The 57384-nt window shown below is 58.8% G+C and carries 50 protein-coding genes and 2 tRNA genes (1 of these 52 only partly in view); 28 read left to right on the forward strand and 24 right to left on the reverse strand.

Features of this window, described 5'->3' with window-relative positions; all coding sequences use genetic code 11:
* Positions 1 to 239 precede the first annotated feature (239 nt).
* Positions 240 to 2087, forward strand: coding sequence for a tetratricopeptide repeat protein (locus ACVWZ1_RS00930; protein WP_457502289.1), 1848 nt, complete (start codon positions 240 to 242; stop codon positions 2085 to 2087).
* On the opposite strand, the gene rpaB is transcribed toward ACVWZ1_RS00930, so the two are convergent.
* From rpaB to ACVWZ1_RS00950, 4 genes are all read right to left on the reverse strand, one after another.
* The gene (rpaB, locus tag ACVWZ1_RS00935) at positions 2060 to 2800 is read right to left on the reverse strand and encodes a response regulator transcription factor RpaB (RefSeq protein ID WP_414329445.1); all 741 of its coding nucleotides are present in this window, start codon (positions 2798 to 2800) and stop codon (positions 2060 to 2062) included. The two genes, ACVWZ1_RS00930 and rpaB, sit on opposite strands and share 28 nt — an antisense overlap.
* Positions 2801 to 3262: 462 nt before the next feature.
* A complete protein-coding gene (gene recO / locus ACVWZ1_RS00940) occupies positions 3263 to 4120 on the reverse strand; it encodes a DNA repair protein RecO (RefSeq protein WP_457502290.1) in 858 nt (285 codons plus the stop codon).
* Entirely contained in the window at positions 4117 to 4812 is a 696-nt protein-coding gene (gene deoC, locus ACVWZ1_RS00945) for a deoxyribose-phosphate aldolase (protein ID WP_414357543.1), read from the reverse strand. The genes recO and deoC overlap by 4 nt, the downstream gene beginning before the upstream one ends.
* Positions 4813 to 5020: 208 nt before the next feature.
* Positions 5021 to 5485 (reverse strand): redox protein, encoded by a 465-nt coding sequence (locus ACVWZ1_RS00950; RefSeq protein WP_414343843.1) that lies wholly within the window; start codon positions 5483 to 5485, stop codon positions 5021 to 5023.
* 174 nt (positions 5486 to 5659) lie between these two features.
* Between ACVWZ1_RS00950 and ACVWZ1_RS00955 the strand changes: the two genes are divergently transcribed.
* Together ACVWZ1_RS00955 and ACVWZ1_RS00960 are read left to right on the forward strand one after the other, a co-directional pair.
* Positions 5660 to 6553 carry a LysR family transcriptional regulator gene (locus tag ACVWZ1_RS00955; RefSeq protein WP_457465503.1) on the forward strand — a complete coding sequence of 298 codons (894 nt, stop codon included), beginning with the start codon at positions 5660 to 5662 and terminating at the stop codon, positions 6551 to 6553.
* Positions 6554 to 6825: 272 nt separating this feature from the next.
* A complete protein-coding gene (locus ACVWZ1_RS00960; protein ID WP_457465502.1) occupies positions 6826 to 7860 on the forward strand; it encodes an E3 ubiquitin ligase family protein in 1035 nt (344 codons plus the stop codon).
* Between the two features lie 378 nt (positions 7861 to 8238).
* Here the strand turns inward: ACVWZ1_RS00960 and ACVWZ1_RS00965 are convergent, their stop codons facing one another.
* From ACVWZ1_RS00965 to ACVWZ1_RS00980, 4 genes are all read right to left on the reverse strand, one after another.
* Complete coding sequence (locus ACVWZ1_RS00965; protein WP_414358456.1) at positions 8239 to 8793, reverse strand: DUF4079 domain-containing protein; 555 nt, start codon at positions 8791 to 8793, stop codon at positions 8239 to 8241.
* Between the two features lie 42 nt (positions 8794 to 8835).
* Positions 8836 to 9165, reverse strand: coding sequence for a zinc ribbon domain-containing protein (locus ACVWZ1_RS00970; protein WP_457502291.1), 330 nt, complete (start codon positions 9163 to 9165; stop codon positions 8836 to 8838).
* Positions 9050 to 10186, reverse strand: a complete 1137-nt coding sequence (locus tag ACVWZ1_RS00975) for an RNA-guided endonuclease InsQ/TnpB family protein (RefSeq protein WP_457502292.1) — start codon at positions 10184 to 10186, stop codon at positions 9050 to 9052. The genes ACVWZ1_RS00970 and ACVWZ1_RS00975 overlap by 116 nt, the downstream gene beginning before the upstream one ends.
* A gap of 155 nt (positions 10187 to 10341) precedes the next feature.
* Positions 10342 to 12033: an S-layer homology domain-containing protein gene (locus ACVWZ1_RS00980; RefSeq protein ID WP_457502293.1), complete on the reverse strand. Its 1692-nt coding sequence runs from the start codon at positions 12031 to 12033 to the stop codon at positions 10342 to 10344.
* A gap of 309 nt (positions 12034 to 12342) precedes the next feature.
* Between ACVWZ1_RS00980 and psbE the strand changes: the two genes are divergently transcribed.
* The 7 genes from psbE (at position 12343) to ACVWZ1_RS01015 (ending at position 14905) form a co-directional block, all read left to right on the forward strand.
* Positions 12343 to 12588: a cytochrome b559 subunit alpha gene (psbE, locus tag ACVWZ1_RS00985; RefSeq protein ID WP_011433109.1), complete on the forward strand. Its 246-nt coding sequence runs from the start codon at positions 12343 to 12345 to the stop codon at positions 12586 to 12588.
* A gap of 76 nt (positions 12589 to 12664) precedes the next feature.
* Positions 12665 to 12796, forward strand: a complete 132-nt coding sequence (gene psbF / locus ACVWZ1_RS00990; RefSeq protein WP_011433110.1) for a cytochrome b559 subunit beta — start codon at positions 12665 to 12667, stop codon at positions 12794 to 12796.
* A gap of 5 nt (positions 12797 to 12801) precedes the next feature.
* A complete protein-coding gene (locus ACVWZ1_RS00995; RefSeq protein WP_011433111.1) occupies positions 12802 to 12927 on the forward strand; it encodes a photosystem II reaction center protein L in 126 nt (41 codons plus the stop codon).
* A 141-nt stretch (positions 12928 to 13068) separates the two neighbouring features.
* Positions 13069 to 13188, forward strand: a complete 120-nt coding sequence (locus ACVWZ1_RS01000; RefSeq protein ID WP_011433112.1) for a photosystem II reaction center protein J — start codon at positions 13069 to 13071, stop codon at positions 13186 to 13188.
* A 526-nt stretch (positions 13189 to 13714) separates the two neighbouring features.
* A complete protein-coding gene (locus tag ACVWZ1_RS01005) occupies positions 13715 to 14185 on the forward strand; it encodes a photosystem I reaction center protein subunit XI (RefSeq protein WP_011433113.1) in 471 nt (156 codons plus the stop codon).
* A 38-nt stretch (positions 14186 to 14223) separates the two neighbouring features.
* The gene (locus tag ACVWZ1_RS01010; RefSeq protein WP_011433114.1) at positions 14224 to 14337 is read left to right on the forward strand and encodes a photosystem I reaction center subunit VIII; all 114 of its coding nucleotides are present in this window, start codon (positions 14224 to 14226) and stop codon (positions 14335 to 14337) included.
* A gap of 301 nt (positions 14338 to 14638) precedes the next feature.
* The gene (locus tag ACVWZ1_RS01015; protein WP_457502294.1) at positions 14639 to 14905 is read left to right on the forward strand and encodes an ARPP-1 family domain-containing protein; all 267 of its coding nucleotides are present in this window, start codon (positions 14639 to 14641) and stop codon (positions 14903 to 14905) included.
* Positions 14906 to 14960: 55 nt separating this feature from the next.
* On the opposite strand, the gene ACVWZ1_RS01020 is transcribed toward ACVWZ1_RS01015, so the two are convergent.
* From ACVWZ1_RS01020 to ACVWZ1_RS01040, 5 genes are all read right to left on the reverse strand, one after another.
* A complete protein-coding gene (locus tag ACVWZ1_RS01020) occupies positions 14961 to 16424 on the reverse strand; it encodes a 1-acyl-sn-glycerol-3-phosphate acyltransferase (RefSeq protein WP_457502295.1) in 1464 nt (487 codons plus the stop codon).
* A gap of 334 nt (positions 16425 to 16758) precedes the next feature.
* Entirely contained in the window at positions 16759 to 18351 is a 1593-nt protein-coding gene (locus ACVWZ1_RS01025) for an Hsp70 family protein (protein ID WP_414416189.1), read from the reverse strand.
* A complete protein-coding gene (locus tag ACVWZ1_RS01030) occupies positions 18351 to 18914 on the reverse strand; it encodes a helix-turn-helix domain-containing protein (protein WP_457502296.1) in 564 nt (187 codons plus the stop codon). Before ACVWZ1_RS01030 ends, ACVWZ1_RS01025 begins: the two co-directional genes overlap by 1 nt.
* Positions 18915 to 18962: 48 nt before the next feature.
* Positions 18963 to 19505 (reverse strand): hypothetical protein, encoded by a 543-nt coding sequence (locus ACVWZ1_RS01035; RefSeq protein WP_457502297.1) that lies wholly within the window; start codon positions 19503 to 19505, stop codon positions 18963 to 18965.
* A 259-nt stretch (positions 19506 to 19764) separates the two neighbouring features.
* Complete coding sequence (locus ACVWZ1_RS01040; RefSeq protein ID WP_457502298.1) at positions 19765 to 20124, reverse strand: hypothetical protein; 360 nt, start codon at positions 20122 to 20124, stop codon at positions 19765 to 19767.
* A gap of 208 nt (positions 20125 to 20332) precedes the next feature.
* Here ACVWZ1_RS01040 and trpB point away from each other — a divergent pair, with 208 nt between their 5' ends.
* From trpB to lysS, 7 genes are all read left to right on the forward strand, one after another.
* A complete protein-coding gene (trpB, locus tag ACVWZ1_RS01045; protein WP_457465489.1) occupies positions 20333 to 21586 on the forward strand; it encodes a tryptophan synthase subunit beta in 1254 nt (417 codons plus the stop codon).
* A gap of 37 nt (positions 21587 to 21623) precedes the next feature.
* A complete protein-coding gene (locus ACVWZ1_RS01050; protein WP_457502299.1) occupies positions 21624 to 22406 on the forward strand; it encodes an AMMECR1 domain-containing protein in 783 nt (260 codons plus the stop codon).
* Complete coding sequence (locus ACVWZ1_RS01055; RefSeq protein ID WP_457502300.1) at positions 22396 to 23160, forward strand: pantothenate kinase; 765 nt, start codon at positions 22396 to 22398, stop codon at positions 23158 to 23160. The genes ACVWZ1_RS01050 and ACVWZ1_RS01055 overlap by 11 nt, the downstream gene beginning before the upstream one ends.
* Before the next feature lie 53 nt (positions 23161 to 23213).
* Positions 23214 to 24350, forward strand: a complete 1137-nt coding sequence (gene aroC, locus ACVWZ1_RS01060) for a chorismate synthase (RefSeq protein ID WP_457502301.1) — start codon at positions 23214 to 23216, stop codon at positions 24348 to 24350.
* Positions 24351 to 24362: 12 nt separating this feature from the next.
* Entirely contained in the window at positions 24363 to 25751 is a 1389-nt protein-coding gene (gene radA, locus ACVWZ1_RS01065; protein WP_457502302.1) for a DNA repair protein RadA, read from the forward strand.
* 218 nt (positions 25752 to 25969) lie between these two features.
* On the forward strand, positions 25970 to 26773 hold the full coding sequence (locus tag ACVWZ1_RS01070) for a Uma2 family endonuclease (RefSeq protein WP_457502303.1): 804 nt from the start codon (positions 25970 to 25972) through the stop codon (positions 26771 to 26773).
* Between the two features lie 50 nt (positions 26774 to 26823).
* Positions 26824 to 28359: a lysine--tRNA ligase gene (lysS, locus tag ACVWZ1_RS01075; RefSeq protein ID WP_457502304.1), complete on the forward strand. Its 1536-nt coding sequence runs from the start codon at positions 26824 to 26826 to the stop codon at positions 28357 to 28359.
* Between the two features lie 67 nt (positions 28360 to 28426).
* Here lysS and ACVWZ1_RS01080 read toward each other — a convergent pair whose 3' ends face one another.
* The 5 genes from ACVWZ1_RS01080 to ACVWZ1_RS01100 all read right to left on the reverse strand — a co-directional run bounded on the left by ACVWZ1_RS01080 (position 28427) and on the right by ACVWZ1_RS01100 (position 35312).
* The gene (locus ACVWZ1_RS01080) at positions 28427 to 32179 is read right to left on the reverse strand and encodes a tetratricopeptide repeat protein (RefSeq protein WP_457502305.1); all 3753 of its coding nucleotides are present in this window, start codon (positions 32177 to 32179) and stop codon (positions 28427 to 28429) included.
* A 157-nt stretch (positions 32180 to 32336) separates the two neighbouring features.
* Positions 32337 to 33932: a copper resistance CopC/CopD family protein gene (locus tag ACVWZ1_RS01085; RefSeq protein ID WP_457502306.1), complete on the reverse strand. Its 1596-nt coding sequence runs from the start codon at positions 33930 to 33932 to the stop codon at positions 32337 to 32339.
* A 17-nt stretch (positions 33933 to 33949) separates the two neighbouring features.
* Positions 33950 to 34549, reverse strand: coding sequence for a YcnI family protein (locus ACVWZ1_RS01090; RefSeq protein ID WP_457502307.1), 600 nt, complete (start codon positions 34547 to 34549; stop codon positions 33950 to 33952).
* 62 nt (positions 34550 to 34611) lie between these two features.
* Positions 34612 to 34959, reverse strand: a complete 348-nt coding sequence (locus ACVWZ1_RS01095) for a hypothetical protein (RefSeq protein ID WP_457502308.1) — start codon at positions 34957 to 34959, stop codon at positions 34612 to 34614.
* A complete protein-coding gene (locus tag ACVWZ1_RS01100) occupies positions 34959 to 35312 on the reverse strand; it encodes a c-type cytochrome (RefSeq protein ID WP_457502309.1) in 354 nt (117 codons plus the stop codon). Before ACVWZ1_RS01100 ends, ACVWZ1_RS01095 begins: the two co-directional genes overlap by 1 nt.
* Positions 35313 to 35435: 123 nt before the next feature.
* Between ACVWZ1_RS01100 and dnaG the strand changes: the two genes are divergently transcribed.
* Positions 35436 to 37376, forward strand: coding sequence for a DNA primase (gene dnaG / locus ACVWZ1_RS01105; RefSeq protein WP_457502310.1), 1941 nt, complete (start codon positions 35436 to 35438; stop codon positions 37374 to 37376).
* 163 nt (positions 37377 to 37539) lie between these two features.
* On the opposite strand, the gene alaS is transcribed toward dnaG, so the two are convergent.
* Positions 37540 to 40194 (reverse strand): alanine--tRNA ligase, encoded by a 2655-nt coding sequence (gene alaS, locus ACVWZ1_RS01110; protein WP_457502311.1) that lies wholly within the window; start codon positions 40192 to 40194, stop codon positions 37540 to 37542.
* A 284-nt stretch (positions 40195 to 40478) separates the two neighbouring features.
* Between alaS and ACVWZ1_RS01115 the strand changes: the two genes are divergently transcribed.
* Entirely contained in the window at positions 40479 to 42122 is a 1644-nt protein-coding gene (locus tag ACVWZ1_RS01115; protein ID WP_457502312.1) for a protein kinase domain-containing protein, read from the forward strand.
* A gap of 223 nt (positions 42123 to 42345) precedes the next feature.
* Here ACVWZ1_RS01115 and ACVWZ1_RS01120 read toward each other — a convergent pair whose 3' ends face one another.
* On the reverse strand, positions 42346 to 42849 hold the full coding sequence (locus ACVWZ1_RS01120; RefSeq protein ID WP_414381821.1) for a hypothetical protein: 504 nt from the start codon (positions 42847 to 42849) through the stop codon (positions 42346 to 42348).
* Between the two features lie 49 nt (positions 42850 to 42898).
* Here ACVWZ1_RS01120 and ACVWZ1_RS01125 point away from each other — a divergent pair.
* The 4 genes from ACVWZ1_RS01125 to ACVWZ1_RS01140 all read left to right on the forward strand — a co-directional run bounded on the left by ACVWZ1_RS01125 (position 42899) and on the right by ACVWZ1_RS01140 (position 44968).
* Positions 42899 to 42972: transfer RNA gene (locus ACVWZ1_RS01125), tRNA-Asp, on the forward strand.
* A gap of 177 nt (positions 42973 to 43149) precedes the next feature.
* The gene (locus ACVWZ1_RS01130; RefSeq protein WP_457465475.1) at positions 43150 to 44331 is read left to right on the forward strand and encodes an aldo/keto reductase; all 1182 of its coding nucleotides are present in this window, start codon (positions 43150 to 43152) and stop codon (positions 44329 to 44331) included.
* 134 nt (positions 44332 to 44465) lie between these two features.
* A complete protein-coding gene (locus tag ACVWZ1_RS01135; RefSeq protein ID WP_457502313.1) occupies positions 44466 to 44717 on the forward strand; it encodes a DUF4258 domain-containing protein in 252 nt (83 codons plus the stop codon).
* Positions 44714 to 44968: a DUF2283 domain-containing protein gene (locus ACVWZ1_RS01140; RefSeq protein WP_011433140.1), complete on the forward strand. Its 255-nt coding sequence runs from the start codon at positions 44714 to 44716 to the stop codon at positions 44966 to 44968. Before ACVWZ1_RS01135 ends, ACVWZ1_RS01140 begins: the two co-directional genes overlap by 4 nt.
* A gap of 298 nt (positions 44969 to 45266) precedes the next feature.
* Here the strand turns inward: ACVWZ1_RS01140 and ACVWZ1_RS01145 are convergent, their stop codons facing one another.
* Positions 45267 to 45725 carry a gamma-glutamylcyclotransferase family protein gene (locus tag ACVWZ1_RS01145; protein ID WP_457502314.1) on the reverse strand — a complete coding sequence of 153 codons (459 nt, stop codon included), beginning with the start codon at positions 45723 to 45725 and terminating at the stop codon, positions 45267 to 45269.
* An 89-nt stretch (positions 45726 to 45814) separates the two neighbouring features.
* On the opposite strand from ACVWZ1_RS01145, the gene ACVWZ1_RS01150 reads away from it, so the two are divergent.
* Positions 45815 to 48166 (forward strand): exonuclease domain-containing protein, encoded by a 2352-nt coding sequence (locus ACVWZ1_RS01150; protein ID WP_457502315.1) that lies wholly within the window; start codon positions 45815 to 45817, stop codon positions 48164 to 48166.
* 227 nt (positions 48167 to 48393) lie between these two features.
* On the opposite strand, the gene ACVWZ1_RS01155 is transcribed toward ACVWZ1_RS01150, so the two are convergent.
* A tRNA-Pro gene (locus ACVWZ1_RS01155) sits at positions 48394 to 48467 on the reverse strand.
* Positions 48468 to 48757: 290 nt separating this feature from the next.
* Here ACVWZ1_RS01155 and rpsB point away from each other — a divergent pair.
* The 4 genes from rpsB (at position 48758) to queG (ending at position 53130) form a co-directional block, all read left to right on the forward strand.
* Entirely contained in the window at positions 48758 to 49552 is a 795-nt protein-coding gene (rpsB, locus tag ACVWZ1_RS01160; RefSeq protein WP_414351880.1) for a 30S ribosomal protein S2, read from the forward strand.
* Between the two features lie 144 nt (positions 49553 to 49696).
* The gene (tsf, locus tag ACVWZ1_RS01165) at positions 49697 to 50488 is read left to right on the forward strand and encodes a translation elongation factor Ts (protein ID WP_457502369.1); all 792 of its coding nucleotides are present in this window, start codon (positions 49697 to 49699) and stop codon (positions 50486 to 50488) included.
* Positions 50489 to 50710: 222 nt separating this feature from the next.
* Positions 50711 to 52126, forward strand: coding sequence for an amidohydrolase (locus ACVWZ1_RS01170; protein WP_457502316.1), 1416 nt, complete (start codon positions 50711 to 50713; stop codon positions 52124 to 52126).
* 2 nt (positions 52127 to 52128) lie between these two features.
* Positions 52129 to 53130, forward strand: coding sequence for a tRNA epoxyqueuosine(34) reductase QueG (gene queG, locus ACVWZ1_RS01175; RefSeq protein ID WP_457502317.1), 1002 nt, complete (start codon positions 52129 to 52131; stop codon positions 53128 to 53130).
* Between the two features lie 423 nt (positions 53131 to 53553).
* On the opposite strand, the gene dnaN is transcribed toward queG, so the two are convergent.
* Together dnaN and ACVWZ1_RS01185 are read right to left on the reverse strand one after the other, a co-directional pair.
* Positions 53554 to 54930, reverse strand: coding sequence for a DNA polymerase III subunit beta (gene dnaN / locus ACVWZ1_RS01180; protein WP_457502370.1), 1377 nt, complete (start codon positions 54928 to 54930; stop codon positions 53554 to 53556).
* 740 nt (positions 54931 to 55670) lie between these two features.
* Positions 55671 to 57384, reverse strand: partial view of a RelA/SpoT family protein gene (locus ACVWZ1_RS01185; RefSeq protein WP_457502318.1) — the 3' portion only. 569 nt of this gene lie beyond the right edge of the window; only the last 1714 of its 2283 coding nucleotides appear in the window; the start codon falls outside the window, past its right edge; it ends in the stop codon at positions 55671 to 55673.

Below are 57384 nucleotides of genomic sequence, written 5' to 3' on the forward strand. Positions count from 1 at the left end.
GTCAGCAAATCCCTGCAAGGTGCGGTCAATCTCTTGACGCAACTCTTGTGGGACTATCAGCTTGCAACGTACAGAGATGGTCTGGCTCATGGGCTCATTGTAGCTCATCCAGGTTCTATCCCAGTACTCTTATATGGAGGCGGCTTTCCTCCCGGCACCAAGCCTGCGGCTATGGTGCGGGCCTCCAGCCCGAAAATAGGTGAAAAGGATCTCAAAAGAGGCAAAAAAGAGGCAAAGACGTGCCACGGGGCTTTGGGCGAGGGAAAGACAATCGGCAAGCGGCTGAGTCACAGGATCCAGAGCGGGGATCCGAGATCCAATCCTCTTCGCAGGCGGCTCTGGCGTTGGTTCAACGCTACCGACAGGCGGGGGATCTGAAAGCTGCTCTGCACCTCTGCCGGCAGCTTACCCGCGCCCATCCCCATCTGTTCGCCGCTCAGGCGTTGCTGGGATCCCTTTATCTCCAGATGGGGGATCCCCGCCAAGCTTTGACCCCCTTGCAACTGGCTCTGCACCTGCGGGGGGATTGGGTGCCGGCCTGGCAGGATCTGGGCGATGCCTGGATGCAGCTTGGCAACCCAGAGGAAGCGGCGCGAGCCTACGAACAGGGCCTGGCCTTTGCCCCCGGTGATGGGCAATTGCTTTTCCGATTGGGCAGTTGTTGGCTCACCCTGGGGAAATTGGCCCAGGCAATTGAGGTGTTGCAACAGGCAGCAGCAGCCCAGCCTCCCCAGGTCTATGCCTTGGCAGCTTTGGGGAATGCCCTGATGCTCGATGGCCAAGCTGAGGAAGCGGAAGGCTGGTTTCGCCAAGCTCTCGCCCTTGCACCCCAGGAGGGGCGAATTCTCGTTAACCTCGGCCATTGCCTGCACCTGCAAGATCGCTTGGAGGAGGCCGCCGATTGTCTGCAACGGGCCATCTTGCTGTTGCCGAGGGATGCCCAGCCCCACAACAACTTGGGCACCATCCTGCAAGAACAAAACCGGCTGGAAGGGGCTATTGAGGCTTATCGGCGCGGCTTACAACTGGCCCCCCACTGGCCGGAGATCCACTACAACCTGGGCACGGCTTTGCTTACCCTGGGCCGCTACGAGGAGGGGTGGCGGGAATACGAATGGCGGCTGCAGCGACAAGAGGCGGCCTACCCGCGCTTTCTTTCGCCTCTGTGGACGGGATCCCCTCTGGGCCGCCAGACCCTGCTGATCTACGCCGAACAAGGGTTGGGGGACACGCTTCAGTTTGTGCGCTACCTGCCGCTGCTGGCCGAGGCCCATCCCCAAGCGCAAATCTGCCTCCGCTGTCAGGGATCCCTTGTCGAGCTGTTCAGAGGGTGCTTCCCCCTTCCCCAGGTGCAGGTGATCTCGGAAACGGATCCCTTGCCCTCTTTCGATTGCCATCTGCCCTTGCTCAGCTTGCCGCAGCGGTTGGGCACCACTCTGGAGACGATCCCGGCCCGCATCCCCTATCTTGTCTATCCCGTTCATGCCGGCGGGCCGCAGATCCCTTTGAGCCTCTCCTGGCGGGAAGACTGGCCGGAGCTTTCCCAGGAGCGGATGAAGGTGGGGCTGGTGTGGGCCAGCGGTCGGCGTGCCCATCCTGAGCTCAACCGCGTACAAAGGCTGAAAAGTTGCCCTCTGAATCTGTTGCTCCAGCACTTGCATGGGCCTTCCATCCAGTGGGTTAGCCTGCAGGTGGGGGAAGATCTGTCCGCGCCACTCGGACAGAGTCCTCACCCGGTGGGAGCCCTATTGGAGCAGTACCAGGTGGTGGAGCTGGGATCCCGTTTCCGCAGTTTTGTCGATACAGCCGCAGCCGTTGCCCAGTTGGATCTGGTGATCAGCGTTGATACAGCCGTTGCTCATTTGGCCGGGGCGATGGGCAAGCCGGTATGGGTGCTGCTGCCCTTTGCCGCCGATTGGCGCTGGCTCCTCCATCGAGAAGATAGCCCCTGGTACCCCGGGGTAATGCGACTGTTTCGACAAGACACACCGGGAGACTGGGTTGGCGTGTTGAGGCGGGTGCAGGCCGCTCTTGAAGAGAGGTTGCGAGGGATCCCCTCTCAAGACCGTGCCTGTTCCTCCCCCTGAATGATGCGCTGAAATAGATAGCCGGTGCCTCGGGCCGTCAGGATCAGCTCTGGGTTGCTGGGGTCATCTTCCAGCTTGGCCCGCAGCCGCGAGATGTGGACATCCACCACCCGCGTATCCACATGGCGCTCCGGGGTATAGCCCCACACCTCTTGCAAAATCTCGGAGCGGGAAAAAGGCTCCCCCGACCGACTGACCAGCAGCTCCAGCAGACTAAACTCCATCCCCGTCAGGCGAATGCGTTCGTCCCGTTTGTAGACCTGCCGCTTGTTGGTATCGATGCGGATGTCCCCCACTTGAATCACCCCGGAACTGGGGATCCCATCGTGGGCCGACCGCGCCACCCGTCGCAACACCGACCGAATGCGAGCTTCCAGCTCCTTGGGGGAAAAGGGCTTGACCACATAGTCGTCTGCCCCCAGCTCCAGCCCCGTGATACGGTCGGCCACATCGCCCAGCGCCGTCAGCATGATGATGGGGATGTCGGATTCTTTGCGCAGCTCCTGGCAAACCCCATAGCCATCCAGCTTCGGCATCATCACATCCAGCACCACCAGGTCGGGATCCTGCTTGTGGAAAACCTCCAGCGCCTCCTCGCCGTCCGAAGCTGTGACCACGTCGTATCCGATCATGGACAGACGGGTTTCCAAAATGCGTCGAATGCTGGCCTCATCATCGACCACCAGAATCCGTTCCTTACGCTGTGCTTCCACGGTGCTGCAACTCCTGAACTTCTAACGGTACTCGGTAAAAGAGAGATCTGAAAAAGAACTAAGGTGGGCGCTATCTTGAGTTGGGCGGATGCAGGAACCTCAGGGGCTGCTCCTCAGTTGGGCAGACTCACCGAGGAAATTGAACACTCACAAGCAATCATCTGCAATTAACCAAAGCCGCACCTCAGGGATGCAGCTCCGGGAAACAAGCACAAAACAGAAGGCCCTCTCGGCAGTGGATTCAATCTTGTTAAAAGCTCCAACTTCAATCCCACCTGATGATGCTGTCCAGTACCTGGTGCAAGGCACTCCTCCCCAAAAAACATTGCTCAAACCTGAGAGGCCTTCGTAAGAAGTTACTTTCCATAACCTAATTTATCATCCAAAATCGGCTGCCAACCCGCCTCGATGCTCTATTTTGCGGCTATTGGGCCGGACTTGATACATACCTTCACAACTTTTTCAGGCCGATGCCCATGTTTTGGGATGTCCCTCAGGAAAAGCCGGGGATCCTTGACCGTTTGCAGTGGAAACAGCATAGCAACTGGCCAATAGCTCGGCGGAACGGATCTCTCGATCCGTATGATGCTCCAAAACGCGCCGTAACAGACGTTCTGCTTCCAGCCAAGCAGCCAAAGGCAGGGAATCCTCCGGCAGAGGCAGTGTGGAGCTGGGCAGGGATCCCAAGGCACGTAAGGCAGAAGCGGAGACCCAGGCAATTGGGCTGGGCCGCTGGGCCACCCGGCAGGGATCACAGACCAAGCCACCCCATTGGGGGCTGAAAAAAACGCCGTCGACCAACTCCCCTTGACAGAAGTAACAAGCCTGCACCTGAGGGGCGAACCCCGCCAACGCCAGGAGGTGGTACAACCCGTGGGTGAGCAAGGGCAAAACGGCCCGTTCCGAAGCAGCCCGCTCGATGCGTTCCAAGTGTTCGACCAACACCACAAACAGCTCTTCCTGAGCTTGATCGGGCAAGGCCAACAGCAAGGCCACCTCCGCCAAATACTGCGCTGCCGTGAGATGGGCTAAGCTGCGGCTGAGGCGGGGAAAAGTCTGCAGGGTTTCCGCTTGGACGATGCGCTGTAGACGCTGGGAAGTCTCTGCTTGGGCAGACCAGCGCCCCCGCACCATCAGCAAGTCGTTGATGACAAAAGGCTCCATCCGCCCGCCCAGCTTGGAAGGCTGCTTACGGGATCCCTTGGCCACCGCCCGGATCAACCCTTGCTCGCGGGTCAAGATGGTTACAATCCGATCCGCCTCTCCCAGTGGGATCCCTTTGAGATTGATGCCCGTAACCCGATAGGTGCGCCCACTCATGGGGTTCCTCTGGCTCGCAGCTCTTGCATCAGCTCCAGCCCCCAAGAGGTGCCGATACGGCTGGCCCCCGCCTGGATCATGGCCTCTGCTTGAGCCACCGTGCGAATGCCGCCCGACGCTTTCACCCCCACTTTGCCGCGGCTGAGTTGCCACAACAGTTGCACATCTGCCAGCGTCGCCCCCCCCATCCAGCCGGTGGAAGTCATCAGAAAAGCCGCCCCCGCATCGATACAAATCTCCCCGGCCAGCTTTTTCTCCTCCTCGGTCAGCAGAGCCGTTTCCAAAATGGCCTTGATGCAGACCCCCGTTTCTTCCACCAGTTGGGCAATCTCGGCATGGAGGCGATCCAGCTCCCCCGCCTTGAGCCAAGCCAAGTTGATGCGGACATCCAGCTCCCGGCACCCCTGCTCCACCGCCAGTTGGGCCTCGTAGAGCTTAGCCTCTGCAGTGGTTGTGCCCAGGGGAAACCCCACCACCGTGCTCACCTTGACCGGGGATCCATGCAGCCGCTCCACCACCCGCGGCACGTAGCAAGGAGGAACACAAAAAGTGGGGAAGCCATAGCGCAAGGCAATCTCACACCCCTGGTCAATCTGTTCTGGAGTAACCATCGGCAACAGCAGCGTGTGGTCGATGTACTCCGCCAAGTTGATCGAGCTATCCGCTATGCCCTTGCGCTCCAGAGAGAGCATTGGTGGATCCCCCAGCACCCATCTTTACTCTAGCTTCAGTTTTCACCTGCAGGGATCCGCAAAGAGGGCTGAGCCTTGCCAACTCAGCAGGGCGACACCTCGACCCCTCCATTCCCCAGGCACAGCTCACCCATGCTGCTGCCCACTTGCGAGCCTCGATTGACTCGCGGCTAGGTTAAGGGAACGGGGGAGGATGATTGGGTTGCCCTCAGGCACAAATGCGGGGCAAAGGGGCGGGTGCCGAGGTCACCTGCAGCAATCGGGGAATACGGCTGCTGTCGTAGATGCGAAATTCCTTTTCCAAGATGGCTTTTTCGTCGCGCACCGCCTGGTTCAACACAATGGATCCCTCTGGATCGGAGACGGAACGGTGAAAAGTGCCGGGAGGAATGCGCAAAATACCTCGATTCGCTTCCAGGCGCACAATATGGAAGGGATCCCTCCAGCTAAAATTCACCAGGTAAAACGTCCGTCCGCCCCATAAAGCCAGCAAGTTGTCCTCCTGGTGTGGATGCATATAAAACTGCCAATAGCCCTGCGGATTGTTGGGGGGACTGATGGCGGGCCCATCATGGTAAACCAAATCGCGGGCGTTGGATCGCGCAACCGTGATGTCGAAAAAGCGCACGCCGGGAGTATCTCGAAATTGATGGAATGGCAGCAGGGCAAACATGGATCTCGACATAGGGACACTTGACCAACGACAGGAAGATAAAGAGGTTTTCACACTGTTTCGCGTTATTTCGCAGTGTGAAGGGGAAGCTATGTCGTAGTTTAGTCAGGCGCGGCGGAGGGTTCAAACCTGAGATAGCATCACATCTATGCGCAGATCGAATAGATGGGATCCATGAACATCTCGCAACTGCAAACCCTGGTGGCTGTGGTGGAGCGGGGAAATTTCAGCGATGCTGCCCTGCAATTGCACATTTCCCAGTCGGCGGTGAGCCGGGCCATTGCCAGCCTGGAGGAAGAACTGGGGGTGACCCTGTTGGTGCGCGGTCGCTTTGGGGCGCGCCTAACCCCGGTGGGGGAGCGACTGCTGCGCCATGTTCGCAAAATGCTGCAACTGCGGGAACAAATGGATTATGAGGCCAACCTGGAAAAAGGGTTGCGGGGGGGAAATGTGCGAGTTGCCGCTTTTCGCAGTGCTGCAACCCATTTGCTGCCGCCGGTGATCGCCCGCTTCCGCCAACAATTTCCCCAGATTACCCTCACCCTTACAGAGGAAGATCCGGCCACTGTTGAACATCTGTTGCGATCGGGCCAGGTGGATATTGGTCTATTGCCTCTGCCGCGGGCTGGTGAGGATCTACAGACGTGGGAGATTGCCCGCGATGAGTTCATTGTGTTGGTTCCGCTGAGTTTTGGGCCCCTGCCGGAAACCCTGACCTGGGAGGATCTTTCCCGTTTTTCCTACATTCTCTACAACTACGCCGAATGCACCACCGCGGTGCGGAACCACTGGGAAGCCGCTCACCAAACCCTCAAGGTGGCCTACTTGGTGAAGGAAGACTCCACCATTGTGAACATGGTGGCACAGGGTCTGGGGGCTGCCATCTTGCCCCGCTTGGCCGCCATTCCCATTCCCGAAGGGATCCAGATCCGCCGGCTGCCAATCCCACTGGAGCGGGTGATCGGGGCTGCCGTTCTGGCCTCTGCGCTGCATCCGCCTGCAGTATTTGCCTTCCTGGAAGCCTTGCGGGGAAACCCATCCCAGTTGCCAAGTCAAGTTCGGAACTGACCGCATTCGGGATTGTCTTAAACTCCTCTTAAATGCTGTTTTATGGATAACTGCTAGCATGAGGCCAACTTCACTCCCACCCCCCGGAAAGGAAGGCCTCTATGAACTGGCTGACGCTGCTTGGGCTACTTTGTCTTCCCGGCTCTCTGTTTTCATGTGTTGAGTATTTGCGCTCCCAAAGGTTGGTTCAACAGCTCTCCACCACTCGGTTGCTCAAGGTAGCCGAGCTTCGCAATCTCGGTCAGACAAGTCCACAGGCAAAAGGAGCAAACTTGGCCCAAGTTTATGGCAGGATTTTGTGCAATCGGCCTTTGGTATCGGAATTTTCGCGACAGCCTTGCGTCTACTACAAGTCCGAGATCTCTTGGGAGTATGACGAAGTCGAATGCTATCGAAAGTATTTGAACAGCGAAGGCGACGTAACCTACAGCGAACGGATCAGCGAAGGCGAATACCAGAACGCTCTGCGCTTGGGATCCCGGGCAAAATCCTATCCGGGGAGAATGACCGCAAAGGAGCCCGGATTGGGCTATTCTGCCCCCAGTTCTTTCCAGAAAAGGGTTGATCCCGGCTACTCCGATTCTTTCCCACAAAAGTCCAACCCTGGCTACTTCGGCGCGGCATCCTTTCCGCAAAAAACCGGCTCTGGCTACCCCGGTTCGGATGCTTTCCAGAAGAAGCCTGGTTACCCCGATTACCCACAAAAGCTCGGCTCTCCAGCCTATCCCGAAAAATGGCCGTTTTCTGAAGCAGGCTCTCCCCAAAAGTACTACAACAATGTGTACTCCGATCCGAGCACAGGCCGGGAATATCTCCTGGAGAGAGAGACGAGAACGAGAGATGAAACCCTTCACTCAGTGGTTCGCCAGATCCCTTTTTTCATCGAAGACGAAACCGGAAGGGTGAGGGTGGATCCCACGGGTGCGGAGGTAGAGGCTATGGCGGTTGTGGATGAGCGTGTCTTTCCCGGAAAAGGCCCCAGCCGCTTCAACTTCGATCTCAAGCGCTACCTTTCCCAAGTGAGAACAGAAAACCGCTCCACTCGCTCTTTCATCTATAAGGAATGGGTGATTCCGGTGGATGCGATGGCCTTTGCCATGGGGCAGGTGCGCTTCGAGGCAGGGGATCCCGTGATCCGAAAACCTCTTTCTGGGGGACGGTTCATGATCGCGCCCAAATCCCCTGAAGCCCTCTTGGAAGAGCAGCGCTCCAATGCCAGCAGCTACCTGGTGTTGTCCATCGTCCTGCTGGGCATCGGCGTTTTCACCGTGCTCTACCTGCTGCAATCCCTGCAACCTTATCGCTGATAGGCTCCCGGCCTTCCTGTCCAGGGAGAGGGAAACCTCGGGTTACCAAAAAACTGGGTCTAAAGCCCCGCCCTAAGGCCTACGGCCCGCTGACGCGACTAGGGCGGCTTTGTGCTATGCTGCCCGCAGCGGCAGGGTAGTCAACCGCTCTAAAAACCCAACAGTCTCACGACTGGATACAGCCTCAGCAGGCTTTGTAGTTGTTGTTTGCAACGGTACCTAAGGGCATTAGGGAACCGCTCTGGGTGCTAGGGCTTGCGTAGCGCTTGGGGAGACGAGCACCGCTGCCGTGGAGGGGCAACCCAACACGATAAGTGCTGTCGCAGAACCAGGAACCAGAATCCCCTGCCTTTAGGCAGGGGAGCATGTCAATGCCACTCACAGCGACAAGCCCAGCTTGAGCCCGAACAAGGCATGGGCAAACAGTATGCACAGGATGAGGCTGCCCACATAGGCATGGGTGGTGCGCAGAGCAGCGCGGTTGCCCCCAAAGCCGCTGAGAGACAAAGCTCCATTCACCGCCAACAACAGCAGCACCAGGGATCCCGTCCAAAAATGGGGACTGCTCAATAGGGGCTTCCCTTGCATCACCAGGGAGAGAATGCCGCCGGTGTAGCCCAGAGCGATGAAGGTGGCCATCCAGGGAGCCAATTTGCGGTGATCCAGCAGAGGCTTTTGGGCCGATTCCGGCAGGGATCCCTCTGAGGTTGGGGAGGCGGCTGCCAGACGCAAGGTTCGCCCTCGCCACCCGGTCAGGCCGACAAAGCTGCCCATCACCACCACCACGATTCCCATCATCAAAGGGTGACCCCATTGCACAATGGGTTGGGGCAAGTTGAGGCCGGCAAAAAACTGGGCTACGGGCTGCAAGGCGGCGGTTAACCGATCCGAAGCTGCCGACAGATCCGGCAAGGCCAAGCTCAACAGGTTCATGGCGATCCCTCTACCTCTGCGACGAATCTACAACTGCATGAACTACCCCACCGCATAGGCGGATGGGGTTTCTGATGCCCCATTCGCTTGACGGTGAAGTTTCTGTCTCCTCCTCTGCCCCAGTTGCTTCATAGCCCCGCAGGACTTTGAAGTAGTGCTGAGACATCCAAGACTCACGAGGCTGGTTCCCAACCCCGGTTGCCGATTAGTGGCAACGGTGTACATCACCATCACCGAGCCCCGATCCCTGGGGATTTCAAACCCACAACCAGAGCAGACATGATAGCGGTTGCTCAAGTCCGCCCACTCCTTGTGGACTGCCCCACATTGGGGACAGCGTTGGCTCGGTTTGAGGGTCTGAGTGGGAAGCATGAGGACTAAACCACCTTTCTGCTCGATCTTGTAGGTAATCATCTGGTTCAATGTACCGAACCCCACCGACAGAATGGACTTGTTTAGCCCTGCCTTGCGCTTCCCACCCTTGCGGGTCATCCCCTTGACATGCAGCTTCTCCGTTACGCCGTTCGCCTACGGCGGCGCGGAGCGCTTCGCCATAACGACAAGCTATCTCTGACGTCACTTTGTGTTGCCAGTCTTTGCGCTGACGGGCGACTTTGGCTTTGAGTCGGGATTCCCGCTGATGGATTTTCCGCCAACGACGGGACGCTTTCACCCCCTTCTTCGGAGCGCGCTTGCATCGCTTCAACTTGGCAAGCTTGCGTATCTTCGCCTCACTTCTCTGGGTAAAGCGGGGATTGGCGATCTTCTGAAACTCAGACCCATCAAACAGGGTCAGGGCGGTCTCTGTACCCAAGTCATAGGCAACTATAGATTCGTACTGCAAATCCGACTGTGAACCAAACTTAGGTTCAGGTATCGCCACCTCCACCGTCAACGACGCAAACCACTGCCGTCGGGACGGCTTGTAAACAAGGGTCAGCGTAGTGGGCACACCCCAGTTCCTAGCCTTGCCCCGCATCTTGAGGGTCATGCCCACATCATTCAGCGTTACGGTGCCCTGCTTCCCCATGCTGTTGACCTTCCACCCCGACCGGGCAGGATACGTCCAGCCCGAATACCGGCGAATGGACTTGAACCTCGGCTTCCTACTCAGTCCTCGAAAGAACCTTTGGTAAGCATAATCCACCCGCTTGACGGTAGCTTGCAAAGTTTGGGAGTTCAGTTGGGCAAACTCCCCCCACACCTGCTTGAATTCGGGGAGTAGGTTCTGCTGTTCCAGGTAGGTCACCGTTCGGCGGTGGAGGTGGTACTCGGTTTCCCGATGGGCAATGCAAGCATTGTAAAGATAACAGTGCAGGCGACGGGCCTCAAACAAAGCCTTTTCCTGTGCTTTGCTGGGATACAGTCGAAAGGTCTGCCTTCTTGTTGCCATGTGCACACTTTATCCCAGTTCTGAGGGCTTTATCCCCCGAACAACCGATCCGGTGGTGCTATCCATCCCCACCCTACAGAGGGTGGGGAACTCCGCACGTTTTGTTAACAAATCTACAATACCCTGATTTTAGTTGACCCTTTGCAGGGATCCCGCTAGGGGGCAATGGTAATGGGCGAGGGGCTGGTTTGGGTGGTCTTTTGGCCCCCTCTTTGCAAGATCACCTCGATGATGCCGTTGTTGACCGGCTGCATGTTGAAGGGCAGTTGCTGCTGGGTTTCGTATAGGCCCGGCGCCACCTCCCGCATTTCAACTTCGGGCGTTATCCCAATAATCCGAAAAGCAGCCCGCCCCCCTGGATCTCCTCGCATGGTGACTTTGAGAATTTCTCCCATGTGCAGGTTGGTGCTGTTGGTGGTGACACTAAAAATCCGGGGCGGCCCCACGGCAACAGGCGCGGAGACCGGCTGAATGGTGGAGCGGGTTCCTCTGGAGCCATCGATGGAAAAGGGAAAAATCTCCCGATGTTCCTGGCTGAGGCCGTCCTTGGTGAGCACAATCCGCAAGGTGGGATTGTTGGCCTGGTGGGTGGGGGCCACCACGTAGGTGCCTTCGTAGTGGTTGGGTCGTACCTCCCGCATCGGCTGGTTCAGGGCCAGATTCCCCAGATCAAACTGGGCGATCCCTCCGGACTCTCCCCAAATGGCAATGGTGAGAATATCCCCTTCCACCAAGTCGCGCTGGGGATCCAAGCGAATGGCCTCAATGCGCGGATAGCGATTGCCGGCTGCAGTCAGAGGGGCAGGGGACGGCTGCGGCAGAGGAGCCGGGGGCGGAAACACCGACTCCACCGGCGGGGGAGCGACATTGCCCAAGGCCAGTTGAGGTAGCCGCCGTTGAACGCGGGTACTGACGCCATTGAGGGTCAATTGAATGCTGATGTCGGGGCTGAGGGCGCTGTCCTGAGGGCTAAGGCTGTAAACTGCGCGGTAATAGCCGGGCTGCACCTCTTGCATCGGCAGACCCTGAACCACGCCGCCGATATCGACCGTAGCCCTGCCGTTGGGAGTGGCCTGCGCTTCAATGGTCAAGGTTCCCCCCGCAGGAACACTTCCTTCTTCGGGAGTAATCCGCGTTTGGAAGATTTCGGGTTGGACAGTCTCGGCCACCCGGGCTGGGGAGGGACGCAACTGGGCCACAGGGGGTGGCAAGGGCGGAAGCTGACCGCGATACACCAGGGCCTGATGCAACAACACTGCCCCTTCTGCTCGCCTCAGCACCCGATTGGGCTGAAGACGGGCCGGATCCGGCACATTCACCAGCAGCCCCGCTTCGCCTGCCATGGCCACAAAAGCCCGCCCTACCTCCGGCACATCAGCCGCATCGGTGTACAGAGCCATCCAGCGCTCAATGTCGGCCTGAGTGGGAGCAGGCAATTGCAGAGCCCGCACCAAAATGGCCAGGGCTTCCAGGTGGGTGATATCCCCTTGCGGGCGAAACTCGTTGCCCTCGTATAGGCGCATGGCCCCCGCCTGCAGCACGGCTTGGGCAGTCCAATAGTCGGGGGTGTTGGGCTCCAGGTCGCGAATCTCCTGCACCTGGTTGGGATTGGGAATGTAGCCGAAAAACTCCGTCAGCCACTGGGCCAATTCCAGACGGGTCAGGGTGGCTGACAGGGGTTCTTGGGTGATCACCACATCTGTCTGACGTTCCAGAGCCGCCACGTAGGGGTCGGTCCAGGCCAGCGAGGCTTGCTGCTCCACCCCTTGGGACCAAGCCGGCAAGCTGACACCCGACCAGCCCAGCGTCCAACACAAGCTCAGAGCTAGGGGCCACGAGCACCGCATAGCTGTCACTCCTGTTCCAACAACATCCCCTCAGGGCCAGCTTATCTCAAACTTCCGCCCCATCCTCAAGCCCTCGATGCCCCTTGGGATTGCGCCCTTTGGCAGTGAGATTCTGAAAACTCGGGTAAGAAGGTTCGCCGCAGGGATCCCTTAGGAGATTTTACCTATGCAAGACGGGATCCGGCTTGGCAGCAAAGGGGCTAAGCGAATGTCTTGCAACTTGTAGTTGTGCATCCAAATCCTTATCATTGTGTTATAGACTCAGAAAGTTCAGAAAGCACTTTTGCCCCTACCCTAGGGAGGAGTTTCATGGCTGGCAGCACCGGAGAGCGACCTTTTGTCGATATCATTACCAGTGTCCGCTACTGGGTTATTCACGCCCTGACCATTCCCGCTTTGTTTTTGGCAGGCTGGCTTTTTGTGAGCACCGGCCTGGCCTATGATATTTTTGGCACCCCGCGCCCCAATGAGTATTTCACGGCAGAGCGCCAGGAGTTGCCGATCGTCAGCGATCGCTTCAATGCTCTGGAGGAGCTGGAGAGGCTGACTCGCTAGGAGTGCCCGTGGGTAAGTGGACTATTCGTTGTTGCAATTTGTAAGTTGATTGAGCTTTTTGCGTAGGGTGATATCTATGGCCACTAAATCTGATGAACCCGTTTTTTACCCTGTTTTTACCGTCCGTTGGCTGGCGGTACATACCTTGGCGATCCCAACGGTTTTCTTCTTGGGAGCTATTGCTGCAATGCAGTTTATTCAACGGTGAACCCAATGGCTGATCAACCCGAAAGGAATCCCAACTCCCAACCTGTCGAGCTAAACCGCACTTCCCTTTACTTGGGTTTGCTGCTGGTGTTTGTGGTTGGGCTGTTGTTCTCCAGCTATTTTCTCAACTGAGGCCAGGATCCCACTCTGCTCTTGGAGTTGGGAAAGAGCGCAGGGGACAATGCTGGCTTTTGGCTAGCCCTTGCTCCCCTTTGCTAAGTTTACTGAGAATGTAATTGCTGCTAGTTCTGTCTTTTTTGGAGACCAGTTGCTATGACCAGTCAAGCAAGGATCCCTTTGTGGATAGTGGCTGTGGTTGCCGGTTTGGGTGTGATCACGGTAGTTGGGCTCTTTTTCTATGGCTCCTATGTGGGCCTAGGCTCTAGTCTGTAGGTTTGAGGTTTTCGGTCTGGTAGTAGCCCCCAATAGGTAGGGGTAAAGGGTCCCATGGTTTTTACGACCTGGCCGAATTCAGTTAGGCTTTGTTGACCCATGGCCAGTGTATCTACCACTTTTTTCGAGGCTACCTACCACAGCGCAATATCGATCCCTTGCCTAGCAGGGATCCTACTTCATTGCAGACCTTAATACTCAACTTAATACTCAATACACAGTCCGAAAAAGCTGCCGCTATTCCTCACCACTGGTTACAACCAGGCGGTGAATATGGACTTCTCTCTTCTCCCCCTGGAGAGGGTGAAGTTCACGTTAGCAGGTCAGGGATCATGGGCAAGAGCGCGAATTGCTGAGGACAGGTTCTGCGAGGGAATGTCTCAAACTTATGTCTCAAACTTATTTAGAAGAGCTATCTCTGTGTTAAGCGAGCATGAACTTTTTTAACGATCCGGGTGGTGGTTGCCGAGAGGGTAACTTAGGCCCCGTAGAATGAATCGCAAAATTCCAGGCAGGACTTTCGGACATGGATTACATTCGCACCTTTAACGACGATCCCTGCGAGGGGCATCTTTCGACGCCCATCAGCGATTCTCCTGTCACCCGTCTGTTTATCAACAATCTTCCCATCAACCGTCCTGGCTTATCGCCGCTGTTGCGGGGTCTAGAAATTGGGCTGGCCCATGGCTATTTCTTGGTGGGGCCGGAAATTGTGCTGGGGCCGCTGCGGGATTATCCTGAGGCAGCTAACTTGGGCGGGCTGGTTACGGCGATGGCGATTGTGCTGCTGGGAACCGCCTGTATGTCGGCCTATGGCAGCGTTACCTTCGGAAACAAGCCGGAAACACCGGGGGCCGCTCCTCTGGCTACAGCTCGGGGTTGGGGGGATCTGACGGCAGGATTTTTCTTGGGAGGTATGGGTGGAGTGTTTGCTGCCTACTTCCTGCTGGAGAACTTTGCCGGGATCGACGCCATCTTTCGAGGGCTGGTGAATTAGTTGTCAAGTTTGTCAAGTCACTTGAGAGGAGCAAAATCATGACCGGTTCTTACGCTGCTGCTTATCTTCCTTGGATTTTTATCCCCATTGTTGGTTGGCTGCTTCCTGCAGTGGGCATGGCAGTGCTTTTTTTGTACATTGAGCGGGACTAGTCCCGGAGTGCTTTGATACTCACTAGTGCTGATTAATTTCAATTATTTCAGGCTAGAGATCAACCCCAGATATTGAGGCAGGGATCCCAAAAAAGGGATCCCTGCCTTTTTGGCAGGATGAAAAGCCTTTGTCCGCGCTGCCAGAATCTCGCAGGGCAAGGGCCGTCCCTCATCTCTTTTTAGGAAGGAGGAGCTTCCAAAAGATTTTAGAGTGGAGCAGGATTCAGCAAGCTGATCCCATGCTAACGAGGAAAAGGGCAGCTTCTGCAACACCCTTTTAAGTTTTAAGAAGGAGGAGTCGATGGCCAGCCTTAACTTTCCAACCCTGCGTATTGGGGATCCCATTCAAGAGGGCAGTTTCCAGGTTTTCCCTCTCTTTTCTCAGGGGGAGCAGGAAGTTGCCTATCGCCTTCCAGATCTGCAAACTCAGGAAGCAACCATCACCGAGGTGAGCGAGGCCGGAGCAGTACCTCACCTGGTTGTGGAAAACCACAGTGAGTTCCTATTGCTGCTGGGAGTACCGAGCAGAGTCCCAGCGGGGCGACCATGGCTCAGCTCTGTTCCATGACGGGAAGGTGGTTTATCTCTCGGCAGTCTCTCGGCGGTAGTACCGAACTCCTCGCCTAAACCCGTTCCTCCTGCAGGGGATCCCTAGAAATTGGAAAGGAAAAAGAAAGAAATTGGAAAGAAAAAACATCCTGAGTTAGCTCGGTCACCGCCTGTTTGGCTTCCTGGCGGCCTCGGCAATACCGCTCTAACCGCTCGCTAACGGAGATGGGATCCCCGACGGTCACGTGAACCCCCCGCCAGCCTAGGCGAGGGCGGGCTGGGTAGGATTCCCCTCGAAGGCGGGCCAGCACATCAAATAGAATGAGGGCAGTTTCTGCCAGCCGCTCAAAAGAGGGTTTGCTCAGCAAATACTCTTCCTGGACGGCTACACAGCTTTCCACCAAGCGCATGTGCTGCAGGTAGAGCGTTGCCTGGTGGGCTTTCCAGTCGAGCAACCCCCGCTGCAGGGGAGACAGGGATCCAGGATGCCGCAATTCTTCTCGGTAAATCTGGATCCAGGCGACTTCTTCAATGCGGCGGCAGCGGCTGTTCCAATCCCCCTGGGGAGATAGGCCAAAGTAGGTCTCTGCGGTTTCCAGGGCTCTGTGGAGCAGCCGCTCCAGGCGAGCGTTAAAGTGGCCAGGGGCTAGCCTCTGCTCTATCCGTGGTTCTTCTTCATCTCTCCCAGAGATGAAGGGAGGTAGGTCGTAGAAAGCTTCCAGTTGTCCCAGGAGATGCTGGGCTAGGCGGCAGATCCGCTGGGTGTAGCGAAGGTTGGGGCTCCTGGAGGATCTTGGCTCTGGCTTCGGAGGCGTCAACCCACTCAGGTGCTCAAGGCGCGCCAGCAGGCGCTCCAGCTTCGTCCAGGAGGGATCCGTGTAGTAGTACCGAATGCCAATGGGCAGCAAAATGACGGTCTCTGAGCGACCAGCTTTGGCCAGGTCCTCGGCGCACCAAAAGCACAGCTGAGCCATTCCCGGTTCCAGGGGATTGATCCGTTCGCTGTGGCCGTTGGTGGCTCCTTCTGGGGCGATTGCAAAGGGAAATTGCCCATCCAGGAGCAGTTGCCGGGCCGCCTTTAGCGCCACCCGATCCACCCTCCGACCGCGGCGTATAGGGATCCCGCCCAGGCGAGACAACAGCCACCCCAGCCATTCCCCTCCCCAGAGGGGCATGCCCCGGTCGTAGAGAAAATGGGCGTGAAGGGGTTCTCGAAGGCGGATCCCTTGTCGACGGGCGGCTTCGGGCACCAGGCGAGATAGAACGTACAGGCCCACCAGCGGGTCATCCACCTCCACATGTCGGAAAGCCAGGACTAGGCGAATTTGACCCTCCTGGAACTGGTGGTAGAGCCGCGCCAAGATCTCCGCCCCTGTGGCCTCGATTTTGGCAATGCCGGAAGGAAGCCAGCGCCGCACCCTCACCCGCAAGAGCAGGGGCAGGATCCCGTGGACGAGCCGTAGCACCCAGGCGCTATAGGCGGGCGGAATAAAGTCGAGGGGAGGACGGGCAAAATGGGGCGGTGGTGACAAGAGCAAGATTTGTTCCCAAGGTAGCTCAAGAGAAGAAGTGTAGTTAAACGCAAATCAGATTCATATCCCATCGCTCAGATTATTCATCAAGTCGCTACAGAGATCACTGGATATGCAGCCATTCTCAATCAATAATCAATATCAACAATATCAATGATTGAGATCCTTCCCCTGAGACCCCACGCCGTCGGCGCAACCGCTCTCTACTCTCCTCAAGCCCCCGACCCCTCTCTCACAAGGGGAGATGAGAGTTGGGAATCGTGGCCATGTCGTGCCCTTTACATTGCTTTCTTTGTCTTCCGTTGCAGTGAAGACGCTCTCTTCTCTCTACTTTCGTCTCTTAACTCAAGGTGGCTACAGGCTGGGCCTCTGCCAAGAGCGCCTGAGTTTGCAGGTCGGTGATGGTGACCAACAAGCGCCGCGAGCTATCAATGGCAAATTCGACGCGAAGGCGATCCTCTCCCACGCGGCCAGGGGGCTGCAAACGGGCCAGACAAATTGGTGATGACTCCGTCGAAGTAGCGCGAACGGTTGGGGATCCGAGAGGGGCCAGGAACCGGAAATCGGTTTGCCGGGTGAGCTGCCGGCTGCTCATCCGCCCCAGCTCGTCGTAAACCACCTCCGATTGGGCCACCTGGGCCACTTCGCCCACCTCCAGGCGAATCTCCGTTTGTCCGTCGTTGGCCACTTGCAGGATCAAGGGCTCAGCCCGTCGGCAGGGATAGGGGCTGCCCTGTTCGAAGAGGGGGTAGTAGATGTAGCTCTTCTGCAAGGGATCCCAGAGGCGGAGGGCATAGCTGTGGTGCAGGCGATCCTCCAGCTTCACCTGGCGGCCCACCTGCAGGGCGCCCAGGGCCACAGCATCGAAGGGGCGTTCGCAGCGCACTTTCTTTTTGCCGAAGTAGGAGCGCAGCAGCTCTTGAACTGCTGGCAGTTGGGAGCTGCCTCCTACCAAGAGCACCTGCTCAATTTGGTTCTTGCCCAATCCCCTCGCCTGGGCGGTGAGGAGAACGTCGTCTAGGCACTGGCGGATTTGATCCAAAAGCTGACGAGCTTCCAGGATCTCTTCCAGCTCCTGCCGGCTTAACTTCAACTCATGGGCAGTGAGGGCTTCGTCGTCAAACCAACTGCCCACCGCTTCCATCTGAGTGGAAAGGGCGATCTTGAGCTGTTCCGCCTGCTCCAGGAGGTTGAGCCAGCCCAGAGCTCCAATTTGCTGTCGGCTTAGCCCCAGTTGCTGCAGTAGGTAGTCGGCAATCCAAATGTCGATGTCCACCCCGCCCACATAGGCATCGGCCTTGGCGATCACCTCCGCTTTGAGGACAGGGCTACCCGCTTGGGGAGCGAGGGTGCGCACCAAGCTGAGATCCAAGGTACCGCCGCCGAAATCCACCACCAGCACTAGGGATCCCGGCTGGCCAACCGCATAGCCCAGGGCTGCTGCCGTGGCTTCATCGACAATTTGAACGGGATCCCAGCCACAGGCACTGGCCACTCCCCGCAGCCAATTGAGGTAGCGCTCAAAAGAGCCGACAGGGGCGGTGAACACCAGCTGTTGCGGCTGCAGGTGTTCTTTCGGGACAGCTTCCATCACCGTCTGCAAAAAAGCTTGGGCCACCCTCTCGGCGTCGTAGCGCTCTCCATCTAGAACTCGCGGCGGAGGGACAAACTCCGCCACCAAGTCCCGCTTAAACCCCTGAAACAGCCGTTGCGGATCCACTGCCCCCCACCGACCGGCGCGCACGGTTTCCCCCACCAGGAGCTGGCCTTTTCCCTTCACGTAGACCAAGCTGGGAATAGCCGAGTGGTCTGGGCGAGAGAGGCCGGGAAGAGTGAGGAGACGGGGCACTGCTTGGGCGGGATCCCAAACTGCCACCACCGTGTTGCTGGTGCCAAAATCAATGGCTAGGGTCGCTTTGGGGGCAGGTGCCATCAGCTCAGTCCTCCAGGCAGGGAACGGCTGACTTTGGCTGGGCAGAGGATGTGGTCACCGCGGCGGTAGCCGACAAAGCGAATGTAAACGGGATCCCCCTTTTGAATATCCAGCTGATCCGGTTGATGCAGTTGCGGGTCAAAGGGGACGGACTCCAGGGGGTTGCCGATGGGCTCATACCCCCAGTGCTGCAGCAGAGCATCCAGGGATCGAAACAAGGCAATCACGTTTTGGGCCGGCCAATCGGGCTTGCGCTGGGCAATCTGGCGGACGGTGGGGTAGCTGGTCAGCAACGGCTGCAGCAGAGAGAAGAGGACTTCTGAGGAATCGGTGGATTCCATTTTGTCATTCCCGTTGAGGCGCAGTAGGGATCCCAAATCCCACTGCAGAGCGGCAGCCAGCTTTTGGAGCTGCTCCAGGCGCAGGGATCCCCACTTCCCTCGGCGCACCTGATCAAGGGCGCGGCGGCTGATCCCGGCCTGGGCCTGTAAAGCCCGCCAAGAAGACAGGCCAACAACCCGCATGCGTTCCTGCAGCCAACTATCCAGCGGTCTCTCGGCCATTGGGTTTTGCCAGGGATCCCTACGATCATGCCCCAACTTGGGTCTAGCTCAGGGATCGGCAAGGCGCAGGGAACGGGCTATAGCTTCCACATCTCGGTCATAGCGCTCGCGCCGGCTGGCCGGGTACACGAACTCAAAGCCAGCTTGCAGCGAAGGGCGGACAACTGTTTTGAGATAGAAAATCCGCTGGCCAAAGGGCTCCGCACCGCTGACACGAACGGGCTCGTAGCCGGAGACCACAAAGAAATCCCGGCCAACAGCTTGGTAAGTAACCCGGCGTTGGTTTTCCCGGCTGCGGCGAAGTTCTTCCTGCAGGGCGCTGGCGGGCGTTGCTTGAAAAATGTTGTACCCACCCCAAACGCGCAGCTCAGCCCCGTCTTGACCGAGAAACACTTGGCCATCGCCGTTGTCCGATTCCCCTTGCGGAATGAAGTCTGCCGGGTAGTCGATGCGGTAGCCAAAGCGGGCGTTGACGTAGGGCTGGAAACCGGCTTGGGCAACGGGAAGGGCGGGGGCGGGAGCAATGACGGGGATCCCCGCTCCTAGGATCAGTCCGGCAAGCAGACAAGCTAGGCGAGCAGCAGACTTCATGGTTTTGATTGCTCTAATCTGTAGCTATCCTAAGCTCTCTCACCTCCAGCCCCTCTCCTAGGGGGACAGAATTTGGTTTGTCCAAGCTCTTTCCCAAAAGACAAAAGGAATAGGAATCCAAGTTTCACTGCCGTTGAGAATGGGTCGGTTGCGCCGCTTGTATCTGGGTGCCACTTGAAATAGTAGGTATAGCATCTTTTTCGAGAGTTTGAAATAAAATACCGATTTTTGGGCCACTATTTTGTTTTGTCGACCAAGTTTAAGTTTGCCGATCAACATCAGGGTTTTGGCCGGAGCGCAGCCGTTCAATTTCTTCTTTTGCCCGCTGGATAGCGCCGCAGTTGTCTACTGCTGCCCAGGTGGAGGCCAGAAACAGTCCGGGTAGGGAAACCTCTCCCTCGTCGTCGCTAAACAACACGCCAAGGAAGAAACACCAGCCCAGAAAAACCATCAAAGCTTTCCACCGCCGCGTGTAAATGTAGGCTGCAAAAGCAAGCAGAATGGACAAAAAGATCGCCACCCCCTGAGACTTTTGAGAAAGGGCATAGGTACGACGAATTTCTGCATCCGCTCTTTTTTGATCTTCTTGCCGCAGCAACTCTTGTAGATGTTCGTCCATAGGCCACCCAAACCTGACGGCCTCATCTTAAAAATCCTTGGAAGCCCCCTGTTCAAAGACAATTGTTCGGGATCCCTGTTGGGGGAGAACGGCAGGAAAAGAGAGGAGAGGTTGGCCACCCCCCCTTCTCGAGTTCCCAACTTCTGTAGAATGGGAAAGCTCGTCTCAATCTCTTATTGCAGGCTGCAAGGCCCGGACGGATTTTGCCATGACCTCAGCTCCTCTTGCTTCTCCCCCTCGTGTTTTGGATCCCCTTGACCCGCAGGTGCGTCCGGATCCCCAGGGGCGGTTTGGGCCGTTTGGGGGCAGGTTTGTGCCGGAAACCTTGATGAGCGCCCTGACAGAGCTGGAGGAAGCCTTTGAGCAGCATTGGCGGGATCCCGATTTTCGCGCCGAGTTTCACAGCCTGCTGCGGGATTTTGTCGGGCGGCCCAGCCCTCTCTACTTTGCCCAGCGGCTCACAGAACACTACGGTGGCCCGCAGATCTACCTGAAGCGGGAAGATCTCAACCACACCGGCGCCCACAAAATTAACAACGCCCTTGGCCAGGCCCTGCTGGCAGTGCGTATGGGCAAGCGACGGGTGATCGCCGAGACCGGCGCCGGGCAACATGGGGTGGCCACGGCAACCGTGTGTGCTCGTTTTGGGCTGGAATGCGTTATCTACATGGGGGCACTGGATATGGAGCGGCAGGCCCCCAACGTGCAGCGGATGCGCCTGCTGGGTGCTGAGGTGCGGGGGGTGGAGGCGGGCACGCGTACCCTCAAAGATGCTCTGTCGGAGGCGATCCGCGACTGGGTGACGAATGTGGAGACCACCCACTATGTGATCGGTACGGTGGCAGGGCCCCACCCTTACCCGAAGCTGGTGCGGGCCTTTCACGATGTCATCGGCCAGGAGACGCGGCAGCAATGCCAGGAGAAGTGGGGAGGGCTGCCGGATGTGCTGCTGGCCTGTGTGGGAGGCGGATCCAATGCCCTGGGCCTGTTTAACGAGTTTGTCCGGGATCCAGGGGTGCGACTGATCGGCATCGAAGCCGCCGGAGAAGGGCTGCACACGCCCCGCCACGCTGCCACCCTCAACCGCGGTCGGATTGGAGTCCTGCATGGAGCCATGAGCTACCTACTGCAGGATGAAGAAGGGCAGGTGCAGGAGGCCCACTCCATCAGCGCCGGCTTGGATTACCCCGGTGTAGGGCCCGAGCACAGCTATCTGAAAGAAATTGGACGAGCCGAGTACTACGCTGCCACCGATGATGAGGCCGTAGAGGCGTTGCTGCTGCTGTCGCGGCTGGAAGGGATCATCCCCGCGCTGGAGACGGCCCATGCGCTGGCCTACCTGAAAACTTTGGCCCCACAGCTCGGATCCCAGCAACGGGTAGTGGTCAACTGTTCTGGGCGCGGCGACAAGGATTTGAACACCGTTTTCAAGTATTTGCAGCAGAGAGGGCGTAGCTTTTAGAGTACGGTTGTTGTGACCACCAACGGGATTCTCTTGGGTGTTCACCTGCCGAGTTCACTTCACGGTTCGATTGCTGGGTCTTCAAGGACTCCGTCCCGCTAACGCGATCGGCCTGCTCCTGGCTGCGGGGCTGGGCTTGTGGACGGGATCCCTGCCGCAGCCTTCTGAGACAACTGCCCCTGTTCCTCCGCCGGAGTCCATGGGTGCCTCGCACCGCTTACGGGATCGCACTGGCGGGACGGAGTCCGATTCAGAAGGGATCCCCTCTCCCAGCCGGCGACAACCTCTCCCTGACACCCTGCCGGCGCTGGCGCGTCAGGCCATTGCCCACTACTTCGCCACCGGCCAGGTGCTGCCACCTCCAGAGGAGATCCCGCCCCACTGGCGGCGCTCTGCGGGGGTTTTTGTAACGGTGAGTACAGAGGGTCGGCCCCGTGGCTGCTGGGGCAGCTTGGATCCCAGCGGTGAGGATCTGGCCAGGGCCACCATCCGGGCGGCGGTGGGGGCTGTGACCCGCGACTGGCGCTACGTGCCTCTGCGACCTGGGGAGCTGGAGTCAGCAGCCATTCAGGTGGCCATTGTGCGGCGGGTGGTGCCCATAGCGCTACTCGGACGGAGTCCTTTCGCCGCCGTGGAGCGGGTGGATCCAACCCGCACGGGCTTGTTTATCCGCTCCGGAACACGGGGGGCGGTGTTGCTGCCGGGAGAAGCTTTGACGACAGAATGGCAGCTCGCCACTGCCAAGAGGTTGGCCGGGATCCCTGTCGACCAGCCGGTGGAGCTGTTTCGCGTGGAGGCAGAGCTGCTGCATGAGTTTTGAGGAGGGGGCAGATCTCAGCGCTTCGCACCGCTGTCGTGAATGGCTGGCAGCCGTGCTGGGCAACACTCACGTGCGCTGGGGCTGGTTTGTGGGGGAGACCCTGGTGAAGGTGGAGCAGTTTCCTGCCCACCAGCCCTTGTCCTGGCCGGAGCAGACAGAGCTGTGGCTGGCTCCTGTGGGCTCTGCTCCCCTGCCGCCGGAATCCCCTTGGGTGCATCGATTGGAGCTGTCGCAGGTGCCGCTGCGGGATCCCTACCCAGGGCTGGGGCTGGATCGGGCCTTGGCCTTGTGGGCTGCCGGGATCCACTACGGCTGGCCCTGTTTGGTCATCGACGCGGGTACTGCCCTGACCTTGACGGGAGCAGATTGCGACGGATCCCTGGTGGGGGGGGCGATCTTGCCCGGCCTAGGGCTGCAGGCGCAAGCGTTGGCCGACTACACTGCTCGGCTGCCCAAAATCCACTGGGATCCCTGCTCTCCCTTACCCCCCCGCTGGGCCACTGACACCGTGGCTGCCATCCGCAGCGGCATTCTCCACACTCTGCTGGCGGGGTTGCGGGAGTTTATTGCCGACTGGCGTCGCCGCTTTCCCCAAGGCCCTTTGCTGCTGACCGGCGGGGATGGGAAGTGGCTCCACCCTCACTTGGGCCCGCTTGACCCAGAGCTGCGCTGGGATCCCCACCTGGTGTTGCGGGGAATTGCCGGCTGCCGCCAGCTGCACCGCACTGCCCGCCACTCCCCTAGTGCAGAATAGAAAACAGTCTCTCCCAGCCGCCTGCGAGTAACGGCTTCTTGCTTGGGGATCCCATGGCCAACGGCAACTCCTTCGGCGTCCTGTTTTCGGTTACTACCTACGGCGAGTCCCACGGTGGGGCAGTGGGGGTGGTGGTAGATGGCTGTCCGCCCCGCCTGCCGTTGACCGAGGCCGACATTCAAGCGGAGCTGGATCGGCGTCGCCCTGGCCAGAGCTCCATCACCACGCCGCGCCAGGAAGCCGATCGCTGCGAGATCACTTCGGGAGTCTTCCAGGGCCTCACCCTTGGCACCCCCATCCACATCCTGGTACGCAACCAGGATGCCCGCCCCCAGGATTACAGCGAAATGGCCACCACCTTCCGCCCCTCCCATGCCGATGCCACCTATCAAGCCAAGTACGGCATCCGCAACTGGCAGGGGGGAGGACGGGCCTCAGCGCGAGAGACCATTGGCCGGGTGGCTGCCGGGGCCATTGCCAAGAAGATCCTGCGCCTGGCGGCAGGGGTGGAGATCTTGGCCTACGTGCAGCGGGTAAAAGATGTGGAAGCCCAGGTGGATCCCGCTTCGGTGACGGCAGAGCAGGTGGAAGCCAACATCGTCCGTTGCCCCGATCCAGAAGCGGCAGCAGCGATGATCCAAAAAATCGAAGAGGCGGCGCGGGAGGGGGATTCCCTAGGGGGTGTGGTGGAATGTGTGGCCCGCAACGTGCCCCGCGGACTGGGATCCCCGGTGTTCGACAAGCTGGAGGCCGATTTGGCCAAGGCGGTGATGTCCCTGCCGGCCAGCAAAGGGTTTGAGATTGGCTCTGGGTTTGCCGGCACCTACTTGACGGGTAAGCAGCACAACGACGAGTTTTACATGACCCCCGGCGGCTGGCGTACCCGCAGCAACCGCTCCGGCGGCATCCAGGGGGGCATCAGCAACGGAGAAGATATCCTCCTAAGGGTGGCCTTTAAACCCACCGCCACCATTCGCCAGGCCCAAAACACCGTCACCCTCGATGGGCAAGAGACGGTTTTGGCGGCGCGGGGACGCCACGATCCCTGTGTGCTGCCGCGGGCGGTGCCGATGGTGGAGGCGATGGTGGCCCTGGTGCTCTGCGACCACCTGCTGCGCCACCACGCCCAGTGTGGATCCCTGGTCTTGCCGGAGGTGCCCCTCCCTGTCGCCGCTGCTCCCCAGGCCTAGGAGTCCCCGGCTATGGCCAAAGCCAAAACCGTCTGGGAATGCAGCCAGTGCGGCGAGCGTTATCCCAAGTTTCTGGGCCGCTGCGACAATTGCGGCGCCTGGAATACCTTGACGGAAGTGGTTATTGCCTCATCCCCCAAGTCTCCCCAGGCCCAGGCTCTTGCTCCCAGGTTGAACCGCACCCTCCCGCAGTCGGCCCTCCCCCTCTCCCAGGTCTCCTCAGATCGCCACCCTCGCCTCTCCTCCGGCTATGGCGAGTTTGACCGGGTGTTGGGAGGTGGCATTGTGCCGGGATCCCTGGTGTTGATTGGCGGGGATCCGGGCATTGGCAAGAGCACCCTGCTGCTGCAGAGCGCTGCCCACCTGGCCAAGAGCGGGCCCATCTTATACGTGTCGGGGGAAGAATCAGCCCAGCAGATCAAGCTACGCGCCGAGCGGCTGGGGGTGGAAAGCGAGCAGCTCTACCTCTTGGCCGAGACCGACCTGGAGGCCATCGTGGCGGAGATCCAGGCTCTGCAACCGCAGGTGGCGGTGATCGACAGCATCCAAGCCATCTTCTGGGGGCAGCTCACCTCAGCACCGGGATCCATTTCCCAGGTACGGGAATGCACCGGCCTGTTGATGCGAGTGGCGAAAAAGTTGGGGGTGGCCCTGCTCATTGTGGGCCATGTCACCAAAGATGGATCCCTGGCCGGGCCGAAGGTACTGGAGCATCTGGTGGACACGGTCTTGTATTTCGAGGGAGATCGCTTCCAAAGCCACCGCCTATTGCGCGCCGTCAAAAATCGCTTTGGGGCCGCTCAGGAAATTGGGGTTTTCGAGATGGCCGCATCCGGCTTGGTGGAGGTGGACAATCCTTCTCAGCTTTTCTTGAGCAGCCGGGATCAGGCCACACCCGGAACGGCCACCATCGTCGCCTGTGAGGGCACCCGTCCTCTGGTGGTGGAAGTGCAGGCCCTAGTCAGCCCCACCAGCTACAGTTCCCCCCGCCGCACCTCCACCGGCATTGAAATCAACCGCTTTTTGCAGATCTTGGCCGTGCTGGAAAAACGGGTGGGGATCCCTCTTTCCAAATACGATGCCTACATCGCCTCTGCCGGCGGTATTCAGGTGGCCGAGCCGGCTGCCGACTTGGGGGTGGCAGTGGCTGTGGCCGCCAGCTTCCGGGATCGACAGGTGGATCCCTTGACGGTCTTGATCGGCGAAGTGGGACTGGGGGGGCAGGTGCGCCCGGTGGCCCAGTTGGAGCAGCGCTTGAAAGAAGCCAGCAAACTGGGGTTTCGCCACGCCATCATCCCCAACAGCCCTGTGTTGTCGGATCACGGCCTGCGCCTGAGTCGGGTGCAGCGGGTGTTGGAAGCCCTGCTGGTGGCTGTGCCCGGTTCCCAGAGCGCAGAGTGAACATCCCCTTGCCTTCCACCCGTCGCCGGCTGCTGGGCTCTGCTGCGCCTATCTCCAAAGGCCAAGCTCGGCATCCGCTGCTTCGGTGGCATGTCCATCATGTTCCCGAAAACTTTTGTTACCCTCGAAAAAGGCTACGCCTGCTGGGCAAACAGCTCAGCAGCCTTAGCTGAGCCCTAGTCCGTAGTTAGCAACACCAGCAAGGGATCCCGGTGAGCATGGTTTCCGCACCCTCCAGCCCAGTCCAGCCCTCGATGCCAGAGACGGCATTTCCTCCGCCACCGGATAAAGGCTACACCCGCTGCGCGAACAGCGACCTGGTCATCGAGGACGATGAGCCTGTGGACAGCATTCACTCGGAGAAGCTGCAGCGCCTGCTCACCGGTGCCCTCTACACCTCATTCCAGCCCAAGGCCGAAGACACGGGGGAGCTGATCCCCTTTTTGGCCACAGCCAATATTGGCCTGTTCTCTGCCCTCAAACTGCCCCCCCTGATGCCCGATGTGACGCTCAGCCTGGAGGTGGCTCCCCCCGCCAGCTTTGAGCGCAAGGAAGATCGCACCTACCTGGTCTGGGAGATGGGTAAGCCGCCGGATGTGGTCATTGAGATTGTCTCCAAGCGCAAAGGGGAAGAGCTGGGCCGCAAACGCAAAGACTATGCCCGCGCCGGCGTCAGCTACTACGCGGTCTACGATCGCACAGCGGGCGTAGCCTCTCCCTTGCGGCAACTAAGGGAACTGCAGGGATCCCCTCTGGCCCTTTTTCAGCGGCGGGGGGGTGAATTTGTCCCCTTCGCGTCCACCTGGCTGGAGGATATCGGGTTGGGCTTGACCCTCTGGCAGGGATCCTTCGAGGGCGTGAACACGGAATGGCTACGCTGGTGTGATCGGGAAGGGGAGGTGTTGCCCACCGGCGAAGAAAAGGCTGCTCTGGAACAACAGCGCGCTGAGGCAGAACGCCAACGGGCCGAAGCCCTTTTGGAGCTGCTGCGTTCCCACGGCATCGCACCGCCGGCAGCCTGAAAAATCCCGTCCCTAACGGGGCTTCCATTGTCCATTGCCTATCCACTGCCATGTCCACTCTCCCCAGCAGCAGCGAAGCCGCCCAACGGGCCGCCCGCCTGGAAAAAGCCCAACACCTGCGGGAACAAGGGATCCCGCCCTATGCCTATTCTTTTCCTGTTACCCATCTGGCTGCCGAGCTGCAGGAGCAATTTGCCGACCTAGAGCCCGGCGGCGAGCGGGAGGATGTGCAGGTGGCCGTGGCCGGGCGGATCCGGGCGCGGCGGGTCATGGGCAAGCTGGCCTTCTTTACCCTGCAGGATCGCTCTGGCACCATTCAGCTTTATCTAGACAAGAAACGGCTGACGGAGCATATGGGGGAGTTGGCCTTCAAGAACTTGGACAAGCTCCTCGACGTGGGCGATTGGCTGGGGGCCAAGGGCTGCCTGAAGCGTACCGAAAAAGGGGAATTGTCGGTGCGGGTGGACGAGTACCAGGTGCTAACCAAGGCGCTGTTGCCGCTGCCGGACAAGTGGCACGGCCTGCGGGATGTGGAGAAACGCTACCGCCAGCGCTACGTGGATTTGATCGTCAATCCGCAGGTCAAGCAAACCCTGATTGACCGGGCCAAGATCATCCGATCCCTAAGGCAGACCCTAGAAGACCGAGGCTTCTTGGAAATTGAGACGCCAGTGTTGCAGGTGATCCCCGGCGGGGCGGAGGCGCGGCCTTTTGTTACCCACCACAACGCCCTGGATCTGGATCTCTACCTGCGCATTGCCACCGAGCTGCACCTGAAGCGGCTGGTGGTGGGCGGGATCGAGCGAGTCTATGAAATTGGGCGGGTCTTTCGCAACGAAGGCATCTCCACTCGCCACAACCCGGAGTTCACCTCTCTAGAGGCCTATCAAGCCTTCGCCGACTACCACACCATGATGGAGCTGACGGAAACCCTGGTCTGCAACGCGGCGCTGGCAGTGCGGGGATCCCTGCAGTTGACTTATCAGGGGGAAACCATTGACCTCACGCCCCCCTGGCGACGGGTGACGATGCAGGAGCTGGTGGAGGAGGCCACTGGCATTTTCATCGATGTGGAAAAGGGATGCCCTGAAGAGCTCTTGCCGGCCTTGGCCGCCCAAGGGATCCCCGATCTCTCACCCCAGGACTCCCCTGGCAAGTTGCTGGTCAAAGCCTTTGAGCACTGCTGTGAGAGCCACCTGCGCCAGCCCACCTTTGTTCTGGACTATCCCCTGGAGGTGTGTCCTCTTACCAAGCCTCACCGCAGCAAACCGGGGTTGGCAGAGCGCTTTGAGCTGTTCATCGTGGGGCGGGAGACGGCCAACGCCTACTCCGAGCTCACCGATCCGGTGGATCAGCGGCAGCGGCTGGAGGCCCAGGCAGCCCTGAAGGCAGCCGGAGATGAGGAGGCCCACTTTCTGGATGAAGACTTCCTCACGGCCTTGGAATATGGCCTGCCCCCCACCGGCGGCCTGGGCGTGGGGATCGACCGCTTGGTGATGCTGCTGTGCGACGCTCCCAGCATTCGCGATGTCATTGCCTTTCCGCTGCTGCGGCCCGAGACGGGAGAAGTGGCGGAGGAGGCTTGAGAGGATAAAAGAGCAAAGAGAAGAGATTCCGTCCTCACTTCTCACTTCTCCCTCCTCCACTCCTTATCTAAAGCCGACCTTCGTACCCTTGCATCTGGAGGGCAGCCTGGAAATCCTGGCAGGCTCCCTGCCAATCCCCCAGGGCAGCCCGAGCCAGGGCGCGGTTGAAGTGGGCTTTGAGGTGGCAGGGATCCCTATCGCTCGCGTCAGCAGTGCAGAGTGTTATGGCTTGGGTGTAGTCGCGGATGGCCGCCGAAAAATCCCCCTGTTGGGCGTAGGCCCAGCCGCGGTTGTTCAAAACCCAGACCCGCTCCTGGGGATCCAGCTCCAGTTGCAGCAGTCGGGTGTAGTCTTCTATCGCTTTGTCCGTCTGTCCCTCGCCATCCCACAAGAGAGCTCGGCAGAGCAAAGCAGGGCGCTCCTGAGGGTTCAAGGCTAGGGCCCGCGTGTAGTCAGCAATGGCCAGCTCAGGGCAATTGGCCTGCCGGTGTAGATCCCCCCGTTGACGGTAGGCCAGGGCAGCATCGGCCACCCCCCAGTTCTGGTCGAGGCTCAGAGCTTGGTCGAGATCCGCCAGTGCCATCTCTTGATCCCCCGAAGCCAGATGCACCCTTGCCCGCAAAGCAAAAGCCTGAGAAGCCTGCGGTTGCTGCTGGATCAGCGCCGTGAAATCGGCCAACGCCCCAGCCAGATCCCCCCTCTCTTGGCGACACAAGCCCCGATACAACAGGGCTTCGGTGACCAGCGCTTCTGGATCCCCTGGGCTGGCCAGCTCCAAGACCCGATCCCAATCGGCCATTGCCCCCTCCAGGTTGTGGCGCAGGCGGCGGACTTGGGCCCGCTTCAGGTGGGCCTCCAGATAGAGCTGCCGGGACTGTTCCCGGTCTTGGGCTTGTTCTTGGATGACTTGGTCGAAGTCGGATTCGGCCTGCTCCAAGGCTACGCCCGCTGCAGGAACGGTGCCGCGCACTGCCAACGTCAACAACAGAGAGCCGCGGGCCAAGCGGGCCATCCTGTGTTGGGGATCCTGCTGCAGCAGACGGTTTAGATCTTGCAAGGCCGCTTCGGTCTGACCCAACTGTTGCAGGGCCTGTGCGCGGTGCCACAGCGCTTCCCTGTGGTCAGGATCCTGCTGCAAAACCCGGCTGAGATCCTGAAGGGCGGCAGCCCAGTTGCCCACCTGCCCATGGGCCATGCCCCGTCGCAGCCAAGCCGTCCAGTCCTGGGGATCCTGCCGCAACACCTCTTCGTAGTCGGCAATTGCTTCTTGCCACCGGCCTAGCCGTCGGCACAACTCAGCTCGCTCTTGGCGCAGATCCCGCCGTTCCGGCTGCAAGCGCACCGCCTCGTTCAACTGCTCTAAGGCCGCCTGCAGATCTCCCGTCTGGATTTGGGCCCGCGCCAGATCTCGGCGGATATCCGCCTGGGCCACTGCCGCCCCCAGGGCCAAAGCCTGGTGGTAGTCCTGGATGGCCCCCGGCCCATCTCCCAGAGCAGCCCGCACCTGGCCGCGATGGAAATAGGCTGAGCCCAACTGTTCGCGCCGACGGGCCGTAGGCTTCGGATCCCCTTGCAGGACTTGGTCGAAATCGGCCAACGCCCCCTGCCAATCCCCCAGCCGTTGCCGTGCCATGCCACGGCATAGATGGGCATTCAACAGCAGCTCCGGCCCGCGTGGGATCCCAGGCCTCGCCGCCCACTGCAACACCTGCGAGAAGTCCTCACAGGCTGCCGGCCAATCTTCCCGCTCAACATGGAGTTGGCCGCGGTTGAGGTAGAGCTGAGGGTTCTGCGGATCCCGCTCCAGGGCAGCCGTGTAATCCTGCAGAGCCGCCAGGGGATCCCCCAACAGCCAATGGATTCGCCCGCGGCTGCTGTAGGCACTGGCATCTTGGGGATCCAAAGCAATGGCCTGGTTCAAGTCGGACAAAGCCGCTTCAATGTTGCCCAAGTCCAGGTGGGCAATGCCCCGGTTGAGGTAGGCTTTGGCCATTTGGGGATCCAGCTCCAGGGCGCGGTTGAAGTCTGCCAGAGCGCCGCCGGGATCCCCCAGCCCCTGACGGGCCAAGCCCCGGCAGAGATAGGCCCGCGACAGCTTGGGATCCAGGCGGAGAGCCTGTTCACAATCGGCCAGCGCCGGCTCCAGGGTGTTGCTGCTCAGGTAGGCCATGGCCCGCTGCAAGTAGAGATCCGCTAAGAACTCCGTCCCGCTGACGCGAGCGGTGGCTTCAGTAGCCCGCAGCGATATGGCCTGAGAAAAGTCTTCAACAGCCCCCTGGGGATCCCCCAACGCTTGCCGGGCCAGGCCCCGGTGGTAATAGGCTTTGCCGTGGCGAGGATCCAACTGCAGCGCTTGGGTGTAGTCCTCGACGGCCCCTTGCAAATCTGACAACTGGACCCGCGCCACTCCCCGGTTGAAGTAGGCTTCCCCGTCCTGAGGGTCCCGCTTGATCACCTCGGAAAAATCGGCTGCTGCCCCCTGCGCATCTCCCAGATGGCCGCGCACCACGCCGCGGTTGAAATAGGCCCGCACATCTTCCGGGTTGAGCTCAATGGCCCGCGAATAGTCTTCGATGGCCTGCTGCTGCTGATTGAGTTGCCGGTAAGCATTGCCACGGTTGTAGTAGGCCACCGCCCATTGTGGGTTGAGGCCGAGAGCCTGGGTGTAGTCGGCAACAGCTCCCTCGTAGTCCTCCAGCCGGTAGCGGGCAATGCCGCGGTTGAAATAGGCGCGGGCGTCCCCTGCCAGTTGAATGACTTGGGTGTAATCTGCGATGGCCCCTGCCAAGTCCCCACTTTTGTAGCGGGCGCTGCCCCGCTGGCTGTAGGCGCGGCTATTTTGGGGATCCAATTGAATGGCCAACGTACAGTCGGCAATCGCCCCCTGGAAATCCCCTTGGCGGGCTTTCTCCTGTCCGCGGGCCAACAGGCGCGTCACCAAAACCTGATCCACCGAAACATCGCCGAGCGTCGCCTCTTGGGGAAAAGGCAACAGGGGCCGCAGCGCCTCCAACACTTCAGCAGCGGACTGGAAGCGCTCTTGCCAGTGGGGGCAGATCAGGCGATCCAAAATCTCGGCCAGCTCCTCGCTGACCTGAACCAAATCCCGCCAGAGCAGTTGGCCGGTGCGGGGATCGTCCCGGATCTTATGGGGAGGACGACCGGTGAGGGCTTGGATGGCCAGCACCCCTACGGAGTACAGGTCGCTGCAGGGCTGGGGCTTGCCGTTGAGCTGTTCGGGCGCCATGTAGCCAACCGAGCCAATCACCGTCGCCAACTGGGTTTGGCCGGGGGCATGGCTGACCAACCGCCCCACTTCCTTGACTGCCCCAAAGTCGATCAACACCAACTTGCCATCGGCATCGCGGCGCATCAAGTTGGCCGGCTTGATATCCCGATGGACGATCTGGTGGGCGTGTACATGGCGCAGGATCTCCAAAATATCCCACAACAGTTGCAAAACCTCGGCCTCGCTCAGCGGCTTGCCCGGGATCAGCTCCTGGCTGAGATCATGCCCGGCAACAAACTCTTGCACCAAGTAAAAATCCTGATCCTGCTCGAAGTGGGCCAAAAGGCGGGGCACTTGGTCGAAGTGGTTGAGCCGGTTGAGAACCTTGGCTTCCCGTTCAAAGAGCTTGCGAGCCGTGGCCAGTGTATAAGGATCCGTGGAGAGGGGGCGAAGGCGCTTGACGACGCAGGGGCTATCGAAGGTGTCTTGATCCACCGCCTTGTAGGTTATGCCAAATCCCCCTTCCCCGAGGGGATGGAGAATGCGATAGCGTCCCCTGAGCACACTTCCCGCTCTGATCTTGTCTTCCATAGCCAAGTCAGTCCCTGAGCGGAGCAGCCTTTTGCCACTATGAGCTGGCTCGATTCTGCCACAGGCCGACGCCCTTGGGCGGAGCAATCCACAGCTCCTATCCAGGGTCTTTTTCTGCTTTTTCTTTTCGCGATCTTCAATGTCTGTAACAATTCAGTCAGAGAGAAACCGCGATCTGACCTCGCCGCTCTTCAAAATCGCTGATCAGCAGTCTCACCTCGATCTGCCATTCCCCCGCCAGGGCCAGAGGCACATTTTCCACCACAAATTGGCCAGGCCTATCCGGCGCTACAGTGCGGCGTAGAGGGGGGATCCCGTGTTCCGGCAGGGAAAACCCAAGGGTCAATTCCTGAGCCGGGATCCCTTTCACTTCAACTTGGATCTGGTTTTCTCCGGGACGGCAGGGCAGAATCTTCAGGTGCAGGCTGCCTTCCGGCCAGTTCAAGCTCTCTTCACAACTGGTCTGCCAACCTGATTCCAGGGGGGATCCCATGCCGTGCCTTCCATTACTGGGAGGAGCCTGGGCCACCAGGAAGCTGGTCAAGGCCAGCACCAGCATCAGCCCCACCAACTCCAGGCGGACGATCCGGCGCAGCGACCGGCCCACCGTCTGCCCACCCTGTTGCAATGCCGGCACCAGCCGAAACTTGTTGTGGGCGCCCAACCCCACCATCATCAGCACCAGCAGCAGCTTGGCCCAGAGATACTGGCCGTAGGGATGATCCCAGTGCCAGCCGCGGTGGATCCCACCCATCCCCACCCCCGCCAGGATAAGCCCCGGTACCGCCCAGGTGGCCACGTCAGAAAACCGTTGGATGATGCCTACAGATGGGTAGGGAGCAGATTCCTTGCCCAGCAGGCGCTCCAGCCCCCACAACCCTCCCAACCAGAAAGCTGAACCGGCCAGATGCAGCCCCAGCAGCGCCATTGTCCCCATCGGATGCTCACTGGTGAGAGCATGGCCAATGGGCAAAAAGGAGCCGAGCACCAACACCGACCCCATACCGCTGGCCCAGACGGCACCTCCCTCACAGGCCCAGATCAGGATCCCTAGCCCCACCAGCCGCAGTCCTGTACCCCAACCATAGGGAGAGAGCACCACACCCAGCAGCTCTCGCCCATTGAAGTGGGGGTAAAGCTGGGCCAAATGCAAACCGAAGGCCACCGCGGTCAAACTGAGGGTGATCCAAGCTGTCGCAAAAGCCCAAGATCCGGCCTCGGCGTTTAACCGCCCCCGCAACAGTCGCCACCAGCCCAGCACCCCCACCACAAAAAGGCTGCCCAAGTAGATCCCCCAGCGTACCCCCACCAGCGGCCAGTACAAGGGATCCCTTCCTTGGGCGTGAGCTGTCCTCGCCGCCTGCAATTGCCCAGGATCGGCTGCCCCCACCTGGAAGGCAAACGATCCACTCACCGGATGGGAATCGGCAGAAATGGCCCGCCAACTGACGATGTAAACCCCCTCTGGGATCTCCTGGGGCAGATCCCCCTGCGGCGCGTTGCCGGTGCTCACCACGTTTTCCAAAGCTAGCGCCCGTCCGCTGCTACCCAAAACCTGGAGTTGCGTGATCCGCACCGGCTCATTGAAAACAAGCCGCACCTGGGCCGGAGCTTCCTGCAACACTGCCCCATCCTCCGGGAAGGTGGAGAGCAAGCTGGCATGGGCAAAAGCGGGCGGGATCCCGGCCAGCCACAGCAAGAGGCAGAGGATCCCAGCCCAAATCCCAGCAAAACCCCCCCTAGGATAAGACATGATCCCAACCAGGCCGCCTAGCGGGTACCGTGACCGTGTCCATGGCCGTGCCCATGGCCGTGACCGTGACCCTGTCCACTGTCTCCACCCGTCAGCTTCAGCAGCGGAGCCGGCTGCGGCAAACTCTTGGGATCCTCGCCAGGCTGAGCCACCTGAATCCAGCGGTACATGCCCTGCTCGCACTCCTGAATCACCGGGATGGGGATGACCTCACCGGGGCGATTCGGCAGCTTGAGGCTGATGCTGAACTCATCCATGAACTCATCGGGCAGCGAGCCGCCGCTCCAGATCACCTCGGCAACCGTTTCGGTAATCATCTTCCCATGCGACTCATAGGGGGTCTCCAGCGGCTTTTTGACCGTCTCGATTTTCCACAGGGGATGCACCATCGGCTTCACAGAGACGAATCCCTCCGGGATCTGCACCCGCAGGCGCACGGTCGGGGATCCATCGCAGCCATGGGGCACCCGAAAGGTGAGCTTGGCATAGCTGCCCGCCGTGGCCTCTTTGGGATGGACGGTGACATGGGCCCAGGCAGAGGAAAGGGGTAAAAAACTCATTCCCAGGGCCAGCAGAGATTTCTTGGCCAGGGTCAAGTAACTTTGCAGACTGAACATTCGCAGATGCTCCTTACAAACCTGTAGAGAAAGAGAAAAATGCAGTGTTTGTTGGTCAAAACCTAGGGGTGGTGATGGGATCCGTGGGATTCCGTTATGCTCATGCTGTGCTGTCCCCAACTGGAGAGGCCCATCGACACCAGGCCGGCACTGGCCAAGCCCATCGACACCAGCCCAAACGAGAGCGCTCCCATAGCCACCAGGCCGATAGAGAGGATGCCGTGAGTCACCACGCCGATGGCCACCACCCCATGGGCGGAAATGCCCACCGCCACCAAGCCATGGGCTCCCACGCCAACCGACAAGATTTTGCGGCGGGATCCCTGTCCTTCACATCCCTGCTCGTGAGGCAGCCGCTCCGCCGGGCTTTCCTGCAGCAAGGCTGGATCTTGAGTCTTCTCTTTGGCCACTAGCCTTTACTCCAGTTGTGCTCAGCGCGATCCAAGACATAGGCCGCCACCGCCTCGATCTCCTCCGGCTTGAGGATCTTGGCAAAAGCCGGCATGGCCCCTTTGCCGTTTCTCACTTGGGCCTGGATCAGCTCAGGGGTGTCTACGTGGTACTCATGAAGAGCCGCCAGAGAAAGGTTTTTCGCTGCCACCAAAGTGTTGCGCCCGTTCAAGTGACAACCCACACATTTGGCCTGAAAGACCTTAGCTCCCAAGGCCAAATCCGGCTCGGCAGAAGCCGCTTGCGGGCCTAAAAAGAGGGCAAATACTGCCACCAAAAGCCCGATAAAAAGGTTGATCATTCGCATTTTCATCTCAGGGACTGACCGAAAACTAGCCTTTAAGGCCCGCCCATTATCCCAAGCCCGTTAGGCCAGGTCAAAAGACAGCCTGTCGAGTTTCCCCCGGCTACTATAAGGTCAGGATCCCCCGAAGCCATGAGCGGTCTGCCCCCCGATTTCATTCAGTTGGTGCGCCAAAAGGCCGACCTCGTGGAAGTGGTGGCCGAAAAAGTGGTGCTGCGCAAGCAGGGAAAGAACTTCGTTGGGCTTTGCCCTTTCCACAACGACCACAAACCCAGTTTTCAGGTCAGCCCCAGCAAGCAGATCTACAAGTGCTTCTCCTGCGGGGCAGGGGGAGATGTGCTGCGCTTTGTCATGCAGACCGAGCATCTCTCCTTTGCTGAGGCCGTGCGCCACTTGGCGCGGCGATACCACATCCCTCTGCCCACCCGCAATCCCGAGGCGCAGCCCTTGGGATCCCTTGATGAGCGGGAGCTCTCCCACCGGGAAAAGCTGCTGGAGATTTTGGCCATGGCTGCCGATTTTTATCGGCATGCCCTCCGATCCCAGCTAGGATCCGCCGCCCGCCAGTACCTGCACAGCCGCCACCTGAGCGAAGAAACTTTGCAAAAATTTCAAATCGGCTTTGCTCCCCCCGGCTGGCAATCTCTCTACGAATACTTGGTCAACCACAAGCGCCAACCGGTCAAACTTTTAGAAGAGGCTGGATTGCTGGTTCCCCGCCAGCAGGGATCCGGCCACTACGACCGCTTTCGCAACCGGATCATGCTGCCCATTTTCGATGTGCAGGGGCGGGTGATCGGGTTTGCCGGCAGAGCCTTGGGGGAGTCAGGACAGCCCAAGTACCTCAACTCTCCAGAAACAGAGCTCTTCAACAAAAGCCAGGTGGTCTATGGCCTCAACTTTGCCCGCGATGCCATTGCCAAAGCCGATCAAGTCTTGGTGGTGGAAGGCTATTTCGATGTCATCGCCCTGCATCAGGCGGGAGTTGCCTATGCTGTAGCGGCCATGGGCACTGCTTTGACGCCCCACCAGGTGAAGATCCTGCTGCGCTACACCCAATCGAAGCGACTGATTCTCAATTTTGATGCGGATCGGGCCGGTTTGAACGCCGCCAACCGAGCCATTGAAGCCATTGAAGAACAAGCGCGGCGCGGAGAAATTGAGCTGCGCATTCTCACCCTTCCTGAGGGCAAAGATGCCGACGAGTTTTTGCGGGAGCACAGGGGCTCCGCCCCGCTGACACCAGCGGTTTCTGAACTGCAAACCCTGATCGAGCAAGCTCCCCTGTGGCTGGATTGGCGAATTGAACAGGTGTTGGCCGGTCGGGATCTGAGCCGGGCCACCGATTTTCAGCAGGCCCGTCAAGCCCTTGTGCAACTGCTGGCCGGTTTGGGTGGACAGTGGCGCTCTTTGTATTTGCACAAAGTGGCAGAATTGCTCAGCCGCGGCAACGGTCGCCTCAGTCGAGATTTGGAAGAAGACCTGCGCCGAGCCGTGCGGCAGTACCGCTGGGCCAAACCCCAGCAACCTTCCCTCAATAAGGGATCCAAACTCTTGCAATCTGAGTCCCATCTTTTGCAGATCTTTCTGCATTTTGGCGAGTATCGCCACGAAATTCGGCAAACTTTGCTGGAGCGAGAGCTGCAATTTAGTTTTCGCCCCCACCGGGAGCTGTGGCAGCGGATCTTGGAACTGATCTCGGCACAGCCGGAGCTGGAAGACCGGGGAGAGACTTTGCTGACGGCTTTGCGCACCCTCTGTGCCCAAGATGAGCAGCTCAACGAGCGCCTCAGCCATCTGCTCTGGTTGGACGAAAACACCCGCGTAGCCCTGATGCGTCCACGGATGGTGGTGCGGGCCGCCATTGCCAACATGGAGCTGGAAATTCGCCAGAAGCGCTACCGCTACTGGACCCAACTGTGGGATCAAGCCTTTTCCGAAGGCAACACTGCCCTGGCCGCCCAGTACCAGGCCAGCATCCAGCAGGAATACCAAGCGATTCAGGCGCTGCAGCGGCAGGTGCAACTGAGCCTGGAAGACATGTCGGAAACCCCACTGGCCGAAGATTTATAGTCATTTCGATTCAAACTAAGACACTAAACCCATAACCCCATACGCGTCCAGAAGGCTTCTCTCTATAGCCCGAGTGTCTCACCCTAAACTGAACAGCACTCTAAACTGAACGACTGTAGTGGCTGATGGACGGCCTGTTGCTGCTCAAAAGGGCTTCGCTCCCCTAGCGCGAGATCAGCTCCGCTTGCAACCGCTCCCGGGCCACCTGCAAAGCCTCTGCCAATTTCTCCGGCTGTTTGCCCCCAGCTTGGGCCAAGTTGGGCCGTCCGCCGCCGCCCCCTCCGGTGAGTTTGGCAATCTCGCCGATGAAGGATCCCGCCTTCAGGCCAAGTTGCTGCACCGCAGGGCTAAAGGCAGCCACCAGGCTGACCTTACCGGCTTCCGGCACCGATCCCAGCACCACTGCCCCTTCCCCCAGCTTGGAGAGCAGATGCTCGGCAGCGGTTTTGAGGGCCTCAGGGGTGGTGGATCCCAGCTCGGCCACCAGCACCTTGAGATCTGCGACGGCAACCGCCTGGGCCAGCAAACGTTCGGCCTGCACCAAGGCCAACTGGCTGCGCACCTCTTCCAGTTCCTTCTGGGCAGCTTTCAGCTCCGCCTGTAGGGCGGCAACCCGCTCCGGCAGTTCCTGGGGCTTGGCTTTAAATTGAGCGCTCAGCTCCCGCACCACCCTGTCCCGTTCGTTCAGGTATTCCAGCACAGCCGGCCCGGCTACGGCCTCGATGCGGCGGATCCCAGCAGCCACTCCCGTCTCGGCGATGATCTTGAACAGGCCGATCTCAGCGGTGTTGTTGACATGGGTGCCGCCACACAGCTCCATCGACACCCCCGGAAAGTCGATTACCCGCACCTCGGCGCCGTATTTTTCCCCGAACATGGCCACGGCACCTCTGGCTTTGGCTTCGGCCAGGGGCATGATCGCCACTTGAGCAGCATGGGCCTCGGCAATCCAGGTGTTCACCAAGTTCTCGATCTGTTCCAGCTCCTCAGGGGTGACTGGCCGGGATAGGGTGAAATCAAAGCGCAGCCGGTCAAAAGCCACCAGGGATCCCGCCTGACCAATCGAGGGATCGACAATTCTTTTCAGGGCCGCCTGCAGCAGGTGGGTGGCGGTGTGGTGGGCTTGGGCGCGCCGCCGACAGGCCAGGTCGATTTGGGCTTGGACGGGATCCCCCACCCGCAGGATCCCGCGTTCCACATGGCCAAAGTGAACGAACAGATCCCCTTGCTTTTGCACATCTTCAATCCGCACCAGCAGGCCATCCCCGGAGAGGTAGCCCCGGTCACCAATTTGTCCGCCGGACTCGGCGTAGAAGGGCGTGCGATCCAAAACGATCTGCACTGCTTGCCCTGCCTCCACTTGGGGCACCGATTTCCCCTCGACCAACAGGGCCTCGACCACGCCGCGGGCAGAAGATTGGCTGTACCCCAAAAACTCCGTTTGGCTGAGGAAATCCGCCAGCTCGTCCAGGGATCCCTGGGCTGTGAGGTCGATGGTTTGGTGGGCGGCGCGGGCCCGCTGCCGCTGTTTTTCCATTTCTTGTTCAAAGCCCTCCAGATCCACGCTGAAGCCGTGTTCCTGGGCAATTTCTTGGGTTAGCTCCAGCGGAAAACCGTAGGTATCGAAGAGCTTGAAGGCGTCGGCGCCGGAGATCTGCTTTGGCGAGCTGCTGTCACGGCGGGAAGATTCGACGGCAGTAAACAAATCCAGCAGTAGCCGTTCCCCCCGCTCCAGGGTTTTGAGAAATTGCTCTTCCTCCCGTTGCAGCTCGGTCTTGATCAGGGTTTCTCGCTCCCGCACCTGAGGATAGGCAGCCTCGGCCAACTGAATCGCGGTCTCGATTACCGGGATGGTGAAAGGCTCGCCGATCCCCAGCAATCGCCCGTGGCGCACCATTCGCCGGATCAGCCGCCGCAGCACATAGCCCCGATCCACATTGGAAGGAAGCACCCCATCGGCAATCAAATGCATCACTGCCCGCGCGTGATCCCCGATCACCTTCAGGGAGATTTGCTGCTCCGGGTCGGCCTTGGAGTAGTTCAGCCCGGCGATCCCAGCCGCCGTTTGAATGATGGGAAAGATCAAGTCCGTCTCGTAGTTGTTGGGCACCCCCTGCAACACTTGGGCCAACCGCTCCAACCCCAGGCCGGTGTCGATGTTTTGCTTGGCCAGCGGCATCAGGTGACCTTCGCTATCCCGGTTCAGCTCCATGAACACCAGGTTGTAGATCTCCAGAAAGCGGGAGTCATCCTCCAAATTGATCCGCTCATCCCCCAGCTCTGGCTTGAAGTCGTAGTAAATCTCAGAACAAGGGCCACAGGGGCCGGTGGGGCCGGCAGCCCAGAAATTATCCGCCTCTCCCATGCGCTGGATGCGGTGGGCCGGGATCCCTATCTCATCTCGCCAGAGGGCAAAAGCCTCCTCATCTTCGCGAAAGACGCTCACCACCAGCCGTTCCGGGGGCAGGCCGAACACCTCCGTCACCAGCTCCCAGGCCCAGGCAATGGCCTCTTTTTTGAAGTAGTCGCCAAAGCTGAAGTTGCCCAGCATCTCGAAGAAGGTGTGGTGGCGCGCCGTTCGGCCCACATTCTCGATGTCGTTGGTGCGCACACATTTCTGGGCCGTTGTAACCCGTGGGTACTCCGGATCCCGTTGCCCCAGGAAAATGGGCTTAAAGGGCAACATGCCGGCAATGGTCAGCAGCACCGTCGGATCTTCCGGCACCAAGGAGGCGCTGGGCAACACCTGGTGGCCCCGCTGAGCGTAGAAGTCCAGAAAAGTTTGCCGAATGGCGGCACCGGAAAGCGCTGGAAACATGACAGGCGAAGATGGCTGTATTCATCAATTCTAAGTTTTCCCTCTGCAGGGCAGTCCAGCCCTTGTTGTTCTCCTCTGTTCCACCAAACCCCATCCGCCGAAAACCTAAGCGATTTGTCCGATTAACCTCAGGGCGGGCAGACGCTAAGATCAGCCTATCTGAGGCAGTTGTGCAAGATTTGTTTCTTCTTGGTCTAGCCTGTATGTATCTCTCACAACTTGCCTGCCGACTTCTTGGCTCCGTCTCGGTTGTCCGGATCGCCAGCCGGTAACCCCAAACTGGTATGCCCACTTGCTACTGCCTTAACCCTGCCTGTTTGCACCCGGAAAACCCGGCGGATGCCTCTACCTGTGCCTCTTGTGGCCATCCCCTCCTGCTGCGCAATCGCTACCGGGCCTTCAAGCGCATCGGCCAGGGGGGATTTGGCTCTACCTTTTTGGCGCGGGATGAGGACATGCCCTCCAAACCTTGGCGGGTGATCAAGCAGTTGCGCCCGGTCGAGGGATCCCCGCAACTGGCCAAGCTGGCGGAGGAGCTCTTCAATCGCGAGGCCCAAGTGTTGGAGCGCCTGGGCGAACATTCGCAGATCCCCAAGCTCTACGCCCACTTTCAGGAAGGCGGCAAGTTCTACTTGGTGCAGGAATTTATCCAGGGCACCACCCTCTCCCAAGAAATGCGTCGCAATGGGCCCTTTTCCGAAGAACAAACCCGGCAGGTGATGCAGGAGGTGCTGCTGATCCTCAGCTATGTCCACAGCCACAACACGGTTCACCGAGACATTAAACCCGCCAACCTGATTCGTCGCAAAGAAGATGGCCGATTGGTGCTGATCGACTTTGGGGCCGTCAAGCAGCTCGGCCCGGGCCAGGATTCGGCAGAAGAGGCGACGGCCATTCGCTCGCTGGGCTTTTCTCCCCCGGAGCAAGTAGCCGGCCAGGCGGTCGGTCCCTCTAGCGATCTCTATGCTTTGGCGGCTACCTGCATCAACTTGATGACGTTGGAATCTCCGGCCAAGTTTTATAACCATGAAACGGGACAGTGGGATTGGTCGGATGAACTGCAGCTTAGCCCGGAATTCGACGCCATTTTGCACCGCATGTTGCAGCCGGCCATCAATCAGCGCTTTGCCACCGCCACCGAGGTCTTGCGGGCGCTGCAAGGGATCCCGGTGGAAGAAGCACCGATTGTGTTGCCCAACTCCCCCCTGTCTGCCAATCCCAGCACATCGGTGATCTCCGGCTACTGGGCCAAGCGCCGCTCGGGTGGTTTCGTGCCCACACCCCTCCCTCCGTCCACCGCAGGGGGAATGACAGCCAGCAGCCCGCTATCCATCCCCTCTGAGTGGGGGAGCACCACCGGTTTTACCCAACTGGGCCGAGCCAGTAGCATCACAGGCGGCGGACGGATCAAGCCGGCTACCCCACCGCGGATCCCTTCCATGGCGGGAGCGGATCTGCGGGGAAAGTCCTTTGCCAACCAAAACCTAGCCGGCTATGATTTGCGCCAGGCCGATCTGCGGGGGGCCGATTTCTCAGGGGCCAACTTGCAGGGGGCGGATCTGCGCGGCATCCTCTTCAACACCCCTCAACCCTACTGGCTGCGGGTTTTGATCCAACTGTCTGGATCGGCCAAGACGTTGGGAGGGATCCTGACAGGTTTGGGGGGGCTGCTGGGCTCAGGGATCCTGGCCTTTTTGCTTGTCCGCCTGACCACGGGCAATTTGGTTTATGCGTTAGGAGCGGCTGGGATCGCCTTGGTGGTGGCCAGCTCGGTGATCTGGTCGATGGGCGGTGGGGTTCGTTTGGCTCGATACCCAGAAGAAAAGAGCAAGCGCTTTACCAACTTTTGCAAAGCGGATCTACGGGGGGCGCGGATGGACGAGAAGCTGCGGAAGTTTGCCCGCCGACAGGGGGCCATCTTGAGTTGACGCAGGGCGGATTGCGGATCTGGAATTTTGCGTTGCGATCTTTAAACTTTATAGATCTTTAATAGTTTTATAGTTGTTTCAGGTTAGGATGAGACGTCTGGGCTACTGCTCGCGCCAGCGGGACGGAGTCCTTAGAAAAGCCTTCTGGCCCTCCGCATTCAACGCTTTGTCCTAGTTTGAATCGAAATGACCACAAAACCATAAAAGAGAAAAGTTCAAGAGCTCAAGCCATTGAAGGGGGTGGAGAGGCCCATCTGCGAAGCGATTGATTGACCTGTTCCATCAAAGCTCGGCAGGCTACGGTTTTGCCCTGTTGCCGATCCCCAGCTTGGTCGTAAAAGACGATGCCATCGGCCCGGGAAAGGCCCAACGCCAAGAACAACAGCTCCAAGACCCCAAAAGAAGCGGTCTCCAGCTCCGGCGATCGCTCCTTGAGCTCTGCCAGTGTGGTGTGGGCATCTTCCAGGTGGCCGAAGGCCGGGATCCACAGATGAGTCGTCGGCTGGGATCCCTCTGAGGATGAGTCGCCAGCAGCAGGATCCTCGACCACCCGCACCGTCAGCCAGCCGCCATCGGGGTAGCGCAAGGTGGTGTATTGCAGGTGATCCAGGTGTTGGGCCACCTGGGTGAGCACATCCGCCACCTGTTGCATCGCCGCCGTTGGGATCCCATTTTGCGGAGCGGTATCCACAAGGGTTGCGGCCTGTGCTGCCAGACTAACCACCATGATTGACAACAATCCTCGTCCACATCCAGAATAGATATTCGCAGCGATTGGGGCTGTAGTTCAATTGGTTAGAGCACCGCCCTGTCACGGCGGAAGTTGCGGGTTCGAGCCCCGTCAGCCCCGTACTCCTAAAACACTCTAGCTTAGTCGCTCCCCTGCAGCCCTCACATTTCCAGACTGATCTGATTTCTTGATTTCTGACGGTGACTGCTGCACAATGCGGCCGGCTCAGGGTTCAAGTTTCGGCGGTCGGGTATGGAAAGCCCGCCCTAAAATGGGGCTTAGTCCAGGGGAAAAACCATGCAGTATCGCAGATTTGGGCGTACCGAGCTGTCTATGCCCGTGCTGAGCTGTGGTGGCATGCGCTATCAACACAGTTGGCAAGATACTCCTTGGTCAGGGATCCCAGCGGCAAGCCAGCAGAACCTGGAGGCGACGATTCGCCGGGCCTTGGAGGTGGGCATCAACCACATCGAAACTGCCCGCGGCTATGGCACTTCTGAAATGCAGTTGGGCCGCATTTTGCCGCTCTTTCCCCGGCAAGATCTAATTGTGCAGACGAAAATTGGCCCCAGCGCCGACCCGCAGCAGTTCCTGGCCAAGTTCGAGCAATCGATGAGCTACTTGAACCTCGACTACGTGGATCTGCTGGCCATCCACGGGTTGAACACCTGGGAAGACTTGGAACACAGCCTGCGTCCAGGGGGGTGCCTGGAGGTGTGTCAGCGCCTAGTACGGCAGGGACGGGTGCGTTTCGTTGGCTTCTCCACCCATGGGCCGACGGAGTTGATTGTGGAAGCCATACAGTCAGGGGGCTTTGATTACGTCAACCTGCACTGGTACTTTGTCAACCAAACCAACTGGCCCGCCATTGAGGCTGCCGCCCAGCAGGATATGGGGGTATTCATCATCAGTCCCTCAGACAAGGGGGGCAGGCTTTACGATCCGCCCGCCAAGCTGGTGCAGTTGTGCCAACCCCTCAGCCCGATGGTCTTCAACGACCTGTTCTGTCTGTCCCATCCCCAGGTTCACACCCTCAGCATTGGGGCGGCCCGACCCAGCGATTTTGATGAGCACCTGCAGGCGGTGGAGTTATTGGATCGGGCTGATGAGCTGTTGCCGCCGATCCTGGCCCGCCTAGAGCAAGCTTTGATCGAGCAGGTGGGGGAACACTACGCCAAAACTTGGCACCAGGGCCTGCCTCGCTACGACCAAACCCCCGGACAAGTGAATATCCCGTTCATTCTGCTGCTGCGCAATTTGGTCTTGGCCTATGACTTGGTGGACTATGCCAAGAGCCGTTACAACCTGTTGGGCAATGCCGGCAGTTGGCTCCCCGGCCAGCGGGCAGACAAAGTGGATGCCGAAGCCCTGCGACCTTATCTTATCCACAGCCCCCACCGCGACCGGATCCCGGCTTTGTTGCAAGAAGCCCATCGCCTGCTCTCTGGAGCTGAGGTGAAGCGCCTATCTCAGAGCTAGCTTGCTCAGGGATCCCCCCGTTTGACGGTCGAGATCCGGTGGAGAAGATGATATGGCAAGGTTTACTCTTTAACCGCAGGAAAAAAAGAGTTGTCAGCTCCCGCCAGCGGCTCCTTATCTCATTTGGGTAGCTCGTGTTAGAGTCTGAGCATGCGTTGAGACGGCTGCAGCAGCGAAAAGAGATCGCAAGCCAGTGGATCGAGAGAGTTCTGAGCTGCCCTGACTACGTACAAGTGGATCCCAAAGATCCTCAGCTCAAGCAAGCCTATGGTCGAATTCCGGAGTACGGCAATCGCCTCCTGAAGATTGTTTACGATGAATCAACGGATCCTTGGACAGTGGTGACTATCTTTTTTGATCGAACAATGGGGAAAAAGCTGCCATGAGACCTTTCATCGAGTTTGATCCTGATGTGGATGCTGGATATATTCGTTTGACAACAGCTCAAGTCCAAAGCTCAGAGGAGATTGCCCCTGGGGTTGTTTTGGATTTCGACAAGGAAAATCAACTGGTTGGAGTTGAGGTTCTCTCTGTTCATCGACAAATGGATAGCGACATTAAAATGCTTCCGCAAGAGATTCAAGACTACATCGTTTTATTGAGAAACTCCGTGTTGCAAGAACAGTTACTGAGTTAGATGAGAGTCTGGCAACACTAGCCCCACCGCATCTGTAGACGCAAGAGGAGTACCATTGCGATGGCCAGCCTTTTACTGTGGCCTGTTTGGCATGGTTGTAGGTGATTGAGATAACAGTCGCCGACCTTTCGGATTGCCAACGGATGTGCCGTCACTTTTATCGGATAGGCCGCACTCTCTTGGATCTGGACGCTGCCAAAACCGTTCGGGATCAACCCGCCTGGTTTGAGGCTCCATCTTAAGGTCAGGGGCAGGAACCTGTTTGCCAGCAGCCTCAATCCCCTTGGACAGAGTGCTCTCAGCCACCCAACCCCATCGCTTCAATTTGATGAATGTAGTCGGGGGGAAGCCCATGCTCTCGTGCCCCCTTCAAGATTCCTTGAAGATATCCCTCGCTTGGGATCAATGAATCATCAATGAATGAATCTCCCGCCACGTAAGTCATTGCTTCGATCACTTCACCCTCATCGCTTCGAACCTGAACCTGCTGGCGACGGTAATGACCTCCCGAAATTCCTTCATACCGATCCATCCTCTCCAGCCTGTCCGAGCTGCACAGATAGGCAACTCCCCACACAACCCCAGAGGGATCCCGGACAATGTTGGCCTTGCCGGTTCCATCGTTGCCGCGCTTGTTGAACGTCAGGCGGTATCCCTGCAAACGAGCACGCCTAGCTTCCTTGAAATCAACAGCACGGTGTCCCATCTGCTGGGCATCTAGGTTACTTCCGTATGCAAAATACCACTGCTCACTCATCTCTAGTTCCCTTGGTGTCGGGTGAACCCGCCTACCCAGAATTACACTGAGATATTGAGCACATTAGCATCACGGGATCCCGCCCTTCCATGAGCTACTTGGTTATCGACACCGAGGGCAACCCCAACCTCAAAGAAATCGCCCTTATCGACAGCAGCGGCAAGCTTATTTACCATGCCTACACCCAAGAATACTCGCCCCACCACCCCCAGCCCAAACCTTTGGCCCAAATCGTTGCTGACCTGCGGCGCTTGGCACAAGGCAAGACTCTTGTTTTCCACCACGCAGATCACGACCTAAAAATCCTTAAACAAGCCTTTGACCAAGTTAACCAAGATTGGCTTCCTAACCCCATCTTCTGTACTTGGTCAGCCGCCAAGCAATGTTTTCCCAACCTTGCCGGTTACAGCCTAGAGTATCTCAGCAAACATCTCGGGATCCAACTGGAGAGCGGTTACTTCAACTCCAAACTGGCCCACGACGCCAGCTACGATGCCCTCTTTACCTACCACCTCTATCGCCACCTCACCCACGCTCAGCTCAAAGCCCAGAATGTTCCCAATCCTTTCGCCAACAGCAGAGTTGACAATCCCTTTCAGCATTATCCCGACGAGACCACCATCTATCAGCCTCAGTACCAGCAGCTCACTGCCACCCTACAGGAGATCCAACGGGATCCCAACCACCAGAGCCGAGGGGTTGTCTTACTGGGAGAACCTGGATCCGGCAAGACCCACCTGATCATGCGGGTGGCCCAAAACCTCCTGCGCTACAACCGTCTCCTGTTTATCCCTCAGCCCACCCATCCCGACAACATCTACCACCACATCTACAGCCACACCCTGGAATCCCTGCGCGAACGGGTAGATGCCCATCGCCACACCCAGCTCGACTACTTGATTGCCAAGAGCTTTGTGGAAATCTTGAAAACCTTCCCCCAAACCTCAAAAACTGAAGAGTTTCTCTCCCTTCTCACGGCGGATCCCCTCAACCTCTTTCATCGCCTGGGAGCAGAAGGCAGCGAGCGTCGTCGTCAACAATGGCAAGCCATTGAAAAACAGGTTCTGCGCTGGTGGGCAGAGCAAAACTTCCTTACCGGTTCCACCGAAAACATTCTCAAGGGCATCATCAAATACTGCAGCTACAGGGATCCCAACCGCCGTCACCAGATCATCCGCTGGCTCAGCGGTACCGACCTGGATCCTGAAGAAACCAACTTGATTGGGTTGCCCCCTTGGAGTGCAGATCTGGATCGCAACACCTTTGCCCTAGAAGGGATGAAAGTCATCGGCAGGCTTTCGCTGCTCGACCAGCCCCTGATCATTGTCTTCGACCAATTGGAGGCTCTGGGCCGAGAGGAAAATCGAGATATCCTTCTCAACTTTGGCGATGCTCTAAAAGAGCTTTTTACCCGTATTCCCAACAGTCTGTTTATCCTCAATCTGTTCCCCGACCGTTGGCAACATTTCCAAACCCAATTTGACCGGGCTACCGTCGATCGCCTCTCCCAAACCGTCCTCTCCCTAGATCTCCCCTCTCTTCCCCAGCTTCAAGCCCTTCTCCAGAGCCGCCTGCCCTCAGGGATCCACCTCCAAGCTCTCTTCACCGCCGATGACCTCAGCGATATCCTCAGCCAACCCTCCATCCGCGCCATTCTCAACCGAGCCTCAGCCTACTACCGCCACTACATCAACGGGATCCCTCTCCCTCCCCAGGTGCAAGTTGTACCCACTGCCAGCAATCTAGCCGTCCGTGTCCAGCGGCTCGAAACTGAGCTGCAAACCCTCAAACAACTGCTCATCCCCCTTCTGCCTGCCCACGGCCCCTCCATCGTTCTATCTCCACCCCTTCGGGATCCCAGCCCATCTGCCGATCTTGTTGAGACGCTGGATCCCTATCTCCGCACCACTGAGGCTCAGCTCCGCGCCGCCTATCCCCAAGAGGCGATCATCGACAGCACAGCTGATATCGGCAAATTGCGCACCATCGTCAATGCCCTGCAAGGGATCCATCCTCTCCCCATGAGTGCCCTGAAGCTGGGCAAACACAAGCTTCCAGATCACCTCTATTTCCCCAGCAAAAAGCGGGTGATTGCCTTTATCCAAGTGGGTCCCAGCAGCATGTATGGACAGCTCAATAACTTCAACCAATTGGTGATTGCTCACCCTGAGCTTCAGTTTCTCTTGCTGCGGGATGCCCGCCTCAAGCCTCCTTCCAAAAAGGCTACCGCCACCCAAGCGGCCTTGGCCGCCCTCAACAACAGCCCCAATGGCAAGTATGATCTGCTCACCCAAGACGACCGCATCCATCTGGAGCTTATGCACAGGATGATCACCGACATCCAAAACCGCGACCTGGAAATCGACCTGACCCAAGCCGTTCGGTATTATCTTGACCACAGGGATCCCTCCCTTATTGCCTGGATCCTGGGCCGTGATTAAGCGCTCCAGATCCGTCGAAACCCCATGTTGTTCAAGGTCGGCTCCGCATCGGGATCCAGCACCGTAAAACCGGGATCCCATATTGTCCGGCCAAGCTTGTGACCTGATTCTTAAGGCTGCCGATCAACGGAGCCAATGGCAAGGGATTGACAGCGGAGCCAAAGTACCTCAAAGTTTCCGGCATAGTGGGCTTTGTCCGGCTCAAGCCCTCCCCTGATTACTCAGTATCGGAGCGGCGGGATTTGAACCCACGACCCCCACTACCCCAAAGTGGTGCGCTACCAAGCTGCGCTACGCCCCGACGCACTTACGGGTAGAAGCCCATGAAGTGCCTAGCTAGTCTAGCATCGGATCGCGGCCAGAGTTAACCCCAAGCTGCGGGATCCCGTGGAAAACATGCTAGCTTAGTTAAGCCGTTAAGAAATCGCACGCCTGAACCACCGGGTGTCCTTACAGCCCTTTCGCGGTTTGCTGCAACAGCTCCTGAGTTCCTTGCCAATGGGGGTAGAGCGCTCTGTGCAGGTAACCGGCGGGAAGGCCGTAACTGGGATCCGTTCGGGCGGAGGCTAACCCGTAGGAGAGGAAAAACTCATGAGCGTAGTCAGTTTGCCTCAACTGTTGGAGGCAGGGGTTCACTTCGGCCACAAGGCCAGCCGCTGGAACCCGAAAATGCGGCCCTACATCTTTACCGAGCGGAACGGCATCCACATTATCGATTTGGTGCAGACGGCCCGCTATCTGAACGAAGCCTACGAGTATGTGCGGGATGCTGCTGACAGGGGTTGGCGCTTCCTGTTTGTGGGCACCAAACGGCAAGCTGCCGGGATCATCGCTCAAGAGGCTCGTCGCTGTGGCAGCTACTATGTCAACCAGCGCTGGTTGGGGGGTATGCTCACCAACTGGGCCACCATCAAAACCCGCATCGACCGCCTCAAAGAAATTGAGGAGATGGAGAGCAGCGGTCTTCTGGATCGCCTGCCCAAACAAGAGGCCAGCCGTCTGCGGCGAGAGTTGGCCAGGTTGGAAAAGTACTTGGGCGGCATTAAAACGATGCGCAAGCTCCCCGATGCGGTGATCATCGTCGATCAGCGGCGGGAGGCCAACGCCGTTCAGGAATGTATCAAGCTGAACATCCCGATCATCTCACTGCTGGACACCAACTGCGACCCCGATCTCAGCGATATCTTCATTCCCTCTAACGACGATGCCATCCGAGCGATTAAGCTGATTGTAGGCAAGCTGGCGGATGCCATCTACGAAGGGCGGCATGGGCAGCTCGACACCGTTGAGGAGGATGAGTACGACTACGAAGGGGCCATGGATCTGGACGACGACATGCTGGAGGATATGGAGGACGAAGAAGAAGGAGAAGCCGACGAAGGCTAGAGCAAGGGCAGGGATCCCGTGCAATCCGGACACTTCCCTGCCTGTTCCCTATCCAGAGGCGTGTATTCTTGAAATCTAGGTTTACAATTCTACCGAAGCCCGCTCATTCTCACTCATATCCCGCCACATTCTTCCCGTTCTTTCATTCGAGGAGCCCTCATGAGCATTGATGCCAAACTGGTCAAAGAGCTGCGCGAAAAGACGGGCGCAGGCATGATGGACTGCAAAAAAGCCCTGGAAGATTCCGGTGGCGATATGGAGAAAGCCGTCACCTGGCTGCGACAGAAAGGGTTGGCAGGGGCAGCCAAAAAGGCCAGTCGCGTCGCGGCAGAGGGGGCAGTTGACAGCTACATCCACTTCGGCAATCGAATTGGGGTGTTGGTGGAAGTGAACTGCGAGACGGACTTCGTGGCCCGCAACGAAGATTTCAAGAAATTGGTGCAAGACATCGCCAAGCAGATTGCCGCCTGCCAAAACGTAGAATACGTCAGCGTTGACCAGATCCCTGCTGAAGTGGTGGAGCGGGAAAAAGCCATTGAAATGGGCAAAGAAGATCTGGCCAATAAGCCGGAGAACATACGCGAGAAGATCGTGCAAGGTCGCATCGAAAAGCGCCTGAAAGAGTTATCCCTGTTGGATCAACCCTTTATTAAAGATTCCTCGATCACGGTGGAGGAATTGGTCAAGCAGCACATTGCCAAACTGGGGGAAAACATTCGGGTGCGGCGGTTTGTGCGCTTTGTCCTGGGAGAGGGGATCGAGAAAGAAGAAGTGGATTTTGCTGCTGAGGTTGCCGCTCAAGCCGGTCTCAAGCCGGCAGAGGCCCCCAAAGTGGAAGAGACTCCACCCGCTCCTCCTGAAGAACCTGCCCCAGAACCGGCCCCTGCTGCCGAGAGCAAGCCGGCCAAAAAAGGCTCCGCCAAGAAAAAGAAATAGCCGGTCAAGGCTGAGCTGTAGGGCCATGTCGGCGGTGCAGAGGCGTTGAAACTGCGTTATGGAGAGTGTGGGCACCTCTATGTCGGCAGTTCTATAACCACTACGCTTGGGTATCCCTTGGGGGAAAGGCTAGGTTATGCATGCAAATGTTCTGATCCTCCCGCCTTGGCAGGGTTAACTCCAGCACGCTAAGGTAGCAGACGGCCTTTTTGGATCCCGGGCATGAGTTTTATCTTGCGCAATGCGTTAATTCCCACCGCCACCGGCTACGAAACCGCAGATGTGCGAATCGAGGGGGAGCGGATTGCTGCCATAGGCAGAGGGTTACCCGCAACGGGCGCAGACAGCCTGGAACTGGATGCCAGTAACCAACTCTTGCTGCCGGGCTTTGTCAATGCCCACACCCATTCTCCCGAAATGTGGCAACGAGGGATCATACCGCCCTATCCGCTGGAGCTGTGGCTGGCACAACTGCACGAGTATGCGCCGCCGGATCCGGAAAAAATCTATCTCAGCGCGCTGGGGACGGCGGTGGAAACCCTGCTGACGGGGGGCACCTCGGTGGTGGATCATCTGGTGTTGATCCCAGGCCAAGAGTTGGCCACCATTGAGGCGGCGGTACGGGCCTACCGAGAAGTCGGGATCCGTGCCTTCGTGGGCCCCTTGATCCAGGATCAGGCTCTCTCTCGGGGGTTGCCCAGCAGCTCCTCTTGGGATCAGGAGCCGGAAACCTATCCCCTCTCCACAGCAGAGGTGCTGGCCATTGTGGAAGAGGCGGTGCAGCGCTTTCACCGGCCAGAAGAGGGCATTACCCTCATGGTGGCTCCCACAGGGATCCAACTGTGCTCAGACGAGCTGTTCAAGGGCTGTGCGGAGTTAAGCCAGAAGTATGACCTACCCCGCCACGCCCACCTGTTGGAAACCCGCGCCCAGCAGATGTTGGCCCAGGAAAAGTACGGCTGTAGTGCTGTGGAGCATCTGGAGCGCTTGGGCTACCTAGACCGGAAAACTTCCTTGGCCCACTGTGTCTGGCTCAGCGATGCCGATATCGAGATCTTGGCCCGCACCGGCTCTACCGTTGTTCACAACCCCCTGAGCAACCTGCGCCTGGGCAGCGGCATTGCCCCCATCTTGAAATACCGCCGGGCAGGGGTGAACGTGGCCTTTGGCTGCGATGGATCGGCCAGCAACGATTCGCAGGATTTGCTAGAGGCCATCAAAATCGGCACCATCCTTCACAACATCACGGATCCCGACTACCGCCACTGGATTTCTCCCCGCGAGAGCATCGAGATGGCAGCCCGAGGTGGGGCAATCGGCTTGGGCCTGGGGGATCAGATGGGATCCCTGGAAGTGGGCAAGCAAGCGGATCTGGTGCTGTACGATCTCACCCAACTGTCGCTGTTGCCCCGTACCGATCCCATTGGGCTGCTGGTGTTGGGTCGGCCCACCCAGGCAGTGCATAGCGTTTGGGTGCGAGGAAAACAGGTGGTGTCCGGCGGAGCCGTGACGACGGTGGATGTGGCCAAGCTGCGGCAGGATCTGTTTGCCCACAGCACCTGGGATCCCTCCCGCCGCTCACAGCAGGTGGCACAGCTGGAGGCCCGCTACCGCCGCGTGATGGGTTTGCCGGCATAGCCATGGCAGGGATCCCTGCGGGTTCAGAGGTCGACTGGGCCAGAGCCACTGCGCAGGTGAAACGACAGGCCCTGGCCCTGGGTTTTGACAAAGTCGGCATTGCCAGCATAGAGGATCCCCCCGACTTGCGGGGCCTGCAAGCTTGGCTGGCTGCGGACATGGCCGCCGACATGGCCTGGATGGCGGATCCTAGGCGAATGGATCCAAAGCAGGTGCTGCCGGGGGTGCAGTCGTTGGTCTGTGTGGCTTTGAATTACTACACCCCCATCCGCCACAGCCAGGATCCCGGCAAGGGCAAGATCTCCCGCTACGCTTGGGGTCGAGATTATCACCGCGTGTTGGGACGGCGGCTCAAACAACTCCACCTCTGGATGCAAGCCCAGTTCCCAAATCATACGGGTCGATTCTACGTGGATACCGGCCCGGTGGCGGAAAAGCCCTGGGCCATGCAGGCGGGCTTGGGTTGGATCGGCAAAAACAGCCTGTTGCTCACCCGCGAGTACGGCTCCTGGGTGTTTCTGGGAGTGATCCTGACCACCCTGCCGTTGCTCCCTGACCAGCCCCACACCGCTCACTGCGGCACCTGTACCCGCTGCCTAGAGGCTTGCCCCACGCAGGCCATCGTCAGCCCAGGGGTGGTGGATTCCCGCCGCTGCGTTGCCTACCACACTCTAGAAAGCCACGCCGAGCGGATCCCTGCCAAGATTGCCCAGAACCTGCACAACTGGGTGGCCGGCTGTGACATCTGCCAGGAGGTCTGCCCTTGGAACCAACGCTTTGCCCAACCCAGCCGGATCCCGGATTTTCAGCCCTACTCTTGGAATGTTGCCCCTGATCTCCAGGAGCTGGCCCGGATCGATGATCGGGAATTCGACCACAAGTTTCCGGCCTCTGCCCTGCGCCGGCTCAAGGCCCACCGCCTGCGCCGCAACGCCCAAGCAGCCCTGGAAGGCAATTCCAGCTCTGCAGCTGGCAGCAACGATTTGGAAGCCCCCTCTACTTAACTTGGATACGCTTTCCTAGCAGGATCTTACGGCCTCGAGGCCGGCGCCAGAAAATGGTGGGGCTATTGTCTCTGGGCCAGGGACGCAAGCTAACATACATGCCCTACCCTCTTTCTGAGGCCACAGTGCTGGGCCGCCATGGTCTTGCTCTCGTGGGAGCGGTTTTGCGCAAAGGACGTGTGGACTTGGTGCAGGAGTTTACCCACCGCTTTGTTTGAGCTGGATCGACTCAAACACGGTAGCCCCACCTAAAACACGGTCATTTCAAGCTAGATTAGGACACTCCCTGAACGCTCGGCGCCGCTTCCGCGACCATCCCTGGCTCCTTTCCCTCTGGGAGAGGGGGCAATGCAAACAACTGTAGATTTGTACTGAGATGACCTTGAGAGTTTTGGACTAGAGCTGGGTGGAGCTCTCCTAAGACTAGGTAGCCCGTAGCTGCACCGGCATAACCAAATAACAGAGCCGCATTGCCCCAAGGGGCTTCCAGATGGCCGGCTGCGTGGCGCCGTTTAGCTCCAGGCTCACCTGCTGCGTATGAAACACCCTGAGGGCATCCAGCAGGTAACGCACATTGAAGGCCAGCTCCAGGTCAGGGCCGGACATTTGCACCGGCAACGATTCCTCGCCACTGCCCACATCGGGCGCCTCGGTGCTGATGCGCAGGGTTTGGGTTGCGGCAGAAAGATTGAACTTGACGATGTCGTTTCTTTGGGCAGCGAGTACTCCCACCCGCTCCAGCGACTCCATCAAGGGCCGACGCTCCAGGGTTACCTGCCGCTCAAATTGCCTGGGAATCAGGCGGTTGTAGTCGGGATATTGGCCCTCCAAGAGACGGCTGGTAATCCGCTGTTGGCACTGGGTTTTGCCGGCGCGAGGGGGCAGGACAAACTGCACCTGGGATCGGTCAAACCTCAGCTCCACCGTAGAGGCCGCGGTCTGGGTGCCGAGGATGCGCTCCACCTCTCGCAAAGTGCGAGCGGGAATGGTGAAATCCAACCCTATTTCCCCATGAGCCGAAGCAACCGGGATCCCGTCCGCCTCCACCTGCACCATCGCCAGACGATGCCCGTCGGTGGCCGCAAACTCTAGGCAAGGGGGATCCCCTGGCAAGAGCTTGACATGCACTCCTGTGAGCACCTGCTTGGTCTCATCTCCAGAGGCCGCAAAAAGGGTTTGGCCGATCCCTTGCAACAGGCTCTCGATGGGCAGCTCCAGGGCCTGAGCTGTTGGGCTTTCCTCCCCCACAAAATCGCCATCTGCGTCGGCGGCGGGAAGCGATATCTCCGGCAGGGTGGGGTACTCTTCAGCCGACAGGCTGCGCACTTGATACTGGCCGGCTGCCGACATGAGAATCACAGGGGCACTCTCCTGGGCTTGGCTGCTCGCGTCAAGAGTCACTGGGCCGCTGGGCAGGCGGCTGACGATGTCGCTGAGCAGCTTGGCCGGCAGGGTGGTGCGACCGGATCCCTTGACCTGAGCCTCGAACTCGCTGCGAATGCACAAGTTCAAGTCAAAGGCAGTGAGGGCAACCCGTTGAGTTTCCGCATCGACCTCTACCAACACGTTGGCCAAAACGGGCAGGGCGGGGCGGCTGGCCACAGCCCGTCCAACGGAAGCGAGGTGGTGGCTGAGATCGGCTTGCTCGCAGGTGAAGCTAAAACCCTCCAGCGGCGCGTCAACAGCTTCGTTAAAGCGGCTCTCCCCACGATAGGGAGCTGCAGTCTTGCTGCTGCGCAACACCGGCGCGAACGACTCGGTTTCCGATTCTCGATCCACAGGACGCTGAGCTTGCACCATCAGGGGCACTTGAGGGCTGAACATGCACATCCTACACCGGCTGCCCCGACTGGATCCCTGCCCTTGCAGACAAGTTTTGGAAAATTTGCCTCGCGCGTAGGACAGATCTGAAATTTCGATCCCTGCCTAATTTAATTTTTTGATCTAGTAGTAGTAGGGGCTGTGGAAACTGTGGAAAGTGATCGTCAACACCTTGCGCCATGAGCTTTTGAGCCTATTCCCCACCTGTGGAAAAACTGTGGATAACTTGGCCACTTTTCCACAGGGTATTTATACCTGTTAATAACTTGGGGGTTTTTCCACAGGTTTTCCACAGATTTTCCAGGTTTTTCCACAGGTTTTCCACAGGCTAATGTTATGGTTTTCTGACAAATTCATAAAAATTAACGCACAGTCAGTGTGAGATCCCCTAAGGTAGTGAATCCTTCCCCCTAGATATGGCTGGGGATTCCACCGGAGCTGGGGCGGGCTTCGCTGGATTTCCACAGGTTTTCCACAGGCTGTCGAAGAAAGCCTGGGATATTGCTCTGGGCTTGTCGGCCTTGCCTGGCCACCTGTGAGCTGACACGGGATTTTTGGCAAGACCCCAGAGGAGCGGGAAAGCGCTCTGCGCACCAGAAGCGGCAAAGGAGGTCAGGATGAGGATGGGACAGCGCCTGACCCAAAATTGGGCTGCTGCAGGAGCGAGTCGCAATAGGGATGCGGTCTAGAGTCCGTACCCGCGAAGGGCCAGGCGTAGGTCAACGGGATCCGTTTTGGTGATGGCGGGAGCGCAGCACGATCACGTCAGAAAGCTGGCGCAGTTGACTTTGAACCTGGGTGAGCTGTTTTTTATCACGTACATCGATACAGAGATCGATCAGGGCGGTGCGGTTGGCAAAAGTTTGTACCTTAGCATTGCGAACATTAATGCCTTGATCCGATAGACGGGAAAGAATGTCCCGCAGCACCCCAACGCGGTCGATAACCTCCAGATGCAGTTCTACCGGGTAGATCTGGGCGCTCTGCCGCAGTTGCTCTTCGTTCCATCGTACCGGCACCAGCCGTTCCCCCGAAACCTGGGCCACCCTTGGGCAATCCCGGTGATGGATGCTGATCCCCTTAAAGCGGGTGACCACGCCCAAGATCGGATCCCCCGGCAGCGGATTACAACACTTGGCCAACTGGTGTTTCAGACCCTCCACCCCCAGAATGGGAGATTGGGATTTGACGGAACTGGGAGCCGCAGAAGCCCGTGGCAACAACAGCTTGGATCCCTCAAGCGATTCCTCCTCTGTGGGAGCAGATACTGCCGGCCTGCTGACCTCCTGCAGCCGATGGATCACCAGCGTGGGGGTTGTCTCACCATAACCCAGAGCGGCTAACAAATCCTCTACACTGGCGTAGTTGAGCTTTTCGGCTACCTTCTGCATCCGCTCTGATTTGAGCAGGGCATCAAAGCCCGTTTTGCCCAGCTCCCGCTCCAGCAAATGCCGGCCCCGCGCGATGTTTTGCTCGCGATTGGAGCGCTTAAACCATTGGCGAATGCGATTGCGGGCAGAGCTGGTGGCAACGAAATTGATCCAGTCCAGGCTGGGATGGGCATTCTTGTGGGTAATGATCTGCACGATGTCGCCGTTGCGCAGGCGGGTATCCAGAGGCACGATCTTGTTGTTCACCCGCGCCCCCGCACAGTGATCCCCAACTTCGGAGTGGATGCGATAGGCGAAGTCCACCGGACAGGATCCCTGGGGCAGGGCCAGCAAGTCCCCCTTGGGCGTGAAAACGTAAACCTCGCTCTCAAACAGATTCTCGCGAAGGGTGTCCAGATACTCTTTGTCGTCTTTGAGGTCGTTTTGCCACTCCAAGAGCTGCCGCAGCCAGGTGAAGCGCTCCTCGTCCGCCTTGACGGTGGTGCTGCCGGCCTCCTTGTACTTCCAGTGGGCGGCGATCCCGTACTCAGCCACGCGGTGCATCTCTTCGGTGCGGATCTGCACCTCCACCGGTCTTCCCTGCGGGCCAATCACCGCCGTATGCAAAGATTGGTAACGATTGGCCTTGGGCAGACCAATGTAGTCTTTGAAACGCCCGGGGATGGGGCGAAAGCAGTTGTGAACGACTGCCAGCACCCGATAGCACTCGCTGTTGGTATGCACGATCACCCGCACTGCCGAGAGATCGTAAATCTCGTGAAATTCTTTGTGCTGCTGCTGCATCTTGCGATAGATGCTGTACAAATGTTTGGGCCGTCCGCTGATCTCAAAGCGTTCCAGTCCCGCTTGAAGAAGGTTCTGCCGCAGCTCTTCGATAAAAGCTTGGATCTCGGCCTCTCGCTCGGCGCGCTTGGCGTTGACCAATTCCTGAATCTTCCGGTAAGCCTCGTAGTCCAGATACTTAAAAGCCAAGTCTTCCAGTTCCCATTTGAAATGCCAGATCCCCAGCCGGTTGGCCAAAGGGGCGAAAATTTCCATGGTT

It is taken from the genome of Thermostichus sp. MS-CIW-25, assembly GCF_054060015.1.

Coding starts and splice junctions, on each gene's coding strand:
- recO (WP_457502290.1), bottom strand. CDS start 4,120: ATGAGTGGGCGCACCTATCGGGTTACGGGCATCAATCTCAAAGGGATC.
- deoC (WP_414357543.1), bottom strand. CDS start 4,812: ATGCTCTCTCTGGAGCGCAAGGGCATAGCGGATAGCTCGATCAACTTG.
- ACVWZ1_RS00950 (WP_414343843.1), bottom strand. CDS start 5,485: ATGTTTGCCCTGCTGCCATTCCATCAATTTCGAGATACTCCCGGCGTG.
- ACVWZ1_RS00955 (WP_457465503.1), top strand. CDS start 5,660: ATGAACATCTCGCAACTGCAAACCCTGGTGGCTGTGGTGGAGCGGGGA.
- ACVWZ1_RS00965 (WP_414358456.1), bottom strand. CDS start 8,793: ATGAACCTGTTGAGCTTGGCCTTGCCGGATCTGTCGGCAGCTTCGGAT.
- ACVWZ1_RS00970 (WP_457502291.1), bottom strand. CDS start 9,165: ATGCTTCCCACTCAGACCCTCAAACCGAGCCAACGCTGTCCCCAATGT.
- ACVWZ1_RS00975 (WP_457502292.1), bottom strand. CDS start 10,186: ATGGCAACAAGAAGGCAGACCTTTCGACTGTATCCCAGCAAAGCACAG.
- ACVWZ1_RS00980 (WP_457502293.1), bottom strand. CDS start 12,033: ATGCGGTGCTCGTGGCCCCTAGCTCTGAGCTTGTGTTGGACGCTGGGC.
- psbE (WP_011433109.1), top strand. CDS start 12,343: ATGGCTGGCAGCACCGGAGAGCGACCTTTTGTCGATATCATTACCAGT.
- psbF (WP_011433110.1), top strand. CDS start 12,665: ATGGCCACTAAATCTGATGAACCCGTTTTTTACCCTGTTTTTACCGTC.
- ACVWZ1_RS00995 (WP_011433111.1), top strand. CDS start 12,802: ATGGCTGATCAACCCGAAAGGAATCCCAACTCCCAACCTGTCGAGCTA.
- ACVWZ1_RS01000 (WP_011433112.1), top strand. CDS start 13,069: ATGACCAGTCAAGCAAGGATCCCTTTGTGGATAGTGGCTGTGGTTGCC.
- ACVWZ1_RS01005 (WP_011433113.1), top strand. CDS start 13,715: ATGGATTACATTCGCACCTTTAACGACGATCCCTGCGAGGGGCATCTT.
- ACVWZ1_RS01010 (WP_011433114.1), top strand. CDS start 14,224: ATGACCGGTTCTTACGCTGCTGCTTATCTTCCTTGGATTTTTATCCCC.
- ACVWZ1_RS01015 (WP_457502294.1), top strand. CDS start 14,639: ATGGCCAGCCTTAACTTTCCAACCCTGCGTATTGGGGATCCCATTCAA.
- ACVWZ1_RS01025 (WP_414416189.1), bottom strand. CDS start 18,351: ATGGCACCTGCCCCCAAAGCGACCCTAGCCATTGATTTTGGCACCAGC.
- ACVWZ1_RS01030 (WP_457502296.1), bottom strand. CDS start 18,914: ATGGCCGAGAGACCGCTGGATAGTTGGCTGCAGGAACGCATGCGGGTT.
- ACVWZ1_RS01035 (WP_457502297.1), bottom strand. CDS start 19,505: ATGAAGTCTGCTGCTCGCCTAGCTTGTCTGCTTGCCGGACTGATCCTA.
- ACVWZ1_RS01040 (WP_457502298.1), bottom strand. CDS start 20,124: ATGGACGAACATCTACAAGAGTTGCTGCGGCAAGAAGATCAAAAAAGA.
- trpB (WP_457465489.1), top strand. CDS start 20,333: ATGACCTCAGCTCCTCTTGCTTCTCCCCCTCGTGTTTTGGATCCCCTT.
- ACVWZ1_RS01055 (WP_457502300.1), top strand. CDS start 22,396: ATGAGTTTTGAGGAGGGGGCAGATCTCAGCGCTTCGCACCGCTGTCGT.
- aroC (WP_457502301.1), top strand. CDS start 23,214: ATGGCCAACGGCAACTCCTTCGGCGTCCTGTTTTCGGTTACTACCTAC.
- radA (WP_457502302.1), top strand. CDS start 24,363: ATGGCCAAAGCCAAAACCGTCTGGGAATGCAGCCAGTGCGGCGAGCGT.
- ACVWZ1_RS01070 (WP_457502303.1), top strand. CDS start 25,970: ATGGTTTCCGCACCCTCCAGCCCAGTCCAGCCCTCGATGCCAGAGACG.
- lysS (WP_457502304.1), top strand. CDS start 26,824: ATGTCCACTCTCCCCAGCAGCAGCGAAGCCGCCCAACGGGCCGCCCGC.
- ACVWZ1_RS01080 (WP_457502305.1), bottom strand. CDS start 32,179: ATGGAAGACAAGATCAGAGCGGGAAGTGTGCTCAGGGGACGCTATCGC.
- ACVWZ1_RS01085 (WP_457502306.1), bottom strand. CDS start 33,932: ATGTCTTATCCTAGGGGGGGTTTTGCTGGGATTTGGGCTGGGATCCTC.
- ACVWZ1_RS01090 (WP_457502307.1), bottom strand. CDS start 34,549: ATGTTCAGTCTGCAAAGTTACTTGACCCTGGCCAAGAAATCTCTGCTG.
- ACVWZ1_RS01100 (WP_457502309.1), bottom strand. CDS start 35,312: ATGAAAATGCGAATGATCAACCTTTTTATCGGGCTTTTGGTGGCAGTA.
- dnaG (WP_457502310.1), top strand. CDS start 35,436: ATGAGCGGTCTGCCCCCCGATTTCATTCAGTTGGTGCGCCAAAAGGCC.
- alaS (WP_457502311.1), bottom strand. CDS start 40,194: ATGTTTCCAGCGCTTTCCGGTGCCGCCATTCGGCAAACTTTTCTGGAC.
- ACVWZ1_RS01115 (WP_457502312.1), top strand. CDS start 40,479: ATGCCCACTTGCTACTGCCTTAACCCTGCCTGTTTGCACCCGGAAAAC.
- ACVWZ1_RS01120 (WP_414381821.1), bottom strand. CDS start 42,849: ATGGTGGTTAGTCTGGCAGCACAGGCCGCAACCCTTGTGGATACCGCT.
- ACVWZ1_RS01130 (WP_457465475.1), top strand. CDS start 43,150: ATGCAGTATCGCAGATTTGGGCGTACCGAGCTGTCTATGCCCGTGCTG.
- ACVWZ1_RS01140 (WP_011433140.1), top strand. CDS start 44,714: ATGAGACCTTTCATCGAGTTTGATCCTGATGTGGATGCTGGATATATT.
- ACVWZ1_RS01145 (WP_457502314.1), bottom strand. CDS start 45,725: ATGAGTGAGCAGTGGTATTTTGCATACGGAAGTAACCTAGATGCCCAG.
- ACVWZ1_RS01150 (WP_457502315.1), top strand. CDS start 45,815: ATGAGCTACTTGGTTATCGACACCGAGGGCAACCCCAACCTCAAAGAA.
- rpsB (WP_414351880.1), top strand. CDS start 48,758: ATGAGCGTAGTCAGTTTGCCTCAACTGTTGGAGGCAGGGGTTCACTTC.
- ACVWZ1_RS01170 (WP_457502316.1), top strand. CDS start 50,711: ATGAGTTTTATCTTGCGCAATGCGTTAATTCCCACCGCCACCGGCTAC.
- queG (WP_457502317.1), top strand. CDS start 52,129: ATGGCAGGGATCCCTGCGGGTTCAGAGGTCGACTGGGCCAGAGCCACT.
- dnaN (WP_457502370.1), bottom strand. CDS start 54,930: ATGGTGCAAGCTCAGCGTCCTGTGGATCGAGAATCGGAAACCGAGTCG.